Here is a 57,671-nt window from a genome sequence, read left to right as displayed (position 1 = left end):
ATGTGTTGGGCTCAGTGTCGATGAATGCCCCTGAGCCTGAAAAGAAATTCGAGAAATGGCTACGCTTGATGGTGCCAACCAGTTTGCTTTCGTAGACCTTGCGAGGGGCAGCATTCTTGGAGACGTATTTGCTCATCAGCTTCAATTCGGTGAGCTTCACCAGCAGATTGATAGCCAGAACAGTTTTTCCGGTGCCCGGTCCACCTTCGATGATCATCACCTTGGGTGCTTGGTCCGAGGCCTCGATTGCCGCCGCCAGCGCCGACTCAAAAATTGCTTTCTGATCGTCAATCAATACGAACTCGGGCTTGCCTTTCATCAACCCCCCAAGGGCTTCGGCTAGCGCCTTGGAGGGGCGAATTTTTCCTTCGGACAGCTCGTAAAGAACCTCTTTGTTGTCGCCATGACTTATATGCTTTTTCAGAAAAGCTCTGAGTTTACTGAGCTCTGCCGGGCCTTTCAGAAACAGCGGAGCCTTGCTGATGTGGGGCTCATAGTGGGCTGAATCTATGACCCCGTCGCTGACGTAGTTATGGAGGTAGGCGCACGGACGGATTTCGATGCTTTTGTCGTACACCGCCTCGTTGAAGCCTTCCAACAGCGCTGCATAGGACCATACCTGATAGGACGGGTGAATGGTCTCAATGAGGCCGCCACCCAACGCTGTTTTGACGATGGCGTCTTTGGTCGTGGCGTTGGCCTTGCTCCATTGCTTCAGCTCGATAAGTACGGCCTTTTTTGCCTGTTTTTCGTCGCGACCGGTGAGTAGAAAGTCGATTCGCTTCGACGACTGCGGAATGTGCAATTCGATGGCCAGGCCCGCATCGCTCGGCAGGCCCTCATCTCTAAGGACCTTGGCCATGTACGTTAGGGACCCTTGCCACGACCTGATTTCCGAGGAGGCAACGTTCTTGCCTGTAGCTTCCTTGTAATGCCTGAGGATCACCTCCTCAATGTCATCGTTATCGTTGTCTTTAAGAAATTGCTGTTTGGTCGCAGCGTAAACGATCACGGGTTGTCCTTAGGTGCGTGTTGGTCAGAGTCGGTCGTACTTTTTGCTGGTGCTTCTGGCTTTATCTACGGGGTACTTCTGGCCATTCGAGGCGAGTTTCCGTGTCACCGCCTCGTTGAGGTCGATGCCGAGCACGCTGCTCAGGCGAACCAGGTACATCAGTACGTCCGCCAATTCGTCTTTTACGGCGAGGCCGATTTCGGGATCTTTAGCTACGGAGAGCGAATCGGCATCGCTCATCCATTGGAAAATCTCGCACAGTTCTCCTACCTCACCAGTGAGCGCCAGGATGAGATTCTTTGGGGAGTGGAACTGGTGCCAGTCGCGATCATCTGCGAAACGCTTAAGGGATGCGGCAAGCTTCACTACGTCAACCAGTGGTGCGGATGAGGTGTCTGAGTCACTCACGGAGCTGTCTCTTGAGTATCGGGGCGGGCAAAAAAATGCGTAGGAAATCTGGCCTAAGATTGTAAGGGTTTTCGCTGCTTGCGCAGCTTTTTTTGTCTTTCTCACACGCTCTCTGCTGGCCGCATTGCTCGTCAGTGTTCGCGAGGTACTTTGATCGTGGCTAAATAGGCCGCGACGACCTCACGCCCGCCGACTAGCGGACTTGTCTCGCTCTGTTTGTTGGTTTTCAGGCTGGACCGATTCTGGTTGCAGGTGATGGCAATTGGCACCAGACGAACGGATTATTGCCGGGGGCTGGACACTTCCTCCCCGAACTAGTCGGCGGCAACAGTCCCGAGCGCGCGTCCGGCGCCAGACGAACGGTTTCTTGCTGTGAGGGCATGGGATTCGCGGGGCTGGAATTTGGTGGGTTTTCGAGCGTACCCCATAGAGTAGCTATATATTATTTGGTTATTTGTGGAGTTCGCTGGAATCGAACTGGGGTGCGTCGGGACGCTCAGAGCTGGAAGGTTAATTTTGCACTGCATTCTATTCATGCCCTTGCACCTCTTGATTGCCTCAGCTGATTTATGAGAAGAGGGAATTTGAGGTGCTGCGGTCAGGTTTTAATGTCAATCTATAAAAAGTTTATTTGATGTCTATGTACTTCCTTATTTCAAATTGTGTAAGGTCATCTTGAGAGATTAGATAATTGTAAAAGTCGGCGTTATATTTTATTTCGCCCAGCTCAGTTATTGAGATGTTGTCTGTCTGCTTGTCACGTTCCAGCTTATTGACTAAGGCTCCGCTTATTCCCATTTTGACAAATTTAGTGTTTGTTTTTTTGGTGGTTCCGTAGATGTGTAGGTTGTACTCATTTTCAGTTAGAAGACGCAAGTCATAGAGAGCCTTTACATATTCATTCAGTTGATAGGAAACAAAGTCGCTTTCTATCTTTATTTTTACAAGTGCTAAGTTTACCAGTTCTTTATCTGTTTTTTTTGAAAGATCAACATATACGTTGTTTCCGTAAGTTCCATCGTCCCTAGTCTTGGCTATTTCACCGTAAGACGTACCAATAAAAAACTCTTTTCCGCTTTCGTTAGATTTTATGCTGTGGAAAAATTTGACTGTTTCTGCTAGGTGATCTTTAAGATTTAAGCGATGTAGATTTCTTATGAATAGCTTGTAGAAATCGCGAGCTTTTGGGTGCTGAAGACGAAGGAATGCTGCATCTGAAACCTGACTTTCAAGAGACTTGATGAAGTACAAGTAAACTTTATCAATTACGTCGGCGATAGCCCACTCTTCGCTAGAAGGGATCGTGTAGAGTCGCTGTTCAAGTAATTGGAAAACTGATTCTGAATTATGGTAAACAGTAGAAATCCCTGATTCCATAAGTGTATGCTTTACTTTGCTATCCTCAATTCCGTCGTGATTTATCAGAAAGTCTTCTTTATTTTTCAAGTATTCAAATTGACTGATCTTGCGCTCTAGGTGATTTATATCCTCTTGGTCTGAGTTTTCTCGTGCCGCATCTAATGTCTTATGGATTTTGTCTAGATCAAAGCTTAGTAGTAGAGGGTTTTCCACTTTATCCTTGAATGCGCCGTTTTTCAGAAGTCTTATTTTGTTCTCCATTTTTCCACCCTTCCTGTTAAACTGGTCTGAGTTAACAAAGTGTATGGGCGGTAAGAGTCTCTCAAGCGATCGTCTGCTGTCGTCGAATACATCGTTAAGTCTGTTGACTCTGCCGATTAAATTGGTTAGTGACTTCGCATCAAGATCGTAAGTGTTCAAGATGTAAAGGTTGTCAATAGGTAAGTTGACACCCTCAAGAATTACCGAATTTGCAACCATGTATTCTAAATCTTTGATTTTGGAAAATTTGTGCTCCAAGTACTCCTTTATAAGGTCTGGCAGTTTCCCATGTAAATAAATCAATCCCTTTTTTATGTGGTCTACGCAATAAAAATCACTGTGAACGTTGTTTGAAATGATTTCAGATAATTCATTCAGTGTGGCCGAGTTTTTATACTTAAGGCCCTTGTTTAGCAAAATAGAAAGTTCTTCAACCCTCTTGGGGGCCCTAAGATACAAGAAATTCTTGTCCTTTCCCTTACCTATGATGTACTTAACAATGTCCTCCTCAAAGCCAGATTTATAGAATTCATCTAAGAATCTGTTGTATGTATATTGATCCCCATTTGTCCTGAGCTCATATATTTCTGGCTCTTTAATATTGCTTGATATGCGGCGCTCAAAAAAACTTTGGTCTTCATGTATTTTGAGATTGTCTGTGTCAGAGATTAATGGGGATAGATAATAGTTCTTTGAGTTTGGATTCCTTAGGCGATTTCTACGTATCAGCCTAGTCAAAAGTATACTGCGTCCATCCATTTCGAATAGGTTGTGGGCTTCATCAATTACTAGCAGTTCGAAAGAGATGTCGCTATTTTTTAAAAGCCGAAGCGCTCTCTCTTGGGTAAAGATCGCGATAAACTCCCCTTCACCGCCGTACATTTCATCATGAAATATAACGTGACGTTGCGGAAAGTTTTCTTTGATTAATTTGTATGTTTGAATGAGTAGCGACTTGGTCGGTACGATGACTGCAACAGTCTTGGGGTTCCTTGATTTTATGATTTCTGTGATTAATGTGCTTTTTCCAAACGAGGTGGGCGCTATATAGCAGTTTTCTTTGCTGTCACTACTAATTATTTGTTCTCGATATTTTTTTTGCTCATAGGTTTCAGTGATGTCATTTCTAATGAATTTGTCTAACTGGTATTCTAAAGTGAAATTTGTACTCGTTGAATTGTCGGTTAACTTGTTTTTTGATATGTACTTTGCTACTGGGTAGATGCCAAAGTTTGAGCTTGCGTCTAATAGTGGTTGGTAATAATCATTGTTTATGGCACATTTCAAAGTTATGTAATACGCTATTTCGAAATAGGTAGATCTTCGTTTGTCACCGTTGTATTCGTCGAAAAATACAATTGCACAGCTTAAGATGAACTCCAGCTCTCTATCGTCTAGCTCGATGTTGAGTGAGGTTTTTCTCATGACCTCCGAGAAGAGTTCATTGGCCTTTAGCCAAGTTAGGCTGATGGGCATATTACTTCTCCAGATACTGTATAAAGCTACTAAGGCTCGACTTTGTTAAGCACATGGCTTTTGTGGTCTTTCCGTCGAATTTCAACACAAAGCTATTGTCGCTTAGGATTTCATGGCTTATCTTTGCTTCCCATGAGTTATTTAGGAATATCGTTGAGCATGTTATTATGTTGAACTCATTTATTTTGTTAAATGTGCCCTTGTCAAACATGTCTTGAAGGGCTTTTATTTTCTTTCTTATGGATTTTTCTGTCCCTACGTCTGCATGGGATGCGTGATTGTAGGCGTTTTTCCATGGGTTGTTTTTGCCTTTATCACTTTTCCCAGAAACATATTTTGCCAAGTCAGAATATGCATGCTTCAACTTATCCTTATGGCTTATTTGTTTGGTGTTGATAGAGCCGGATTTACTTTCAAGCAGGTAGGTTTCGGAGTCCTTAGAGAAAAATCCATCAAAACCTTTTTTTATTGAACCCTCTTCTAGATTGAAAAATAGGAACTCTTGCTTGTATCCAACGGTTCTCAAATATAGGTGCGCGAAAAGTTCGGCAGTGGCTCCCATGCGAGTATTTTCGTCTTTATCCGCAAGGAACTGCTTTAACCTTATTTTTACTAGTTCTAGTTCGCTGTCAGAGCTTCCCTCACATATTGATACCAGGAATTCATCTAGGTATTTTGTGATTTTGGCATCTAGCAACTTTATGTCAATGACATGAAGTTCGTGCTGTGGCGATATTGGCTTTATTTCGACTGGAAGCATTTCAATAGCCCAGAATTTTTAGCTAAGTTAGATAGTGGGCACGACAAGTCTTAGGTCATTTCGCAGAACCTCGCCTGTGTAGTACTTCCAGATATATCTTAAGCGAGATAAAGCGGGGGGCTGTAGCTCCGTTAGCCGATCTTTCAGATTACCGGGTTTAGCGAGAGTCGATCCTGAGACGATAGGTTTAGCGTCTTTAGCCGGACGAGAAAATGCACAAACGGAAAAATCAAGTATAGGTAGCCCTATAAGTGGGTCACGATCGAGGGGGAGATCCATTTCTTCACCTTCTCAAAAATTCTTAACCACCTGCATAGTACCAAAAAACAGGCAGGTGGCACTATGGCATTGCGATGCGTTAGGTGCATTATCTTGCAATGACCGAAGAAAATTTTTGAAATTAGGTGGTTAAGGATTGATGGTTTATAGAGGGTGTTTCATATGTAGTTAAAAGTTGTAGCTTTTATTTTTAATGGTAGTGCAGTGTTGGCAGATATAATTTTATCGGGCTAAATATGCTTGGGGGTCAGACTCAGATGAATCTCTTGTGGCATTAAATTTGGTAAAAAACCTCAAAGCACATTGTTGCAGAAAAAAAAGCCCGACACTAAGGTCGGGCTTTTTTTTGGGGGGGCGATTTAGGATCATTTCGATGTGAATGCTGAGTGATCAATCGACTTTTTTCTTAGCTTGCCTCGCTCTTTGCCTATCATGTACTAGGCGCGCCGCGTAGCCTGCGTACTTACGTGTAACTAAGTTTTTACGTGCCTGGAATAATCCGCGGAAATGTTTTTCGAAGTCACGCTCAAATGTCTTAGGGCTTACGACCAAATCATGCGTCGCATCAGCGAGATATCCAATAAGCGAATATTTGATACGAAGTGATAAGGCATTTTCGTTGTTTATCAGCTTATATTTCTCCTGCTCGACAGCCGTGTTGTCGCTGTTGAGCGGGTAGAACCACTGACCGTGTGCTAACTTGTTTCGTATCTCAATGATGATACGTAGCTCTTTCTCAAGGACATCGTGCAGCGCATGTCGTCTAGCCGCGTGGGCAACACCAATATTGTCAGCGTTAAGTTCAGCTTTAGGCTTATTATGGTGTTTGCGAAATGCTAGATCGATTGTATTTGTCCATCGATCAAGCTGAGTCGAGAAAGACTCAATGCGTTGTCGCTCAGAATCTGTGAAGCCAAACTCTTCATTTAAGAGTTTGTTTAGCCTAGTTTCAGCCCACGACCCAATTAAAAATGCATGGAGACGATTGAGCGTCCTTAGACTTCGCTGAGGATCACTGGAGGCGATAGCTGCTGTTGTTAAGCGAGCTACCTGTGAAATCGCTATTTCAAGTTCTTTGAGGTTAGCGACATGGTATTTGTAGATTTTTGAAGGGTTTCTAGTCATAAATTAGATATCCACCGCCAAAGATCACTCTCAGAATGATCTTTGGCGGTGAGGAATCGAACCTCACAATACTCTTCCGAGGAAGCGTGTTACCTTTACACCATCGCCCGCCCAGAATGATAATGATCTTTCAAGGCTTGTCAAACATTTTCAAATGTCATGGTGTAGTCCGTGAACAGAGTGTATTCATTTGGTTGGCTAGCTTAGAGGTTATCACTCAAATGAGTGCAGTTTTCGTGCATGCTGGGGCCTTGAAAATCGCGTGACCAATCAATCCATCATGCGGCGTGCATCGACTCTCGAGCGGACGCCGCCCTCAGCAACTGAAAACCCATGACTTCTTTAACCTACGAACGAGTAGCCTCGCAGTCAGCACGTAGTAATATCGAGTTTCCAGACTGTAATTGCTCAGGTTATGCTCAAGAAACCAAGCCAAGTGTTTTCTCCTCCAAGTCCAAGGCGTCTCTCGCTTCCATCGCTCGGCGATGGTGGATCGGATAATACTCGCTTGCCGCAGATGGCGTTGCCGCGTCGCAAGTGACCCGGTCAGCACGCCAGCCAAGAACAGCTCCATATCGAATGGCTTACTCATGACTGCCTTCCGATGTACGCGGCGATCACATCGATTCGACCATGCCCCAGTTCATAGCTGATTTGCCTTCGGGCTTGACGATCAAGTTGCCGATCTATTTGGTAACATTGGCCCCCGTTGATAGGCGCAGGGTGTTGGGTGATTTGCTCATAGCGTTCACATGCGTACGCCGCTCGTAACTCATGGAAGCCCTTGAGGTTGTGTGCATGCAGGATGTCCCGCGCCGGGCGGATGCTTTCTTGCAGAAGAATCAGGTAGCTTTCGTGTGAGGCAATCAGGTTGCGGCTACTTACAGGCGACACTTGCCGTGCAAACCCAAGTGCGTCTTGAACATGGTGGTCCACGGCAATCCATCGTGGCGCTGAGGCGCCAGCTCGGCCGCCTTTGGTACCATCCTGGATGTTAATCCTGCCCAGGTCGTTAGCCTCACGGCTTAGGCGTTGCAGGTCAGCCAAGATGGCCTCACGCAAGCGCATGCCGGTGGCTCTTGCCAACAGGACTATTGCGGCGGCCCGTAGCTGATGCTGGCTGCAAAGCACATCGACAATCTGCTTAACCTGTTTGCGGTCTTGACCCTGCGGCGCTGAGTCTCGAACTCCGCTGCGCTGCATACCCAACGCCTTGCTCGGGCTGGGCAATTTCACGTACTGATCACCGCGAAGCGCCGCCATGGTCCTGTTAACGCTGGATAGCCGGTTCTGTGCGGTGCTGATAGCCAGTTCACCACGCCCAATAACGTCGCGCAGATAAGCTGCATAGTCGGCCAACACCCTTCGATCAATCTGCCGCGCATCATTGATACCGGGCCCCTGTTCGGAGCGGCACCACCTCACGAATGCCAGCCACCGATCACTGTGCGCCTTGACCGTGCCGTAGTGGCCACCGCCGAACATGTCTTTCAGCGCTTGCGGCCCTGCATAGCTCAATTGCCTGCCGTAGCCAAAATTACGGCCATCGCGTCTACCCACCAATGCCATGTCGATCACCTCATCGTCCGCTCTCCGATCCTCGCCCCACGTCATCCCGCCAAGAATGTTGAGTGTTATCAGGGATCAAGGCCCCTGCGACCTGTGGGGAATGTCCTCTACGCGGGACTGGCGGCTCCTTACGACCGGGAGCAAGGGCATCTCATGATCTGGCCTCCTGAGCACCGTTACCGGTGGGCGGGTAGAGGCTGCATTGGCTGACGAGACCAGTGCCGCGAGATCCTGAGTCGGGTGAACACAGCGATGCGATGACCGGGGCATGCCTGACTGTCAGTCAGGTGCAGTCCATTCCTAGGTCTGCGGCACCATCATCTACAGCGCTGTTGCTGCTGACTTCGGCGTTTGTCACGCCGATTGTCACGAGTGGAGTTGCCGCAAAGCCAAGTGCGATGAGGGCTGCAGCAGTGTTAGAAGCGCCCGTCTCTTTCCAGGAGAAAGAGACGGGCGCAGGTTGGCGCAAGATTCGGCCAAGCGGATAGGTTGCTGCAGGGCAGCGAAGTAGGAGGTGTTGTCTGGCGCACGAGGGCCATGATCTGAAGTTGGCATCCATCACCGGGGAGGTGACCGGGCGAGCTGCCGGATGCGAATCGCCATTTGGGGGGGGAGAACCACCGCGAGAACGGCGTGACCTTCAAGGTTCGGATCACCTGGGTTGCTGTCATCGACAGCGCTTGCACGGCCAGTTCTACGCCTGTAGATAAACCCGGTCAAGGACCGAAATTCAGTGCTCTTGAGGATGTGAAAAGCGGTTATCCATCGGTGGAAATCCGTGGTAAATCCTGGACAACGTCGTGGCTTTTAGCTCTTCAAAGTGAGGTCCATCCAAACAGGGCGGCTTTGCAGCCCTGTTTGGATGGACCCGCGCTGACAAGCGGATAAAGGAGGCTGCTTGCCCTGAATCTTGAGCACTCTGTTGCTGTCGTCGCCGTTATTGCGCCTGTACAGCGCTAGCGAATCGGCACTACGTTCTTGTCTCTGACTTGGCCGTATGCTGAGGCGAGCAGGCTGCCGGTGGCGGCTTTCTGGATGTACTCACTCCACCAGGCCATCATCGGACGACGGCGCTCTATGTAGTCGGCTCGGTTGTAGGCGCTACGCACCTCATCCTTATCGACGTGCGCCAGTGCGACCTCAATGAGTTCCGGGTCCCACCCATGCTCATTCAAAATGGTGCTGGCCATCGAGCGCATGCCGTGGCTGACTAACCGATCCTGGAACCCCATGCGTTTCAACGCCATGTTGGCAGTTTGGCTATTGGCGTGGGTGCGCGGATTTCTGTCTGCCGGGAAGACGTATTCGCGATGGCCGCTGTGAGTCTTCAGTGACTCCAGCAACGCGACAGCGTGATCACTCAAAGGAATGCTGTGTGGGCGGCGCTTCTTCATCCGCTCCGCAGGGATAGTCCAAACGCGCCTTTCAAAGTCGATGTCTGCCCAGCGAGTAGTCGCCGCCTCGGCGGGGCGAGTCATCGTGTGCAATTGCCATTCGATCAGGCAGCGGGTCGTGCGTTTGATGCTGGCGTTCGCGATCTCCATCATGAGCTCGGGAAGCTCTTCGGGCGGAAGCGCAGCCATGTTCTCTTTTTTGGGTTTCTTGAATACTGCTCTGATGCCGGTGAGCGGGTTGGCGAAGATCAGGCCGGAATTTACGCCGTAGGTCATGATCTCGTTTAGTCGCTGGCTAAGGCGCTTCACCGTCTCCAAGCTGCCTTTCGCTTCGATTGGACGAAGCAATCCGATCACCATCGGCGCGGTGATTTTCGTCAGTGGTGTCGTCTTCAAATTGGGGAACACGTGCAGTGTGAGCGACCGCCAGATGTCCTCGGCGTAGGCCGGGGTGACCGAGTCTTTCTTGAGCTCGAACCAGGCGGTGGCCACGTTCTCGAAGGTGTGTTCCGTTTCTGCGCGTTTGGCTTCATTCAACGTATTGCGCTGTACCTTCGGATCGATCCCTTGGGCGAGCAGCTCGCGTGCATCGACTGCCATCTTTCGTGCGTTGGCCAGTGACAGTTCAGGATAGGTCCCGAAGCCGATGTTGATGCGCTTCTTGGTCACCGGTTCGCGGTAGTTGAAATTCCACAGCAACGAGCCGTTGCTGCGTACGCGGAGCTGTAAACCGTCACCGTCTGTAAGGACGTAATCCTTGGACGCGGGTTTGACTCCCTTGAGCTGTCGATCGGAGAGGCGGAGGTTTTGAGCAGGCATGAGATTGTCCTCAAGCACTGATTCGGTATTCCAAAGATTAGCACCGGGTGAGCTGGAATACCGCCTGGAATACCCGAATGGCTGGAACTCCAAAACTCTCAAAGGACCGCAAAGGCGCTGGAAGCCGCGTATTTACTGGATCGCAGGCACAAAAAAAGACGTCCGTGGACGTCTTTGATTGATCATTTGGTGGAGCCGGGGGGATTTGAACCCCCGTCCGCCAGTACTCCGCTGTCGGTACTACATGCTTAGCCGTGTCTACTGATTTAATCCGCAGCCGCCCGACGGGCAGGGTGCTTTGGATGAGTTGTGTAAGTTTTAGTCACTTCGCCCACAACGTGCTACGCGACGATCCTGTTCTGTATGACAATCATTTCGGGTTTACAGGCATCCCCTAGTGATTGCTGGAGCCGAAGCTACCAGAAGCAAAGGTCACTTACGCTGCGAGAGCGTAGGATTCCTCGCCGTAGGTTTCGTCATTGGCAACTATAGAAGTTGCAACAGTGGATTTACGAGTTCTGTTACCAACTCGGCATGCACCTAGAGTTTCGCTACCGGCGTCGAATCCTAATCGGCCCCGCACTAGCTCTTGGCTAACGCACCTTACGGCGCGTAGGACGGAGTATACGCCATTGCGCGGGCGACGTCGACAGCCGGTCCAGTCGCCCGCTTTTGGGCTCACGCGCCGCCGCTGCTACTGCCGCTGCCTTTCTCGGTTTTTTCCAGGCGCTCCAGGACTTTGCTGGTAATGGCAATGCATTCCTTGGTATCGCCCGAGGCCTGAGCGGCCTTGGCTTTGTCGACGTGCTCGGTGATGGCTTTGTCCAGGCCTTCGGCGGTGGCGCCGGCGGTGGCCATGCTGTCGTCGATCTTTTGCAGGTTGGCGGCGCAGAGGTCATCGGCGGCGAACACCGGCGAAGCCAGCAGGGTGGCGGCCGCGAACAGGGCCGAAAGTGCGGTACCTTTCATGGGTGTCTCCTCTGGGGCCTCTGGAAGGTGGGCCTGTAAGGTGGACTGCGGGGGATTGGCGGGGGTTCCATCGGGATGGTGGCGGGGCGATATTGAGGTGGGGGATGGCACCGGCGTTGCCGGTGTTCGCGGGTGAACCCGCGGATACGGCGGGCTGTGTATAACCACCGATGTGTGGGCACCACCAATCGGTGTAGGGGCGGGTTTACCCGCGAATGCGGTGGTGGCTGCGACGGTGGACGGCGGGTGGAGATTGGCCAGCAGGGCCGGCCTCTTCGCGGGTAAACCCGCTCCTACGGGGGGGCTGTGTACAACCACCGATGTGTGTCCACCTCCAATCTGCGTAGGAGCGGGTTTACCCGCGAATGCGGTGGTGGCTGCGACGGTGGACAGCGGGTGGGGATTGGCCAGCAGGGCCGGCCTCTTCGCGGGTAAACCCGCTCCTACACAGCGCTCCCCACCTATATCAACGCGTTAGAGACTGCGTGGCCGGGTGACGCGGTCTACCAGGTACACCAGGCCGTGGTAGTCGATGCCGCTGTGGCTCGACAGGCCTATCTCGCAGGTGCGGCTGGTGGAAATACCTTCGCTGCAATACTGCACGGCGTCCTTCAGGCTGCGCAGCGAGTGGGCGTTCAGCTCGGGGGTGGTAAAGCCTTTGTCACCGGCAAACCCGCAGCAGTGAATGCCTTCCGGTATCACCACCTGTTTGCTGCAACGCCGCGCCAGGTCGATCAAGGCCTGGCTTTCGCCCAGGTGCTGGGTGCTGCAGGTTACGTGCACGGCTACCGGTTCGTCCTGGGGGGTGAACTCCAGTCGGTCAAGCAGGTGGGTGCGGATGAAGCGCACGGGGTCGTACAGGTCCAGCCGGGTGTCGCCCAGGTCCTGCACCAGGCGCAGGGTGCAGGGGCTTGTGTCGCAATAGATCGGGTCGAGGCCGCCGCGGCTGGCGTGCAGCAGGGCGGTGATCAGCTCCTGGCGTTTGTGTTCGGCCTGCTCGGGGTAGCCCTTGGAGGCGAACGGTTGGCCGCAGCACAGGCTGTCGGCGTTGTCGGGGAACACCACCTGGTAACCGGCCTTTTCCAGCAGGGCGCGGGTTTTGTCCAGCAGCGAGCTTTGTTCGCGGTCGGCATAGGCCGGGCCCATTACCCGGGAGACGCAGGCGGCCAGGTACACCACGCGGGGGCGGGCGTCGTTGCTGGTCGCGCCGAAGGCCAGCGGGCGCAGCGGTTGCGGCATGGCCGGGGTCCATTGGGGCAGGCGGCCTTTGCTGGCTTTGCTCAGCGAGGCGCTCAGGCGGCCCAGGCGCGGGGCGCCTAGCAGCTTGCGTGCGGTGTTGGCGGCGGTCAGGGTCAGGCGCGCACCGCTTAGGGCAGTGTGGAAATGCTCGGCTAGCCAATCGGCGGTTTTAGCGTGGTCGGCGGCCTGGCTGCGCAGTTTCTTCACCAGCTCGCCGGTGTTGATGCCGACCGGGCAGCGCTGGGCACAAAGGCCGGTAGCGGCGCAGGTGTCGATGCCCTGGTACTGGTAGCTTTGCATCAGTTCACGGGTATCGATGCCGGCGCGCTGCTTGGCCTGGATGTCGCGCCACATGACGATGCGCTGGCGCGGGCTGAGGGTCAGGCCCTTGGACGGGCACACCGGTTCGCAGAAGCCGCACTCGATGCACTTGTCGACGATTTCGTCGGCAGCAGGCAGCGGCTTGAGGTTTTTCAGGTGGATATCCGGGTCTTCGCTCAACACCACGTCGGGGTTGAGGATGCCGTTGGGGTCGAGCAGGCGCTTGAGCTTCCACATCAGCTGGTAGGCGTCGTGCCCCCATTCCAGCTCCACGAAGGGCGCCATGTTGCGCCCGGTACCGTGTTCGGCCTTGAGCGAGCCACCAAACTCCACCGCCACCAGCTGCGCCACGTCGTCCATGAACGCCTGGTAACGGGCGACTTCTTCGGCGCTGTTGAAACCTTGGGTAAAGACGAAGTGCAGGTTGCCTTCCAGCGCGTGGCCGAAAATGATCGCTTCGTCATAGTGATGCTTGTCGAACAGCTGGATCAGGCGGTTGACGCCTTCGGCCAGTTGCTCGACGGGGAAGGTCACGTCTTCGATGATGACCGTGGTGCCGGTCTGGCGCACGGCACCGACGGCGGGGAAGGTGTCCTTGCGGATTTTCCACAGCTGGTTGTACACGGCCGGGTCTTCGCTGAAGTCCACCTGTTGTTCCAGCGGGAAGTCGGCGATCGAGGCCATGATCTGCTGCAGTTGCTCGTGCAGCAGGCTCTGGCTGGCGGCGCGGGATTCGATCAGCAGGGCGCAGGCATTGTCCGACAGGCCTTTAACCCACAGCGGCATGCCGGGCATGTTCTGCACCGAGCGCAGGCTGCGGCGGTCGAGCAGTTCCACGGCAGAAACCGGCTGCTGCTTGAGCACGGGTACCGCGCGGCAGCAGCTTTCGACGCTGGGGAACACCAGCAGGGCGCTGGCCTTGTGCGGGTGGTCGGGCACGGTGTCGTACGTGACGGCGCTGATGAAGCCCAGCGTGCCTTCCGAGCCGACCAGCAGGTGCTGCAGGATGTCCAGCGGCTGGTCGTAGTCCACCAGTGCGTTCAGTGACAGGCCGGTGGTGTTCTTCAGCCGGTATTTGTGCCGGATGCGTTCGGCCAGCGCGGTGTTGGCGCGGGTTTCGCGGCCCAGGCGGGCCAGTGCTTCCAGCAGCTCGGCGTGGCTGCTTTCGAAGGCGGCGACGCTGGCCGGGTCTTCGCTGTCCAGGCGGGTGCCGTCGGCCAGCACCAGGCGCAGGCCCGCCAGGGTGTGGTAGGTGTTCTGCGCGGTGCCGCAGCACATGCCACTGGCGTTGTTGGCGACGATGCCGCCGATCTTGCAGGCGTTGATCGAGGCCGGGTCGGGGCCGATCTTGCGCCCGAAGGGGGCCAGCCAGGCGTTGGCCTGGGCGCCGATCACGCCGGGTTGCAGGCGAATCTGCTCACCCTGGCGACGGATTTCGCGGCCGTTCCAGTTATCGCCGAGCACGATCAGCACCGAGTCGCTGATGGCCTGGCCAGACAGGCTGGTGCCGGCAGCGCGGAAGGTGACCGGCACCCGCTCGCGCTGGGCCAGTTTGATCAGGCCGACCACTTCGTCCTCGGACTCGACGCGCACCACCAGCTTGGGGATCAAGCGGTAGAAGCTGGCGTCAGTGCCGAAGGCCAGGGTGGAGGTGGGGTCGTCGAAGCGGCGTTCGGCGGGGATCAGGCGCTCGGCATCACGCAGGAACGCGGCGGGCAGGCTCATGCAGTCTCCTCGCGGGGCTGTGGCGTCTGTGCGCTACATGCCCCGGGTCATTCAGGCGGTGGTTCTTGCAGGCGTTCAGGCGCCCAGTTCGCGTACCAGCGAGTCGCGGGTGATCTCGCTGATCGACTTGGCACCGGTCAGCACCATGGCCACGCGCATTTCCTTTTCGAACAGCTCAAGCAGGTTTTTCACGCCGGCCTGGCCATGCACGGCAAGGGCATAGAGGAAGGCGCGGCCGATCAGGACGGTGTCGGCACCCAGGGCGATCATGCGCACCACGTCCAGGCCACTGCGAATGCCCGAGTCGGCCAGAATCTTCAGGTCGCCTTTGACCGCGTCGGCAATGGCCGGCAGGGCACGGGCGCTGGACAGCACGCCATCGAGCTGGCGGCCGCCGTGGTTGGACACCACGATACCGTCGGCACCGAACTTGACCGCATCGCGGGCGTCATCGGCATCGAGAATGCCTTTGATGATCATCGGGCCGTCCCAGAACTCGCGGATCCACTCCAGGTCTTTCCAGGAAATGGACGGGTCGAAGTTGTTGCCCAGCCAGCCGATGTAGTCGGCAAGGCCGGTGGGGTTGCCACGGTATTTGGAGATGTTGCCCAGGTCATGCGGGCGGCCCATCACGCCCACGTCCCATGCCCACTCGGGGTGGGTCATGGCTTGCAGCACGCGGCGCAGCGGGCCGTTCTTGCCGCTCATGCCAGAGTGGGCGTCGCGGTAGCGGGCACCGGGTACGGGCATGTCCACGGTGAACACCAGGGTCTTCACGCCAGCGGCCTTGGCCCGCTCCAGGGCATTACGCATGAAGCCGCGGTCCTTGAGCACATACAGCTGGAACCACATTGGCCGGTTGATGGCGGGCGCCACTTCTTCGATCGGGCACACCGACACGGTCGACATCGTGAACGGAATGCCGTGGGCGGCTGCCGCGCGTGCGGCCTGCACTTCGCCACGGCGGGCGTACATGCCGGTGAGGCCGACCGGGGCCAGGGCCACCGGCATGCTCAGGGTTTCGTCGAACAGCTTGGTTTCCAGGCTGAGCTCGGACATGTTGTTCAGCACGCGCTGGCGCAGGGCGATACTGGCCAGGTCCGAGACGTTGTGGCGCAGGGTGTGCTCGGCGTAGGCGCCGCCGTCAGCGTAGTGGAACAGGAAGGGGGGCAGCTTGCGTTGGGCCGCGGCGCGATAGTCGGTAGAGGCAGAAATGATCATGGATTCTCGCAGCGTTGCTTGTGGGAGTGCCGGGCGCGCGACGGCGCCCGGCCCCTTTCACTTTAGTGATGAACCAGCATGCCGGTCAGCCAGTAAGCCTGGATCAGGGTGATCAGGCCAACGATGGTGGCGAAGAACAGGCTGTGCTTGACGGTGAAGCGGAACAGGTCGGATTCCTTGCCGACCAGGCCGGTAGCGGCGCAGGCCACGGCGATCGATTGCGGCGAGATCATCTTGCCGGTTACGCCGCCGCTGGTGTTGGCTGCCACCAGCAGGGTGTCGTTGACCCCGATCTGGTGCGCGGTGGTGGCCTGCAGCGAGCTGAACAGGGCGTTGGACGAGGTGTCCGAGCCGGTCAGGAACACGCCCAGCCAGCCGAGGAACGGCGAGAAGAACGGGAACGCGGCGCCGGTACCGGCCAGCACCAGGGCCATGGTCGAGGACATGCCCGAGTAGTTGGTGACGAAGGCAAAAGCCAACACCATGCCGATCGACAGAATTGGCCAGCGCAGTTCCCAGAAGGTTTCTTTGAAAGTGGTAAGACCAGTTTTGAAGTTGATCTTCAGCACCGCCATCGAGATCAGCGCCGAGAGGAAGATCGCGGTGCCGGTGGCGGAGATCGGGTCCAGCTTGAACACCGCTGGCATGGCGGTCGGCGCGGCAACGATCGGTGCGGTCTTGATCACCAGCTGGTCGAGGTGCGGGATGGCGAAGTTGAACACGAAGTCGTACATCGCGCCGCCCGGAGCGAAAGCCGCCTTGAACGGCTTCAGGGTCCAGATGGTGACCAGCACGGTGAGGATCAGGAACGGCGACCAGGCCTTGAAGATCTCGCCAAAGCTGTACGGGCTAGGCTGGCTGCCGCTTGGCTGCACAACGGCTGCGCCGACACTGCCTTTGGCCTCGCTGAACGCACGCTTGGGCTGCCAGACTTTCAGGAACAGGGTAAGGCAGATCAGGCTGGCCAGTGCCGAGGTGATGTCTGGCAGTTCCGGGCCGATGAAGTTCGAGGTGAAGTACTGGGTGACGGCAAAGCTCAGGCCAGCGACCAGGGCGGCAGGCCAGGTTTCCTTCACGCCACGCAGGCCGTCCATCATGAACACCAGCCAGAACGGCACGAACAGCGACAGCAGCGGCAGCTGGCGGCCGGTCATGGCGCCGATGTGGAAGGCGTCGATACCGGTGACCTGGCCGGCCACGATGATCGGGATGCCCAAGGCGCCGAAGGCCACTGGCGCGGTGTTGGCGATCAGGCACAGGCCGGCAGCGTACAGCGGGTTGAAGCCCAGGCCCACCAGCAGGGCGGCAGTGATGGCCACCGGTGCGCCAAAGCCTGCCGCACCTTCGAGGAAGGCGCCGAAGCAGAAGCCGATCAGCAGCACTTGCAGGCGCTGGTCGTCGGTAATCGACAGCACCGAGCTGCGGATCACTTCGAACTGGCCGCTCTTGACCGTGAGTTTGTACAGGAACACCGCGGCAACGATGATCCAGGCAATTGGCCAGAGGCCATAGAGGAAGCCGTAACCTGCGGCGGCGAGGGCCATGTCGACAGGCATCTGGAAGGCGAAGATCGCCACCAGGATCGACAGCGCGAGGGTGATGCTGCCCGCTACGTGGCCCTTGAGGCGGAACACGGCGAGGGCCAGGAAGAAGAACACGATAGGGATGACCGCCGCCAGTGCGGACAGGCCAAGACTACCAAGCGGGCTATAGAGTTGTTGCCAGGTTTGCATATGGGGTGGCCCCTAATTGTTGTTGGTCAGGCACTGGCATTGGATAATTGGTAAGACCAATTTACAATGGCTGGACGCTAGGTTAAAAGCGCTGCCGTGGGTGTGTCAATTTGTCCCGTGCAAAACTTTGGTCGCGTGCCGATGAGCGGGCGTCTGATGTGCTCGGAAAATCGCGGCTTGATGGGTGTTTGCGTGGCCTGGATCGGCGAGAATAGGCACCCCCTGAAATTTGCCGGGGGTTTGTGGAGAGCATGTGATGGTTTTTGATCAGGTACGCCAACGGCGCCTGTCCGACGACATTGTCGATCGGCTGGAAGGGATGATTCTGGAAGGCACGCTGACCTCGGGGCAGCGGCTGCCGGCCGAGCGCGTCCTGGCCGAGCAGTTTGGTGTGTCCCGCCCGTCACTGCGTGAGGCGATCCAGAAGCTGGTGGCCAAGGGGCTGCTGGTCAGCCGTCAGGGCGGGGGCAATTTTGTGGCGGAGTCGTTGGGGTCCACCTTCAGCGACCCGTTGCTGCAGTTGCTCGAGCACAGTGCCGAAGCGCAGCGTGACCTGCTCGAGTTCCGCCATACCCTGGAGGCGTCCTGCGCCTATTACGCTGCCCAGCGTGCCACCGAGCCGGACCGGGCACGGTTGAAGGCGGCCTTCGATACGCTGCAGGACTGCTATGCCAGGTTCGATGAGGTGACCCGTGCGGAAGAGGGCGCGGCTGATGCGCGCTTCCACCTGGCGATCGCCGAGGCCAGCCATAACGCGGTGTTGCTGCACACCATCCGGGGGCTGTTCGACCTGCTCAAGCGTAACGTGGTGACCAACATCGGCGGCATGTACCAGCAGCGCACCGAAACCCGGGACATGCTGATCAGCCAGCACCGGGAACTGTACCTGGCGATTGTCGAGGGCAGGGCGGAAGATGCGCGAGAGGTGTCCAGCCGGCACATTTTGTATGTGCAGGAGGTGCTGCATGAGGCGCACGAAGAAGCGCAGCGGGTGGCACGGGCGGAGCGGCGCAGCGGGCGCTGAGACTTTTAAAGGCAGTACCGGCCTCTTCGCGGGCAAGCCCGCTCCCACAGGATAGGCGCCGGGCTTGAATCTGGTGCCATTCCTGTGGGGCGTGCGTGCCCGCGAAGAGGCCGGAACAGGTTGAAGAGTAGTTACTCTTCCTTGCCCTTGTTCCGCACAGCCCGCTGCAGCTCGCGGTTGGAATCGCGTTCGCGCATGGTGTCGCGCTTGTCGAATTCCTTCTTGCCCTTGCCCAGTGCGATTTCGCACTTGATCAGGTGCTTGCTCCAGTACAGCGCCAAAGCCACACAGGTGTAGCCTTTTTGCGCCACAGCCGCTTCCACGCGCTCGAGCTCGCGCTTGTTCAGCAGCAGCTTGCGGGTGCGTGTAGGGTCGGCGATGACGTGGGTGCTGGCCGTGGTCAGCGGGGTGATGTGGCTGCCGAACAGCCAGGCCTCACCGTCCTTGAGCAGCACGTAGCTGTCAGTCAGGTGCGCCTTGCCGGCTCGCAGGCTTTTTACTTCCCAGCCGGACAGGACCAGCCCGGCCTCGAACTTGTGTTCGATGAAGTAATCGTGTCGCGCTTTCTTGTTTTGCGCGATGGTCCCGGTCGGATGTTTTTTTTGCTTAGCCATAGGGGCGGCATTATAGGCAAGTCCGCGCGTCGTCCGCTATGGGATTTCGGTGTGCTTGAGCCACTGGAATGAATACCGGACAATACAAACCCTGTCATACGCACAGAACCTGTTTTCGGCACGCTGCGAAGCGCCGCCACCCAGCCTTGGAAGTGACGCCTGGATGACTACCCATATTCAACGCTCCGCCCTGCTGCCATACCCCGCCCAGGCGCTTTACGATCTGGTCAACGATGTGGCCAGCTACCCTGAGTTTTTGCCGTGGTGCTCGGCCTCGACGGTGATCGAAACCAGCGACACACACATGCGTGCCAAGCTCGAAGTGGCCAAGGGGGGCATGAGCCAGCACTTCGTGACGCGTAACGTGCTGGTGCCGGGGCAGTCCATCGAGATGAACCTCGAAGAAGGGCCATTCACCCAGTTGCATGGTGTTTGGGTGTTCAAGCCGCTGGGTGAAAAAGCCTGCAAGATCAGCCTGGACCTGTCCTTCGATTACGCCGGGCCGATTGTGCGCGCCACGTTGGGCCCGCTATTCAATCAGGCGGCGAATACGCTGGTCGATGCGTTCTGCCAGCGTGCCAAGCAATTGAATGCCTGACGTATAAGGCGCAAACAAAAAGCCCGGACCAAGTCCGGGCTTTTTGCATCTGCTGTTCCCGCTTAGCGAGTTTCCAGCGGTGCCGGGGTCGGGACCGGGGTGGTCTCGATGGTGTCGATCTCGCGCTGGATGGACTCTTCGGTCGAACCAGGCTTGGCCGGTTTTTCTACAGGTTGCGCTGCCGGCTGTTCGGCCTGGCCTGGCTCGGTGGCCGGGCTGACGGTGGTGTCGCTGCTGCCACCGAGGATTTCCTGATCGCGGCTGACGCCTGGCATGAAGTCGCCAGACAGGCTGACCAGTTGATCGCTTTCGTTGAAAAATACACTCATGCGTTCTTGCTGGCGCTTACCGCCACCAGGCTGCAGGCTGTACAGGTAATCCCAACGATTGGTGTTGAAAGTGTCCTGAATCAGCGGGTTGCCCATGATAAACCTTACTTGCCGGCGGGTCATTCCCGGGCGTAATTGGTCTATCATGTCTTGCGTGACGACATTGCCCTGCTGGATGTCGATTTTGTAAACCCCGGGAAACGAGCAACCGGCGAGTGCGAGCAGTCCCACTAGGGTGAGGCTGGTTAGCAAGAGCTTGGTGTTTTGCATCGGTGGGCGACTTCCACTATCTTGGCTGGACAACGTAAACCCCGATCATACCCGTATTAAGAGAAGCTGCGAAGCAGCATCGGCGAGAAAGCTGACCATGGTTGAAAATAGCGAATTGCGCAAAGCCGGCCTCAAGGTGACCCTGCCTCGAGTCAAGATCCTTCAGATGCTCGACTCTACCGAGCAGCGTCACATGAGTGCAGAGGATGTCTACAAGGCGCTGATGGAGGCTGGCGAGGATGTAGGCCTGGCCACCGTCTATCGCGTGCTGACCCAGTTCGAGGCGGCGGGTCTGGTGGTTCGCCACAACTTCGACGGCGGTCATGCAGTGTTCGAGCTGGCTGATGGCGGTCACCACGACCACATGGTGAACGTGGATACCAGTGAAGTCATCGAATTCATGGACGCCGAAATCGAGAAGCGCCAGCGCGAAATCGTGGCCGAGCATGGCTTCGAGCTGGTGGACCACAATCTGGTCCTGTACGTGCGTAAGAAGAAGTAACGATTTTTCGTTATGGATAGCAAAGGCGACCTTCGGGTCGCCTTTGTGCTTTCTGGGGCTGAAAGATGTGTTGTCCGTGCCGGCCTCTTCGCGGGCGCGCCCGCTCCCACAGGTACACCTCAGGTTTCAGATCCTGTGATCACCCTGTGGGAGCGGGCGTGCCCGCGAATCGTCCTGGAAAAGCAAGGCTCAGGCCTTGCCGCTCACTACCATCTTGCGTGCATGGGCCAGGGACTCCTTGGTCAGGTCGATCCCGCCGAGCATCCGCGCCACTTCTTCCACGCGCTCACGCTTGCCAAGGCTGGCCACGGCGGTGTGGGTGGTGTCGCTGTTGCGCACCTTGTGCACGAACAAATGGTGATGCCCCTGCGCCGCCACCTGCGGCAGGTGGGTCACAGTCAGTACCTGGCCGCGCTCGCCCAGGCGCCGCAGCAGTTGGCCGACGATTTCTGCCGTTGGCCCGCCAATACCCACGTCGACTTCGTCGAACACCAGGGTAGGAATGCGCGAGGTCTGCGCGGTAATGACCTGGATCGCCAGGCTGATACGTGACAGTTCACCGCCCGACGCCACCTTCGCCAGGCCCTTGAGCGGCTGGCCAGGGTTGGCGCTGACCAGCAGTTCGATCTGCTCCAGGCCATGGGGTGACAGTTCGGCGCTTTCGTTCGCTGTCAGTTCGATGCAGAAGCGCCCGCCAGGCATGCCCAGGCGCTGGATTTCCTGCTCCACCGCGCCCGCCAGCTGCTGCGCCGCTTGCTGGCGCAGGCCGCTGAGTTCACGCGCCTTCTCTTTATAGTGCTGGGCGTAGGCGGCAAGCTCTTCGCCCAGCCGCTCGATCGACTCGTCACTGGCGTTAAGGCCTTCCAGCTCCTCCATCAGTTGCTGTTGCAGGTGGGGCAGCTCGGTGGGGTGCACCCGGTGTTTGCGCGCCAGGGTGTAGATGGTGTCCAGGCGCTCTTCCAGGGCTTGCAGGCGCATCGGGTCGGCGTCGAAATTGTCGAGGAAGCGGTTGAGTTCGCCCACGGCTTCCTCGACCTGAATCTGCGCGCTGGCGATCAGGTTGGCTGCTTCGTTCAGTGCCTTGGGCGAGTTGGTGGCGGCACCCAGGCGGTTGAGGCTGGAGGTGAGGGCGCTGAGCACATTGCCCGAATCACTCTCGCTGCACTGGTCGATGACCTGGCGGCAGATGCCGAACAGGGCTTCGGCGCTGGTCAGGTTCTTGTGTTCCTGCTCCAGCTGCTCCAGTTCGTGCTCGCCCAGGCCGAGGTTGTCCAGTTCTTCCAACTGGTAACTGAGCAACTGGTGGCGGGCGCGCTGCTCGTCGCCCGAGTTGGACAGGCGCTCCAGCTCCAGGCGGGTCTGGTTCCAGCGCTTGGCTGCAAGCTGTACCTGGCGGGCCAGGTCGACGGCGCCGGCATACTCGTCAAGCAGGCGGCGGTGGGTGTCGGTCTTGAGCAGGGACTGGTGCTCGTGCTGGCTGTGGATATCGATCAGCAGTTCGCCCAGCGCCTTGAGGTCGCCGAGCGGGCAGGGCGTGCCGTTGATGTAGCCGCGGCTGCGGCCTTCGGCGGTAATCACCCGGCGCAGGATGCACAGGCCTTCGTTGTCCAGGTCGCGCTCGGCCAGCCAGGTGTGGGCTTCGGGAATGTCCACCAGGTCGAAGGTGGCCAGGATGTCCGCCTTGTCGGTGCCGGGGCGCACCACGCCGCTGTCGGCACGGTCGCCCAGGGCAAGGCCGAGGGCGTCGAGCATGATCGATTTGCCGGCACCGGTCTCGCCGGTGATGACGGACATGCCACGGGCGATTTCGAGGTCGAGGTGCTCGACGATGGCGTAGTTGTGAATGGACAGGTGCACCAGCATGGGGGCGGCTCCCGGAAATCAGGTCTGGTTATTTATACAGTACTTTTTTCAGGCCTGCCAATGCCCCTTCGCAGATTCTGTTGCAGCCTTGAAAACCACCTTGCCCCTTGAACCTGGTTTTTCCGGCCCCATATAGCCGACATCCAAGGCGAGCCTGGCTCGCAGTCCACAAAATTGCGCAGGAGAGACCCCATGGCTGATGAACAGCTGAACGAGAAAGACCTTAACGTGGAAGAAACCGGTGCAGGCAATGCAGCTGATACCCGTGTTCTGGAGCTCGAGGAACAGCTGGCCGCAGCCAAGGACCAGGCGCTGCGCGCCGTTGCCGACCTGCAGAACGTACGCCGTCGTGCCGAGCAGGATGTGGAGAAAGCCCACAAGTTCGCCCTGGAGAAGTTCTCCGGCGACTTGCTGCCGGTGATCGACAGCCTGGAACTGGCCCTGGCTCACTCCAGTGCCGACGATGAGCACGTAAAGCAGATCCGCGAAGGTGTCGAACTGACCCTGAAGATGTTCCAGGACACCCTCAAGCGCTACAACCTTGAAGCTGTCGACCCGCACGGCCAGCCGTTCAACCCTGAGCATCACCAGGCCATGGCCATGCAGGAAAACGCCGAGGTCGAGCCAAACAGCGTGCTGAACGTGTTCCAGAAGGGTTACCTGCTGAATGGCCGCCTGCTGCGCCCCGCCATGGTGGTGGTCAGCAAGGCGCCGAGCGCGGCGCAACCCTCGATCAATGAAAAGGCTTGAAATCCTTCGGGGCATCCCCATCTAGGTGTCAAGCCTTCAAGTATTACCGCAGTTGGCCAAAGTAGTCGCTGCTACCAAATTCAAGTTTCGGGAGAGTTAACATGGGTAAAATCATCGGTATCGACCTGGGGACCACCAACTCGTGCGTCTCCATTCTAGAAAACGGTAACGTCAAAGTCATCGAAAACGCCGAAGGTGCGCGTACTACCCCTTCGATCGTGGCCTACGCCAACGATGGCGAAATCCTGGTTGGCCAGTCGGCCAAGCGCCAGGCTGTCACCAACCCGCACAACACCCTGTTCGCAGTGAAGCGCCTGATTGGCCGCCGCTTCGAAGAAGATGTCGTGCAGAAAGACATCAAGCTGGTGCCATACAAGATCGTCAAGGCGAACAACGGTGACGCCTGGGTCGAGGCTGCTGGCAAGGAAATGGCTCCGCCGCAGATCAGCGCCGAAGTCCTGAAGAAAATGAAGAAGACCGCCGAAGACTACCTCGGCGAGCCAGTCACCGAAGCGGTCATCACCGTTCCGGCCTACTTCAACGACAGCCAGCGTCAGGCGACCAAAGACGCCGGCCGCATCGCTGGCCTGGACGTAAAACGCATCATCAACGAGCCGACTGCCGCTGCACTGGCGTATGGCATGGACAAGGCCAAGGGCGACCACACCGTCATCGTTTATGACCTGGGTGGTGGTACCTTCGACGTTTCGGTCATCGAAATCGCCGAAGTCGACGGTGAGCACCAGTTCGAAGTACTGGCTACCAACGGCGACACCTTCCTGGGTGGCGAAGACTTCGACATGCGCCTGATCGACTACCTTGTCGACGAGTTCAAGAAAGAGTCGGGCATGGACCTGAAGAACGATCCTCTGGCCCTGCAGCGCCTGAAAGAAGCCGCAGAAAAAGCCAAGATCGAGCTGTCGTCCGCTCAGTCGACCGACGTCAACCTGCCGTACATCACTGCAGATGCCACCGGTCCTAAGCACCTGAACGTGAAGATCTCCCGCGCCAAGCTGGAGTCGCTGGTCGAAGACCTGGTCAAGCGTACCATCGAGCCTTGCCGCATCGCCCTGAAAGACGCCGGCATCGACGCCAGCAAGATCGACGACGTGATCCTGGTCGGCGGTCAGACCCGCATGCCGCTGGTGCAGAAAGAAGTGGCCGACTTCTTCGGTAAAGAAGCGCGCAAGGACGTGAACCCGGACGAAGCCGTCGCCATGGGTGCTGCCATCCAGGGTGCGGTACTGGCCGGTGACGTAAAAGACGTACTGCTGCTGGACGTCAGCCCGCTGACCCTGGGTATCGAAACCATGGGCGGCGTGATGACCGCGCTGATCGAGAAGAACACCACCATCCCGACCAAGAAGTCGCAGGTGTTCTCGACTGCCGACGACAACCAGGGCGCCGTGACCATTCACGTGCTGCAAGGTGAGCGTAAGCAGGCTGCGCAGAACAAGTCGCTGGGCAAGTTCGACCTGGCTGACATTCCGCCAGCACCGCGTGGCGTGCCGCAAATCGAAGTGACCTTCGACATCGACGCCAACGGCATCCTGCACGTAGGTGCGAAAGACAAGGCCACCGGCAAGACTCAGTCGATCGTGATCAAGGCCAACTCCGGCCTGTCGGACGAAGAGATCGAGCGCATGGTGCGTGACGCCGAGGCCAACGCCGAGGAAGACCGCAAGTTCGAAGAGCTGGCGGCTGCCCGTAACCAGGGTGACGCGCTGGTGCACTCGACCCGCAAGATGGTCGCTGACGCTGGTGACAAGGTTACCGCTGAAGAGAAAACCGCCATCGAGGCCGCCGTTGTTGCCCTGGAAGCCGCTGTCAAAGGCGACGACAAGGCTGCCATCGACGCCAAGGTTGAAGAGCTGTCCAAGGTCTCTGCCCCGGTTGCCCAGAAGATGTACGCCGAGCAGTCGGCTGAACAGCCTCAGGGTGGCGCGCAACAGGCCGAGCCGGAAGCCAAGCACGATGACGTGGTTGACGCCGAGTTCGAAGAAGTGAAAGACAACAACAAGCAGTAATCCCTGCATGTTGTCGGCCGGTTCACCGTCGTTTGCCGGTGAGCTGGTAGGATGTCGCCGCGCGGGGGCTTGCTCCCGCGTTGGCGTATCTGGAATTCGAGAATTTTTACAGCATCTGTCAGCGGCTCTTGAGGGTCGCACGCGGGTGCTGATGGCGTGGCGCAGATGCCACACGCCCAACAAGGTGCAAATGACCTATGTCCAAGCGTGATTATTATGAGGTCCTGGGTGTCGAGCGCGGCGCCACTGAAGCGGACCTCAAGAAGGCTTACCGCCGTTTGGCGATGAAGTACCACCCGGACCGCAACCCGGGCGATAAAGAATCGGAAGACAAGTTCAAGGAGGCCAACGAGGCCTACGAAGTGCTGTCAGACGCGAGCAAGCGTGCGGCCTTCGACCAGTATGGCCATGCGGGTGTCGACCCAAGCATGGGTGGCGGTGGTGCCGGCTTTGGTGGTGCCAATTTCTCCGACATCTTCGGCGATGTGTTCAGCGACTTCTTCGGCGGCGGCCGCGGTGGTGGTCGAGGCGGTGCCCAGCGCGGCAGCGACCTGCGCTACACCCTGGAGCTGAACCTGGAAGAAGCGGTGCGTGGCACCACGGTCAGCATCCGCGTGCCTACCCTGGTCAACTGCCAGCCTTGCGACGGTTCCGGTGCCAAGAAGGGCTCGACCCCGTCGACCTGCCCGACCTGTGGTGGTATCGGCCAGGTGCGCATGCAGCAAGGCTTCTTCTCGGTGCAGCAAACCTGCCCGCGCTGCCATGGCCAAGGCAAGATCATTACCGACCCGTGCACTTCGTGCCATGGTGAAGGGCGTGTCGAGGAATACAAGACGCTGTCGGTCAAGGTGCCGGCAGGTGTCGATACCGGCGACCGCATCCGTCTGTCGGGTGAGGGCGAGGCCGGTACTCATGGTGGCCCGACTGGCGACCTGTACGTGGTGATCAGCGTGCGTGAGCACGAGATTTTCCAGCGTGATGGCAAGCATTTGTACTGTGAAGTGCCGATCAGCTACACCGATGCTGCCCTGGGCGGCGAGCTGGAAGTGCCGACCCTGGATGGTCGCGTGAAGCTGAAGATTCCGGAAGGCACCCAGACCGGTAAGCAGTTCCGTCTGCGTGGCAAGGGTGTTGCCCCGGTGCGTGGTGGTGGTGCGGGTGACCTGCTGTGCCGTGTGGCCGTAGAAACCCCGGTCAATCTCAGTCGCCGTCAGCGTGAGCTGCTCGAAGAGCTGCGTGATTCGCTGGAAGGCGACAGTTCCCACTCGCCCAAGGCCAGCGGCTGGTTCGATGGTGTGAAGCGCTTCTTCGGCGATCTCTGACAAGGAACAGGTTATGCGACGTATTGCAGTGATGGGCGCGGCGGGGCGGATGGGCAAAACCCTCATCGAGGCCGTGCAACAAACCTCGGGCGCGGGGCTGACCGCAGCGATCGATCGCCCTGACAGCTCGTTGGTCGGGGCTGATGCCGGAGAGCTGGCGGCACTTGGCCGAATTGGCGTGCTGTTGTCCGACGACCTGGCCAAGGTTGCCGACGAGTTCGATGTGCTGATCGATTTCACTCACCCCTCGGTGACCCTGAAAAACCTCGCGTTCTGCCGCAAGCACGGCAAGGCGATGATCATCGGCACGACCGGTTTTACAGTCGAAGAGAAGCAGTTGTTGGCTGAGGCTGGCAAGGACATTCCAATCGTGTTCGCCGCCAACTTCAGCGTGGGGGTCAACCTTAGCCTCAAGCTGCTGGATATGGCTGCGCGGGTGCTGGGCGATGATGTCGATATCGAAATCATCGAGGCGCACCACCGGCACAAGGTCGATGCGCCGTCGGGTACTGCACTGCGCATGGGTGAAGTGGTTGCCAATGCGCTGGGCCGTGATCTGCAGGAAGTGGCCGTGTATGGTCGTGAAGGGCAGACCGGTGCGCGCGATCGCAAGACCATCGGTTTCGCTACCGTGCGTGCCGGCGATGTGGTGGGCGATCACACCGTGTTGTTCGCTGCTGAAGGCGAGCGCCTGGAAATCACCCACAAGGCCTCCAGCCGCATGACCTTCGCCAAGGGTGCCGTACGTGCGGCGCTGTGGCTGGATGGGCGCGAGCCTGGGCTGTACGACATGCAGGATGTGCTTGAACTGCGTTAAGTCGTGAGTGGGGTGTTGGCTGCTTCGCGGGCTTGCCCGCTCCCACAGGTACAGCGTTGCTCTTGGGCTGGTGCGATCCCTGTGGGAGCGGGCGAGCCCGCGAAGAGGCTGGCGTGGATGTCAGCCTGTCGCATCGATGTGTTTTAGAGACACATATCCGGTAGACCGAAAACACACTTTTCTGTAAGCTACAGCTTTAGTGTGTCCACTAAAAGCGCGCAGCGAATTGAATTCAGCACATGAAAGCGGGGTGACGTGTCCATACGTCACTCCGCTTTTTTGCAACCTGCGATCGCCCTTTCATGCTTGATTTACGGGAGGTCTTCTTGACAAAGCCAGCCATACTCGCCCTTGCCGACGGCAGTATTTTCCGCGGTGAAGCCATCGGTGCCGACGGTCAGACCGTTGGTGAGGTGGTATTCAACACCGCTATGACCGGCTACCAGGAAATCCTTACAGACCCTTCCTACGCGCAGCAAATCGTTACCCTGACCTACCCGCACATCGGCAACACCGGTACTACCCCGGAAGACGCCGAGTCGAACCGCGTCTGGTCCGCTGGCCTGGTCATCCGTGACCTGCCGCTGCTGGCCAGCAACTGGCGTAACACCCAGTCGCTGCCTGAGTACCTCAAGGCCAACAACGTCGTTGCCATCGCCGGCATCGACACCCGTCGCCTGACCCGTATCCTGCGTGAAAAGGGCGCCCAGAACGGCTGCATTCTGGCAGGTGACAACATCAGCGAAGAAGCGGCCATCGCCGCTGCCCGCGGCTTCCCGGGCCTGAAGGGCATGGACCTGGCCAAGGTCGTCTCCACCAAGGAACGTTACGAGTGGCGCTCCAGTGTGTGGGAGCTGAAAACCGACAGCCACCCGACCATCGACGCTGCCGACCTGCCGTACCACGTGGTTGCCTTCGACTATGGCGTCAAGCTGAACATCCTGCGCATGCTGGTGGCCCGCGGCTGCCGCGTGACCGTGGTGCCAGCCCAGACCCCGGCCAGCGAAGTGCTGGCACTCAACCCGGACGGCGTGTTCCTGTCCAACGGCCCGGGTGACCCTGAGCCGTGCGACTACGCGATCCAGGCGATCAAGGAAATCCTCGAAACCGAGATCCCGGTATTCGGCATCTGCCTCGGCCACCAGCTGCTGGCCCTGGCTTCCGGCGCCAAGACCGTGAAAATGGGCCACGGCCACCACGGTGCCAACCACCCGGTCCAGGACCTGGATACCGGTGTGGTCATGATCACCAGCCAGAACCACGGCTTCGCCGTTGACGAGGCGACCCTGCCGGGTAACGTTCGCGCCATTCACAAGTCGCTGTTCGACGGCACCCTGCAGGGTATCGAGCGTACCGACAAGAGCGCGTTCAGCTTCCAGGGCCACCCTGAAGCGAGCCCTGGCCCGACCGATGTCGCGCCTCTGTTCGATCGTTTCACCGATGCCATGGCCAAGCGCCGCTGAGCATCCTGCTTCAAGGTCCCGGGCCGGCACCTGCCGCGCCCGGCAGCGCCTGACCCAGATTGTTCAAAGCGGCTTGCCGACTGACCCCGGATTTGAGTGACCACCATGCCAAAACGTACAGACATCAAAAGCATCCTGATTCTCGGCGCTGGCCCGATCGTGATCGGCCAGGCCTGCGAATTCGACTACTCCGGCGCCCAGGCCTGTAAAGCCCTGCGCGAGGAAGGTTTCCGCGTCATCCTGGTGAACTCCAACCCAGCCACCATCATGACCGACCCGGCCATGGCCGACGCCACCTACATCGAGCCGATCAAGTGGCAATCGGTGGCCAAGATCATCGAGAAAGAGCGCCCGGACGCCGTCCTGCCGACCATGGGTGGCCAGACCGCCCTGAACTGCGCCCTGGACCTGGAGCGCCACGGCGTTCTGGAGAAGTTCGGCGTAGAGATGATCGGTGCCAACGCTGACACCATCGACAAGGCCGAAGACCGTTCGCGCTTCGACAAGGCCATGAAGGACATCGGCCTGGAGTGCCCGCGCTCCGGTATCGCCCACAGCATGGAAGAGGCCAATGCGGTCCTCGAGAAGCTCGGCTTCCCATGCATCATTCGCCCGTCGTTCACCATGGGCGGCACCGGCGGCGGTATCGCTTACAACCGTGAAGAGTTCGAAGAAATCTGCACCCGTGGTCTGGACCTGTCGCCGACCAAAGAGCTGCTGATCGACGAATCGCTGATCGGCTGGAAGGAATACGAGATGGAGGTGGTCCGCGACAAGAAGGACAACTGCATCATCGTCTGCTCGATCGAGAACTTCGACCCGATGGGTGTGCACACCGGTGACTCGATCACTGTTGCCCCGGCACAGACCCTGACCGACAAGGAATACCAGATCATGCGCAACGCCTCGCTGGCGGTGCTGCGTGAAATCGGTGTGGAAACCGGCGGCTCCAACGTCCAGTTCGGCATTTGCCCGAACACCGGCCGCATGGTCGTCATCGAGATGAACCCGCGCGTATCGCGTTCGTCCGCCCTGGCCTCCAAGGCCACCGGCTTCCCGATCGCCAAGATCGCCGCCAAGCTGGCCATTGGTTACACCCTCGACGAGCTGCAGAACGACATCACTGGCGGTCGCACCCCTGCGTCCTTCGAGCCGTCGATCGACTACGTCGTCACCAAGCTGCCACGCTTCGCCTTCGAGAAATTCCCGAAAGCCGACGCCCGCCTGACCACCCAGATGAAATCCGTGGGTGAAGTCATGGCCATCGGCCGTACTTTCCAGGAATCCCTGCAGAAAGCCCTGCGCGGCCTGGAAGTCGGCGCCTGCGGCCTCGACCCGAAAGTCGACCTGGCCAGCCCGGAAGCCGCCAGCATCCTCAAGCGCGAACTGACCGTGCCGGGTGCCGAGCGTATCTGGTACGTGGCTGACGCCATGCGTTCGGGCATGACCTGCGAAGAAATCTTCAATCTGACCGGCATCGACATGTGGTTCCTGGTGCAGATGGAAGACCTGATCAAGGAAGAAGAGAAGGTCAAGACCCTGGCCCTGTCGGCAATCGACAAGGACTACATGCTGCGCCTCAAGCGCAAGGGCTTCTCGGACCAGCGTCTGGCAGTCCTGCTGGGCATTACCGACAAGAACCTGCGTCGCCACCGCCACAAGCTGGAAGTGTTCCCGGTGTACAAGCGCGTCGACACCTGCGCCGCCGAGTTCGCCACCGACACCGCCTACCTGTACTCCACCTACGAGGAAGAGTGCGAGGCCAACCCGTCGACCCGCGACAAGATCATGATCCTGGGTGGCGGCCCGAACCGTATCGGCCAAGGTATCGAGTTCGACTACTGCTGCGTACACGCCGCCCTGGCGCTGCGTGACGACGGTTACGAGACCATCATGGTCAACTGCAACCCGGAAACCGTCTCCACCGACTACGACACTTCCGACCGCCTGTACTTCGAGCCGCTGACCCTGGAAGACGTGCTGGAAGTCTGCCGCGTCGAGAAGCCGAAGGGCGTGATCGTTCACTACGGCGGCCAGACCCCGCTGAAGCTGGCCCGCGCTCTGGAAGAAGCTGGCGTGCCGATCATCGGTACCAGCCCTGACGCCATCGACCGCGCCGAAGACCGTGAGCGCTTCCAGCAGATGGTTCAGCGCCTGAACCTGCTGCAGCCGCCAAACGCCACCGTGCGCAGCGAAGAAGAGGCTATCCGTGCTGCCGGCAGCATCGGCTACCCGCTGGTCGTGCGTCCGTCCTACGTACTGGGCGGCCGTGCCATGGAGATCGTCTACGAGCTGGACGAGCTCAAGCGCTACCTGCGTGAAGCGGTACAAGTGTCGAACGACAGCCCGGTACTGCTCGACCACTTCCTCAACTGCGCCATCGAGATGGACGTGGATGCGGTGTGCGACGGCACCGACGTGGTCATCGGCGCGATCATGCAGCACATCGAGCAGGCCGGCGTACACTCCGGCGACTCGGCGTGCTCGCTGCCACCTTACTCGCTGAGCAAGGAAGTGCAGGACGAAGTCCGCGTTCAGGTCAAGAAAATGGCGCTGGAGCTGGGCGTGGTCGGCCTGATGAACGTGCAGTTGGCCCTGCAGGGCGACAAGATCTACGTGATCGAAGTCAACCCGCGTGCCTCGCGTACCGTACCGTTCGTGTCCAAGTGCATTGGCACGTCCCTGGCGATGATCGCGGCCCGCGTCATGGCGGGTAAAACCCTGAAAGAGCTGGGCTTCACCCAGGAAATCATCCCGAACTTCTACAGCGTGAAGGAAGCCGTCTTCCCGTTCGCCAAGTTCCCAGGGGTTGACCCGATCCTCGGCCCTGAGATGAAATCGACCGGTGAAGTCATGGGTGTCGGTGACAGCTTCGGTGAAGCCTTCGCCAAAGCCCAGATGGGTGCCAGCGAAGTGCTGCCGACTGGCGGTACCGCGTTCATCAGCGTGCGCGACGACGACAAGCCGCAAGTGGCTGGCGTTGCCCGCGACCTGATCGCCCTGGGCTTCGAAGTGGTTGCCACTGCCGGCACCGCCAAGGTTATCGAGGCGGCTGGTCTGAAAGTGCGCCGTGTGAACAAAGTGACCGAAGGTCGCCCGCACGTGGTCGACATGATCAAGAACGACGAAGTGTCGCTGATCATCAATACCACCGAAGGTCGCCAGTCGATCGCCGACTCCTACTCGATTCGTCGCAATGCGCTGCAGCACAAGATTTACTGCACCACTACCATTGCGGCTGGTGAAGCCATCTGCGAAGCGCTGAAATTCGGTCCGGAAAAGACCGTTCGTCGCTTGCAGGATCTGCATGCAGGACTGAAAGCATGAGCATTACCAAATACCCGATGACCGTCCAGGGCGCTCGCGCCCTGGAAGAAGAGCACCTGTTCCTGAGCAAGACCGAGCGCCCGCGCCTGAGTCAGGCCATTGGTGAAGCGCGTGAGCTGGGTGACCTCAAGGAAAACGCCGAATACCATGCCGCCCGTGAGGAGCAGGGCATGGTCGAAGCGCGTATCCGTGATATCGAAGGCCGTCTGCAAAATTCGGTGGTCATCGATGTGACCACCATCCCTCACACCGGCAAGGTGATTTTCGGTACCACTGTGGTACTGGCCAACACCGAAACCGATGAAGAGGTGACCTACCAGATCGTTGGCGAGGATGAAGCTGACGTGAAGCAGGGCAAGCTGTCGAGCGGTGCACCCATTGCCCGTGCCATCATCGGCAAGGAAGAAGGTGATACTGTCGTCGTCAAGACGCCTAGTGGCACGGTCGAGTACGAGATTGTCGAAGTCAAGCACATCTGACCGACGCCTGCGGGCGCCGTCCCTTGAGGGGATCCTCTGGCAACTGGCCCAGGTTTTCTGGGTCGGTGGCCTGTGGGTGTTCCATGTAGGGCTGGTGCCTGCGCTCAAGGTCAGTGGCCTGGCCCCGCTGCTGGTGCAGGATATCGCCGGGCAGATCGACCGCTGGTTGATCGGCGTGGCGTTGCTTGGCTTGTTGACTCAGCTGGCAGTGCTGGCGAGGGTGGACGGCCTGGCGGCCTGGTGGCGGCAGTTCCGCGGCCAGATGCTGTTGCTCGGCTTTGGTGCCTGCGTGGGGTATTACACCTTGCGCTACGGTATTTCCGTGGGCGAGCGCTGGCAGATGTTCTGCTTCCTGGTGCTGGGCTTTTCCGGCATCGTGCTGGTGGCCCAGCCGGTACCGGTCAGGGCGCGTTCACCGCGCCACTGATCGGAGCCACCGTTACTTGTAACGGTGGATGTTGGACAGCTGTTTGTTCGGCTGTGGGTTCTTGCGGTAGATCAGGGCTTTCTTGCCGATGGTCTGCACCAGCTCGGCACGGCCGGCCTTGCACAGCTCGGCGATAGTCTCGGCGCGTTCCTCGCGGTCTTCCGAGCGAATTTCGACCTTGATCAGCTCATGGTCGACCAGTGCGCGCTCCAGTTCGGCGATCACGCCTTCATTCAAACCGTTGCCAGCAACGATCAGGACCGGCTTCAGGTCATGACCAATGGACTTGTATTGCTTCTTCTGCTCGTTATTGAGCGGCATAATCTGACCCTTTCCGTCTGATTCTGTAAAATTGACCGGCATTTTACCCGAGGGCCACCGGCTCCGCCCAGTCAATCACGACGCATATCATCGAGGTGCCCCGTGGTACAACGTTCCAAAAGCAGCGCAAACTGGCTGCGAGAGCATTTCAACGACCCTTTTGTGAAGCAGGCGCAGAAGGATGGGTATCGCTCGCGTGCGAGCTACAAACTGCTGGAGATCCAGGAGAAGGACCGCCTTATCCGCCCAGGCATGAGCGTGATCGATCTCGGCGCGGCCCCTGGTGGCTGGTCTCAGGTGACCAGTCGTCTGATTGGTGGCCAGGGTCGCCTGATCGCTTCCGACATTCTGGAAATGGACTCGATCGCCGACGTGACCTTCATTCAAGGTGACTTCACCCACGACGAAGTGCTGCAGCGCATTCTCGAAGCGGTGGGCGATTCGCATGTAGACCTTGTGATTTCCGACATGGCCCCCAATATGAGTGGTACGCCCGCGGTGGACATTCCGCGTGCCATGTTCCTCTGCGAGCTGGCCCTCGATCTGGCGACCCGCGTACTCAAGCCCGGGGGCGACTTCCTGATCAAGATTTTCCAGGGCGAAGGTTTTGACGTGTACCTGAAGGATGTGCGCAGCAAGTTCGACAAGGTGCAAATGCGCAAGCCATCGTCGTCACGGGACCGTTCCCGCGAGCAGTACCTGTTGGGCAGGGGCTTCAAAGGGTAATGAAAGGTGTGAAGCGGGGTGGTCGATAGTTAATTCCAATCGGCCACTGCGTCAGGATCGTCCGAACTTCGTGTAGTCTAGCTTTCACAAAGGGTTACAGACGGTGCCTGCGGCTGCGTAGGTAATGTAGTAAGTTAGGGCGATGAATATCATGCGAGGCACGGCTGCGTCGTGCGCCGGCCTCAGAGGGTAGCTAATTGAACGACATGGCAAAGAATCTGATCCTGTGGTTGATCATCGCAGCTGTCCTGGTGACAGTGATGAACAACTTCTCCAGCCCTAACGAGCCGCAGACCCTCAACTACTCCGACTTCATCCAGCAGGTCAAGGATGGCAAGGTCGAGCGTGTGACCGTCGATGGCTACATCATTACTGGCAAGCGCACCGATGGCGACAACTTCAAGACTGTGCGCCCGGCCATCACCGACAATGGCCTGATCGGCGATCTGGTCGACAACCACGTGGTCGTCGAAGGCAAGCAGCCTGAGCAACAGAGCATCTGGACGCAGTTGCTGGTGGCGAGCTTCCCGATCCTGGTGATCATTGCCGTGTTCATGTTCTTCATGCGCCAGATGCAAGGGGGGGCGGGCGGCAAGGGCGGGCCGATGAGCTTCGGCAAGAGCAAGGCACGCCTGCTGTCCGAAGACCAGGTCAAGACCACGCTGGCTGACGTTGCGGGCTGCGACGAGGCCAAGGAAGAGGTTGGCGAGCTGGTCGAGTTCCTGCGCGATCCGGGCAAGTTCCAGCGCCTGGGCGGCCGTATCCCGCGCGGTGTGCTGATGGTTGGCCCACCCGGTACCGGTAAGACCCTGCTGGCCAAGGCCATTGCGGGCGAGGCGAAAGTACCGTTCTTCACCATTTCCGGTTCGGACTTCGTGGAAATGTTCGTGGGTGTCGGTGCCAGCCGTGTGCGCGACATGTTCGAGCAGGCCAAGAAGCACGCCCCGTGCATCATCTTCATCGACGAAATCGACGCCGTTGGTCGCCATCGTGGCGCCGGCATGGGCGGCGGTCATGACGAGCGTGAACAAACCCTCAACCAGTTGCTGGTGGAGATGGATGGCTTCGAGATGAACGATGGCATCATCGTCATCGCTGCCACCAACCGTCCGGATGTGCTCGACCCTGCGCTGCTGCGCCCCGGCCGCTTCGACCGCCAGGTGGTGGTTGGCCTGCCGGACATTCGTGGTCGCGAGCAGATCCTCAAGGTGCACATGCGCAAGGTGCCGATTGGCGAGAACGTCAACCCGGCGGTCATCGCGCGGGGTACCCCAGGCTTCTCCGGCGCCGACCTGGCCAACCTGGTCAACGAGGCTTCGCTGTTTGCCGCGCGTTCCAACAAGCGCCTGGTCGAAATGAAAGAGTTCGAACTGGCCAAGGACAAGATCATGATGGGCGCCGAGCGCAAGACCATGGTCATGTCCGAAAAGGAAAAGAGAAACACGGCCTATCACGAGGCCGGCCACGCCATTGTCGGTCGCCTGGTGCCTGAGCACGACCCGGTCTACAAGGTTTCGATCATCCCGCGTGGTCGTGCCTTGGGTGTGACCATGTTCCTGCCGGAAGAAGACCGCTACAGCCTCTCCAAGCGTGCGCTGATCAGCCAGATCTGCTCGCTGTATGGCGGCCGTATCGCCGAGGAGATGACCTTGGGCTTCGATGGCGTGACCACCGGCGCGTCCAACGACATCATGCGGGCCAGCCAGATCGCTCGTAACATGGTGACCAAATGGGGCCTGTCCGAGAAGCTTGGCCCGCTGATGTATGCAGAGGAAGAGGGCGAGGTGTTCCTCGGCCGTAGTGCTGGTAGCCAGCATGCCAGCGTGTCCGGCGAGACTGCCAAATTGATCGACTCCGAGGTGCGCAGCATCATCGATCAGTGCTACGCCACTGCCAAGCAGTTGCTGATCGACAACCGCGACAAGCTTGAGGCGATGACCGAAGCGCTGATGAAGTACGAGACCATTGATGCCGATCAGATTGACGACATCATGGCTGGGCGCACACCACGTGAGCCGCGTGATTGGGACGATGACAAGCACTCGGGCACGCCTGCGGCCCAGGATGAGCGTCCGGAATCGCCAATCGGCGGCCCAGCGGCTGAACACTAAGGGCATCTATGAGCTCAGTGCAGTACCCCACCCGGTTGCCTTGCGGCAGCCGGGTTCTTGATTTGTCACATACCCATGTCATGGGTATTCTCAATATCACCCCCGATTCCTTCTCCGATGGCGGTCGCTTCAGTCAGCGCGACGAGGCCCTGCGCCATGCCGAAGCGATGGTGGCCGCTGGCGCAACGCTGATCGACATCGGTGGCGAGTCCACGCGCCCGGGTGCGCGTGCAGTCTCGGTGACCGAGGAGCTGGAGCGTGTGGCGCCAATGGTCGAGGCCATCAACAGTCGCCTCGACGTGGTCATTTCGGTCGATACCTCCACGCCTGCTGTCATGCGTGAAGCAGCCCGCCTGGGTGCCGGGCTGATCAACGACGTGCGGGCCCTGGAGCGCGATGGTGCCTTGGACGCTGCGGCGGACACCGGTCTGCCGGTGTGCCTCATGCACATGCGTGGCGAGCCAGGTAACATGCAGGACGATCCGCATTACCAGGACGTGACCGCCGACGTCACCCGTTATCTAGAACAGCGGATGGCCGCCTGCGCCGCAGCGGGCATCGACGCTGACAGAATCATCCTTGACCCGGGCTTCGGTTTCGCCAAGACACTGGCGCACAATCTGAGCCTGTTCAAGCACATGGAAGCGCTCTATCGCCTTGGGCGTCCACTGCTGGTGGGCGTTTCACGAAAGAGCATGATCGGCCTGACGCTGGAACGTCCGGTCGGCGAGCGCTTGTACGGCAGCCTTGCGCTGGCGGCGTTGGCCATGACCAAAGGGGCGAGCATCCTTCGGGTACATGACGTGGCCGAAACCGTTGATGTGGTACGCATGATCGCTGCGGTGCAAAACGCCGAATAAGAACATTGGAGTCCCTATGAGCAGAAAATACTTTGGTACCGACGGCATTCGTGGCCGCGTCGGCGAATACCCGATCACGCCTGACTTCATGCTGAAGCTTGGCTGGGCGGCCGGCATGGCCTTCCGCAAGCAAGGGCACTGCCGCGTGCTGGTGGGCAAGGACACGCGTATCTCCGGCTACATGTTCGAGTCCGCACTCGAAGCCGGCCTGTCCGCGGCAGGTGCCGATGTGATGCTGCTCGGGCCGATGCCGACACCGGCCATCGCTTACCTCACGCGTACCTTCCACGCCGAAGCCGGCATCGTCATCAGTGCCTCGCACAATCCGCACGATGACAACGGCATCAAGTTCTTCTCGGGCCAGGGCACCAAGCTGCCGGACGAGGTCGAGCTGATGATCGAAGAGCTGCTCGATCAACCGATGACCGTTGTCGAGTCGGGCAAGCTGGGCAAGGTTTCGCGTATCAACGATGCCGCCGGCCGCTACATCGAATTCTGCAAGAGCAGCGTGCCGAGCAGCACCAGCTTCGAAGGCCTCAAGCTGGTGGTCGACTGCGCCCATGGTGCGACCTACAAGGTTGCGCCCAGCGTATTCCGTGAGCTGGGTGCCGACGTGACCGTGCTGCATGCGCAACCGGACGGCCTGAACATCAACGAAGGTTGCGGCTCGACACACATCGAATCGCTGCAGGCCGCTGTACTGGTCGGGCATGCCGATCTCGGCATTGCCTTTGACGGTGATGGCGATCGCGTGCTGATGGTCGACCACACGGGCGCCATCGTCGACGGTGACGAGCTGCTGTTCATCATTGCTCGCGACCTGCAGGAGCATGGCAAGCTGCAAGGCGGGGTGGTCGGCACGCTGATGAGTAACCTGGGCCTGGAGCTGGCGCTCAAGGACCTGGACATCCCGTTTGTGCGAGCCAAGGTCGGCGACCGTTACGTCATGGCCGAGCTGTTGGAGCGTGAATGGCTGGTCGGCGGTGAAAACTCCGGTCACGTCGTGTGCTGCAACCACACCACAACCGGCGATGCGATCATTGCCGCGCTGCAGGTGCTGATGGCGCTCAAGCGCCGGGGTGAAACCCTGGCCCAGGCCCGTCAGGCCCTGCGCAAGTGCCCGCAGGTGCTGATCAATGTGCGCTTTGGCGCCAGCAAGGTCGACCCGCTGGAGCACCCCGCCGTCAAGGAAGCCAGTGCAAAGGTTACCGATGCGCTGGCGGGGCGTGGTCGCGTGCTGTTGCGCAAGTCCGGTACCGAGCCGCTGGTGCGGGTCATGGTTGAGGGCGAAGACGAAAGCCAGGTGCGGGCCCATGCTGAAGCACTGGCCAAACTGGTCAGCGAAGTTTGTGTCTGAAGGCGCTTGCCAGCGCAGATCTGGTTGGGTAAGATCTGCGCCCACTTTGACCGACGAGGTAAAGCATGCGTCGCCCTATGGTAGCTGGTAACTGGAAAATGCACGGTACCCGCGCTAGCGTCGCTGAGCTGACCAAAGGCTTGAGCAATCTCGCCTTGCCGAGCGGAGTGGAAGTCGCCGTATTTCCACCGGCCTTGTTCATCAATCAGGTGATTGATGGCCTGGCAGGTAAAGAAATTACTGTCGGCGCACAGAATTCTGCTGTACAACCCGAACAGGGTGCGCTGACCGGGGAAGTTGCTCCGGAGCAGCTGGTTGAAGCAGGTTGCAAGTTGGTGTTGATTGGTCACTCGGAGCGTCGCCAGATTATTGGTGAAACCGACGAAGTGCTCAATCGCAAGTTTGCAGCGGCCCAGGCCAAAGGCTTGAAGCCAGTGCTTTGCATAGGGGAAACCCTTGAGGAGCGCGAGGCTGGCAAAACGCTCGAAGTTGTCGGGCGTCAACTAAGCAGTATCATCGAAGCATTCGGTGTTAAGGCTTTTGCCGATGCAGTAATTGCCTATGAGCCTGTATGGGCCATCGGTACAGGCCTTACGGCCACGCCACAGCAGGCCCAGGATGTGCACGCCGCCATCCGCGGCCAGTTGGCGGCAGAAGATGCTGAAGTGGCTGCGAAGGTGCAGTTGCTATACGGCGGCAGCGTGAAGGCGGCCAATGCGGCCGAACTGTTCGGCATGCCGGATATCGATGGGGGGCTCATTGGTGGGGCTTCCCTGAACGCAGACGAATTCGGTGCAATTTGTCGCGCCGCAGGAAACTGAACAAATGCTGGAAACAGTCATCGTTGTTTTTCATCTGTTGGCAGCGCTGTCGCTTGTAGTGCTGGTTCTGTTGCAACAGGGTAAAGGTGCTGAAGCAGGTGCATCTTTCGGCGCGGGGGCTTCAAATACCGTGTTCGGGAGCCAAGGCTCTGCAACGTTCCTAAGTAAATTAACTGCTATACTCGCTGCCACTTTCTTTTTGACAGCACTTGGGTTAGGATACTTCGCGAAGCAACAAGCTCACCAGCTTAGCCAAGCAGGTCTTCCAGATCCAGCAGTGCTAGAAGTGAAAGAGCCGCAAAAACCGGCAGTTAATGATGATGTACCGGTGCTCCAGCAGCAGAAGAGCGAAACCACCAGTAATACGGGTGATGTACCTCCTCCGGCTCAAGAGCAGAAGTAACGGGTTTCAAGTAGTAGTATTGCCGAGGTGGTGGAATTGGTAGACACGCAACCTTGAGGTGGTTGTGCCCATAGGGTGTAGGGGTTCGAGTCCCCTTCTCGGTACCAATTAAAGCTTGAGAGCCCGCTTTAGCGGGCTTTCTTGTAGGTGAATGTTTGGATTTGACCCTCAACAGGGTTCGGTCTTATACTTTTGCCCCAGCTTTGTCGCGGGGTGGAGCAGCTTGGTAGCTCGTCGGGCTCATAACCCGAAGGTCGTTGGTTCAAATCCAGCCCCCGCAACCAGCTTCAGCGGAGCCCCTTTTCAGGGGCTTTTTGCTAACCGAACAGTTTCGGCGTCGTTGTCCTACGGCGCTTTCAGGGATGGGCGCTTCGCCCATTTTTTATTTGCACAGCATGCACGAGGGGGTTCAGGTGTCGAGCAAGCTAGAACAGTTGCAGGCCTTGTTGGCCCCGGTTGTCGAGGGTCTGGGCTATCAGTGCTGGGGGATCGAATACGTTTCCCAGGGTAAGCATTCGGTACTGCGCATCTACATCGACAAGGAAGGCGGTATTCTGGTGGACGACTGCGAAGCAGTCAGCCGTCAGGCCAGCGCAATCCTCGATGTGGAAGATCCAATCAGCAGTGAGTACACCCTCGAGGTGTCTTCTCCAGGCATGGATCGCCCACTGTTCACGCTGGAACAGTTTGCCTCGCATGCCGGCGAACAAGTGAAGATCAAGCTGCGCTCACCCTTCGAGGGTCGTCGTAACTTCCAGGGCCTTCTCCGCGGTGTGGAGGAGCAGGATGTGGTGGTCCAGGTGGACAACCAGGAGTTCCTGTTACCGATCGACTCGATCGACAAGGCCAATATTATTCCCAGTTTTGACTGAGACGTGCCGGGCCCGGCGGACTATCCGGGCCCAATGGCTTGCGCAAGGCGAGGCGTACGATGAGCAAAGAAGTACTGCTGGTTGTTGAATCGGTATCCAACGAAAAAGGTGTACCGCCCGGCGTCATTTTCGAAGCGCTGGAAGTGGCCCTGGCCACTGCAACCAAAAAACGTTTTGAAGACGAAGTCGACCTACGTGTGGAAATCAACCGCCACACCGGTAGCTACGAGACTTTCCGTCGCTGGACCGTGGTCGACGAAGCCGATCTTGATGATCCGGCGATCGAGACCTGGCTGGACAAGATCAAGGACACCCACCCTGAAGCCAAGGTCGGTGACGTGATCGAAGAGAAGATCGAGTCCATCGAGTTCGGTCGTATCGCCGCCCAGACCGCCAAGCAGGTCATCGTGCAGAAGGTCCGTGAGGCCGAGCGTGCCCAGGTGGTCGATGCCTACCGTGAGCGCGTTGGCGAGATCATCTCCGGTACCGTAAAAAAGGTTACCCGCGACAACGTCATCGTTGACCTGGGCAACAACGCCGAGGCCTTGCTGGCTCGCGAAGACATCATTCCGCGCGAAACCTTCCGTGTTGGTGTGCGCCTGCGTGCGCTGCTCAAGGAAATTCGCACCGAAAACCGTGGCCCACAGCTGATCCTGTCGCGCACCGCGCCGCAGATGCTGATCGAGCTTTTCCGCATTGAAGTGCCGGAAATTGCCGAGGGCCTCATCGAAGTCATGGCTGCTTCCCGTGATCCGGGTTCGCGAGCCAAGATTGCCGTCCGCTCCAAGGACAAGCGTATCGATCCGCAAGGTGCCTGTATCGGCATGCGTGGTTCGCGCGTCCAGGCCGTATCCGGGGAGTTGGGTGGTGAGCGTGTGGATATCGTCCTGTGGGACGATAACCCGGCGCAGTTCGTCATCAACGCCATGTCGCCGGCTGAAGTCGCGGCGATCATCGTTGATGAAGATGCCCATGCCATGGACATCGCCGTCGCCGAGGACAACCTGGCCCAGGCCATTGGCCGTGGCGGTCAGAACGTTCGCCTGGCCAGTCAGTTGACCGGCTGGACCCTGAACGTGATGACCGAGAAGGACATCCAGGCCAAGCAACAGGCCGAAACCGGTGACATCCTGCGCAATTTCATCGAGGAACTGGAAGTCGACGAGGAGCTGGCCCAAGTGCTGGTCGACGAAGGCTTCACCAGCCTTGAAGAAATTGCCTACGTACCGTTGGAAGAAATGCTCAACATCGATGGCTTTGACGAAGATATCGTCAATGAGCTCCGCGCTCGAGCCAAGGACCGTTTGTTGACCAAGGCCATCGCTACCGAAGAAAAACTGGCAGACGCCCACCCGGCCGAAGACCTGCTCTCCCTTGAGGGCATGGACAAAGACCTGGCGGCTGAACTGGCGGTGCGCGGCGTGGTTAACCGCGAAGACCTGGCCGAGCAGTCGATCGACGATCTGCTCGACATCGACGGCATCGACGAAGAGCGTGCCGGCAAGTTGATCATGGCCGCCCGAGCCCACTGGTTCGAGTAATTAGGCGCGGCCTGAGGAGAGAAGTGCATGACGCAAGTCACGGTGAAAGAACTGGCCCAAGAGGTCGAGGCACCGGTAGAGCGCCTGCTGCAGCAGATGCGTGAGGCAGGTCTGCCGCACACCGACGCCGGTCAGGTAGTGACCGACAATGAGAAGCAGACCCTGCTGACTCATTTGAAAAGCAGCCACAAGAGCAAGGCGGAAGAGCCGCGCAAGATTACCTTGCAGCGCAAAACCACCAGCACCCTGCGTGTCGCCGGTAGCAAGAGCATCAGCGTAGAAGTACGCAAGAAGAAAGTTTTCGTGCAGCGCAGCCCTGAAGAAATCCAGGCTGAGCAGAAGCGTGAGCTGGAAGAGCGCCGCGCGGCTGAAAATGCCGCTCGCGACAAGGTCGAGGCCGAAGTTCGCCAGCGCAACGAAGAGCAGGCTCGCCGTCAGGCGGCCGGCTCCACCGCCGCCGCCCCTGCGCCTGCTGCCAAGCCAGAGCCGGCTCCTGCCGCTGCTCCGGTCGCTGCTCCGGCCCCGGTAGTCGCAGACGCCCCGGCCTCTGAAGACGCCGCAGCCCGTGCTGCCGAGCGCAAGAAAGACGAGACCCGTCGCAACGAAAGCCGTACCCGTGATGACGACCGTCGTCGTGGCGAAGCGCCTCGTGTGTCGATCAAGGTCAAGGTCAAGGAGAAGGAAAAGGCGCCGACTCCGCGTGCTGCTCCGCGCACTACCGACGAAGAGAGCGATGGCGCTCGTCGTGGCCGTGGTGGCAAGAGCAAGCTGAAAAAGCGTAATCAGCACGGCTTCCAGAACCCGACCGGCCCCGTCATCCGTGACGTGACCATCGGCGAGACCATCACCGTCTCCGAGCTGGCCAACCAGATGTCCGTCAAGGGCGCTGAAGTGGTCAAGTTCATGTTCAAGATGGGGACCCCGGTCACCATCAACCAGGTGCTCGACCAGGAAACCGCTCAGCTGATCGCAGAAGAGCTGGGCCACAAGGTCACGCTGGTCAGCGACACCGCCCTGGAAGACTCCCTGGCCGAATCGCTGAAGTTCGAAGGCCAGACCGAGTCGCGTGCGCCGGTGGTTACCGTCATGGGTCACGTTGACCATGGTAAGACCTCGCTGCTCGACTACATCCGTCGTGCCAAGGTTGCCGCTGGCGAAGCCGGTGGCATCACCCAGCACATCGGTGCCTACCACGTGGAAACCGACCGCGGCATGGTCACCTTCCTCGATACCCCAGGTCACGCTGCGTTTACCCAGATGCGTGCCCGTGGTGCCAAGGCGACCGACATTGTCATCCTGGTGGTGGCGGCGGACGACGGCGTGATGCCGCAAACCCGCGAAGCCGTTCAGCATGCCAAGGCAGCCGGTGTTCCGCTGGTCGTTGCAGTGAACAAGATCGACAAGCCAGGTGCTGACCTCGATCGCATCCGTAACGAGCTGTCCGTCGAAGGCGTTACCTCCGAGGACTGGGGTGGTGACACGCCGTTCGTCAAGGTTTCGGCGAAGATGGGTACCGGTGTCGACGAGCTGCTCGAAGCCGTTCTGCTGCAGGCCGAGATCCTCGAACTGACCGCTACCCCAACCGCGCCAGGTCGTGGTGTGGTTGTCGAATCGCGCCTGGACAAGGGTCGTGGCCCGGTGGCGACCATCCTGGTTCAGGACGGTACCCTGCGTCAGGGCGACATGGTCCTGTGCGGTTCCAACTATGGCCGCGTACGCGCCATGCTCGACGAGAACGGCAAGCCTGTGAAGGAAGCTGGCCCGTCGATCCCGGTCGAAATCCTCGGCCTGGACGGTACTCCGGAAGCCGGTGACGAGCTGTCCGTGGTTGCCGACGAGAAGAAAGCCCGTGAAGTTGCCCTGTTCCGTCAAGGCAAGTATCGCGAGGTCAAGCTGGCCCGTGCTCACGCTGGCAAGCTGGAAAACATCTTCGAGACCATGGGTCAGGAAGAGAAGAAAACCCTCAACATCGTTCTCAAGACCGATGTGCGTGGTTCTCTGGAAGCGCTGCAGGGTTCGCTCGGCGGCCTGGGCAACGACGAAGTGCAAGTGCGCGTGATTGGTGGTGGCGTCGGTGGTATCACCGAGAGCGACGCCAACCTGGCGCTGGCTTCGAATGCAGTACTGTTCGGCTTCAACGTGCGTGCCGACGCCGGTGCGCGCAAGATCGTCGAGCAGGAAGGTCTGGATATGCGTTATTACAACGTGATCTACGACATCATCGAAGACGTCAAGAAGGCCCTGACCGGCATGCTCGGCAGCGATGTTCGCGAGAACATCCTGGGTGTCGCCGAAGTACGTGACGTGTTCCGTTCGCCGAAGTTCGGCGCCATCGCTGGCTGTATGGTCATCGAGGGTACCGTGTACCGCAACCGTCCGATTCGCGTACTGCGTGATGACGTTGTGATCTTCGAAGGCGAGCTGGAATCGCTGCGTCGCTTCAAGGACGATGCTTCCGAAGTCCGTTCGGGCATGGAGTGCGGTATTGGCGTCAAGAGCTACAACGACGTCAAGGTCGGCGACAAGATCGAAGTCTTCGAGAAAGTCCAGGTGGCTCGTACCCTTTAAGGGCGAGCGAGCCGCAAGCGCCTGCTACAGGGCGGCTTGCGGTACCTCTTCAGGTAGCGCCCGGTCAGGCATTCGTCTGTCCGGGCGTTTGCCGCTTTAAGTTACAGGTAGCAAGAATGGCCAAAGAATATAGCCGTACCCAACGTATTGGCGATCAGATGCAGCGCGAGCTGGCCGAGCTGATCCGTCGCGAAGTCAAGGACCCGCGTGTCGGTCTGGTGACTATCACCGCCGTGGACGTGAGCCGTGACCTGGGCCATGCCAAGGTGTTCATCACCGTCATGGGCGAGGAAACCCCGGATGCCGTGCAGCAATCGCTCAAGGCATTGAATAGCGCCGCCAGCTTCCTGCGTCTGCACCTGGGGCGTTCGATGCAACTGCGCAGCGTGCCGCAGCTGCACTTCCATTTCGATGAAAGTGTCAGCCGTGGTGTGCACCTGTCGGCGCTGATCGAGCGTGCAGTGGCCGAAGACCGCCTGCACAAGGATGCCGACGAGTCGGACACCAAGGAGTAAGCGGTGGCCCAGGTCAAACGTATCCGCCGCAATGTCAGCGGCATCATCCTGCTCGACAAGCCGCTGGGCTTCACGTCCAATGCCGCCTTGCAGAAAGTGCGTTGGCTGCTGAACGCGGAAAAGGCCGGCCATACCGGTAGCCTCGACCCGCTGGCGACCGGCGTGTTGCCGCTGTGCTTCGGTGAAGCGACCAAGTTTTCGCAGTACTTGCTGGATTCCGACAAGGGCTACGAAACCGTCATGCAGATGGGGCAGACTACCAACACCGGCGATGCCGAGGGTGAGGTGCTGCAGACCCGCGACGTGACCGTTGGTCGCGCCGACATCGAAGCGCTGCTGCCCCGTTTTCGCGGCCCGATCAGCCAGATACCGCCTATGTACTCGGCGCTCAAGCGTGACGGCCAGCCGTTGTACAAGCTGGCACGTGCAGGAGAGGTAGTGGAGCGCGAGGCGCGTTCTGTTACTATTAACCGCTTGGAGTTGCTCGAGTGCGAAGGCACCCGTGCACGGCTGAGCGTAGGATGCAGCAAAGGCACCTATATCCGCACGCTGGTGGAGGATATCGGTGAAGCCCTTGGTTGCGGCGCCTATGTCGCCGAGCTGCGCAGGACCCAAGCAGGGCCCTTTGCGCTGGCACAGACGGTCACCCTCGAGGAACTCGAACAGGCCCATGCCGAAGGTGGCAACGAAGCGCTCGACCGCTTCCTGATGCCATCGGACAGCGGGCTGCAGGACTGGCCGTTGGTCAGCCTGTCGGAACACAGTGCGTTCTACTGGCTGCATGGCCAGGCGGTACGCGCGCCGGACGCGCCACAATTTGGCATGGTGCGGGTACAGGATCACAATGCACGCTTCATCGGTATCGGTGAGGTGAGCGAAGACGGGCGCATTGCGCCGCGTCGGCTGATTCGGTCGGAATGACCGAAACCGCGGGGTCAGGCAGTTGCCGAGCCCCACGGCATCAAGGGTGGCTGTCAGTAGGCACGGTCACACCTTTTTTATTAATACAGGGATTTGTCCCTGGCCTATTGGACCCCGCTTGCGGGATCCGTTATCAGGAGAAGCCAAATGGCCCTCAGCGTTGAAGAAAAAGCTCAGATCGTTGCCGAATACCAGCAAGCCGCCGGCGATACCGGTAGCCCGGAAGTGCAGGTTGCTCTGCTGACCGCCAACATCAACAAGCTGCAAGGCCACTTCAAGGCCAACGATAAAGACCACCACTCCCGTCGTGGTCTGATCCGTATGGTCAACCAGCGTCGTAAGCTGCTGGATTACCTGAAGGGCAAAGACACCACTCGTTACAGCGCCCTGATCGGTCGCCTGGGCCTGCGTCGCTAATAGCGGCCTGGTCAGTGGTGTGCGTGGGGTGTCGCAGGCTTCGGCAGGGCTGTTTTGCAGCGCTGCCGTTGGGCACTCCACGCGTATCTCCGAGGTTGGCAGCCTGGCAATGCTGAGCGGTTTTTCCGCTTGGTGCCAGGCTCCCAGCCTCGTGTTGTATCTGGACGGTCAATGGGGCCGATTCCCCGTTCTGCCCAAGAATTCGCAAGAAACCAGTTCCCCCAAGAGCCACTGAAAAAGGTAGGAAACCGTGAACCCGGTAATCAAGACTTTCCAGTTCGGTCAATCGACCGTCACTCTCGAAACGGGCCGTATTGCCCGTCAGGCAACCGGCGCCGTGCTGGTTACCGTCGACAACGACGTCACCGTGCTGGTGACTGTGGTAGGCGCCAAACAGGCTGATCCAGGCAAGGGTTTCTTCCCGCTGTCGGTTCACTACCAGGAAAAGACCTACGCCGCTGGCAAGATCCCAGGTGGCTTCTTCAAGCGTGAAGGCCGTCCTTCCGAGAAAGAGACGCTGACCTCGCGCCTGATCGACCGTCCGATCCGTCCGCTGTTCCCGGAAGGCTTCATGAACGAAGTGCAGGTCGTCTGCACCGTGGTTTCCACCAGCAAGAAGACCGACCCGGACATCGCCGCGATGATCGGTACCTCGGCTGCCCTGGCCATTTCCGGCATTCCGTTCGAAGGCCCGATCGGCGCTGCCCGCGTTGCCTTCCACGAAAGCACTGGTTACCTGCTGAACCCGACCTACGAGCAACTGGCTGCCTCGAGCCTGGACATGGTCGTTGCCGGTACCTCCGACGCCGTACTGATGGTTGAATCGGAAGCTCAAGAGCTGACCGAAGACCAGATGCTGGGTGCCGTACTGTTCGCCCACGACGAATTCCAGGCTGTTATCCAGGCTGTCAAAGAGCTGGCTGCCGAAGCTGGCAAGCCGACTTGGGACTGGAAACCTGCCGTTGCCAACACCGAGCTGTTCAATGCTATCCGCGCCGAGTTCGGCGAAGCGGTTTCGCAGGGTTACACCATCACCGTCAAAGCCGACCGCTACGCGCGTCTGGGTGAGCTGCGTGACCAGGCGGTTGCCAAGTTCTCCGGTGAAGAAGGCCAGCCTTCGGCTTCCGAAGTAAAAGAGATCTTCGGCGAAATCGAATACCGCACCGTTCGCGAAAACATCGTCAACGGCAAGCCACGTATCGACGGCCGCGACACCAAGACTGTACGCCCGCTAAACATCGAAGTCGGTGTGCTGCCGAAAACTCACGGTTCGGCACTGTTCACCCGTGGCGAAACCCAGGCCCTGGTCGTTGCGACCCTGGGTACTGCCCGTGATGCCCAGCTGCTGGACACCCTCGAAGGCGAGAAGAAAGACCCCTTCATGCTGCACTACAACTTCCCACCGTTCTCGGTAGGTGAGTGTGGCCGCATGGGCGGTGCTGGCCGTCGCGAAATCGGCCACGGCCGTCTGGCCCGCCGTTCGGTTCAGGCCATGCTGCCTGCTGCTGACGTGTTCCCGTACACCATCCGTGTGGTTTCGGAAATCACCGAATCCAACGGTTCCAGCTCCATGGCTTCGGTCTGCGGTGCTTCCCTGGCCCTGATGGACGCCGGTGTGCCGATGAAGGCGCCAGTTGCCGGTATCGCCATGGGCCTGGTCAAGGAAGGCGACAAGTTCGCAGTCCTGACTGACATCCTGGGTGACGAAGACCACCTGGGCGACATGGACTTCAAGGTAGCCGGTACCGCCAAAGGCGTCACCGCGCTGCAGATGGACATCAAGATCAACGGCATCACCGAAGAGATCATGGAAATCGCCCTGGGCCAAGCCCTGGAAGCGCGCCTGAACATCCTCGGCCAGATGAACCAGGTCATTGGCCAGTCGCGTACCGAACTGTCGGCCAACGCCCCGACCATGATCGCGATGAAGATCGACACCGACAAGATCCGTGACGTCATCGGTAAAGGCGGCGCCACCATTCGCGCCATCTGCGAAGAGACCAAGGCTTCGATCGACATCGAAGACGACGGCTCGATCAAGATCTTCGGCGAAACCAAGGAAGCGGCAGATGCTGCCAAGCAGCGCATCCTGGGCATCACCGCCGAGGCCGAGATCGGCAAGATCTACGTCGGCAAGGTCGAGCGCATTGTCGATTTCGGCGCGTTCGTCAACATCCTGCCTGGCAAGGACGGCCTGGTGCACATCTCCATGCTGAGCGATGCTCGCGTCGAGAAAGTCACCGACATCCTGAAAGAAGGCCAGGAAGTCGAAGTGCTGGTACTGGACGTGGACAACCGCGGCCGTATCAAGCTGTCGATCAAAGACGTCGCTGCGGCCAAGGCCTCGGGCGTCTAAGCGACCGTCACGCAATAGAGAAAGGGCCCTTCGGGGCCCTTTTTTCATGGGGGCGGGAACCTTTTGCGGACTTGCATCTTGCATGCAGGTTTACCGCGCAGATTGCAAAATGCACGACCGCAGCAGCGATGGTGTTTTGCTAACTGATTGATTTAAAAGGAAATAAACGAAGAGGCCAAGCTGGCACAGCCCATGCAACTACCTTCATACCTGACGCCAGGACATACGGCGCAGACCCTTCGAAAAACAGGAGTGACCCACATGAAGAAGTTCGCCATTGCTGCCGCTACTGCTACCGCTCTGACCCTGACCATGGCTAACGGTGCATTCGCCGCTGAGCCAACCCAGGCTCCAGTCATGTTGGCGGCCAACACCGTCGACAACGCCAAGCAAGAAGGCTCCGACACTTGGATCACTACCAAGGTCAAAGCTGATCTGCTGACTGAAAAAGGCATCCCAGGCAGCGACATCAAAGTCGAGACCAGCCAAGGTGTTGTTTCGCTGTCTTCTGATGTGAAGGTTACCGAATCGCAGAAAGCAGAAGCGGTGCGCATCACCAAGAACATCAAAGGCGTCAAGAGCGTAATGTCTGACGGCCTGAAAGCCGAGTAAAGGAATGTCCCGTCGGCCAAATGGATTTGGCCACTTTCATCAAAGCCCTGGCCCTTGCCAGGGCTTTTTCTTGAGTTCAATACACTGGGTTGCGCGCGATCACATCGCTTTCGAAGCATTCCTGCTCAAGGATCAGAGGCTCCACCAATGGGCGGCTGTCGCGAAAATGCGCGGTCTGGGTATGCGCTTCATACGCAGCATCATCGCGGTAGATTTCGTACAGGTAGATCACCTCCGGATCAACCCGGTCCTGCGACACATCGAACACCAGACAGCCAGGCTCACTCGCCACGGAAGCTGCAGCATTGACCTTGATTGCACTCAGGAAAGCGTCGGCGCATCCAGGCTTCACTCGGGTCTTGATGAACAGGCTATACACAAATCTCTCCTTTTGTTTTAAATTCAATAATGAATTGTATACAAAAATGGAGCTTCGCCAATGTCCGAATTGCCTGCACGCCCTGGCCGCCTGAATGGCTTGCGCCACATCGCCCTGCTGGTGCCTAACCTGGAAGAGTGTGAACGTTTCTACGTCGATGTGCTGGGCATGGAAGTGCTGAATCGCGCCAATGAGGACCTGGTGTATCTCACTTGCGGTAACGACAACCTGTCATTGGGGCGTGGGGCAGGGGCGGCCAACGGGTTGCAGACCCTGGATCACTACGGGTTCGTTGTCGACAGTGTGGAGGAGCTGGAAGCCTGGTATGCGTACTTCAAGGCCCGTGGCGTGACCTTGCTCGACCGGCCGTTCAACCATGGTGACGGCGCACGCAGCTTCCACCTGCTGGACCCGGCCGGGAACAAGGTTCAACCGTTGTATCACCCGGCGGTGTCGGGGCAGCGCTTGGTTTGAAGCCCGTGCTGGCCTCTTCGCGGGCACGCCCGCTCCCACAGGTAGTGCGCAGGCCTGTGTGGGCAGGCGTGCCTGCGAACAGGCCAGGCCTGCCAGAGGGGATTACTCGGCATCCAGGTGCATCGGTGTCACCACCCGGCCATCGCTTTGAGGCTGCCCCAGGCTGGTATCGATGAAGTACACCCGGTCGTCTTCCAGCTTGCCCTTGTCGACCAGGTAGTCCTTGATGCTGCTGGCCCGCTCCTGCCCCAAGGTACGCAGCAAGGCGGTACTCTCGGCCCACGACTTGATCACGGCCTCGCGCAGCTTGGCGGCGCGCTCGTCACGGCCCAACTGCTCCCATTCGGCAGGCGGCTGCTGCTTCAGGCGGGTGCGGTAGATGCCTTCGAGCATCGCCGGTTTGTCACTGTCGTCAACCACCAGCATCGAGGCATTAGCCGGCACCTTGTCACCCCGTCGCTGCAGGATCTTGTACCAGGTGGCCTGGTACTCACGCTCAAGGCGTTGTTGCGCGATGAGCGGGCCATCACTGGCCTGGGCGCTGGTGCCTTCGATTTCCAGGCGCAGTTCCGGGCGCTCTTTCAGCGCGGATGCCAGCTTGTCCAAGGACGACTGGGCCTCGCCGCTGAGTTCGCTGGAACCGGGGGCGAACGCCACGTTGCCAAGGTCTTCCGAGCTACCGCCGCTGATCAGCCCGCCAATGAATTTGAATGGCGCCTGCGCCGCGCGCAGCACCAGGTTGCGCAGGGTTTGCCAAACAATCGGCATCACGCTGAATTGCGGGTTGTTGAGGTCGCCAGACACCGGCAGCTCGATCGAGATCTTGCCCTCGGTATCCTTCAGCAATGCCACCGCCAGGCGGATTGGAAGGTCGACCGCATCCGGGCTGTCGACTTTCTCGCCCAACTGCAGTTGCTCCACTACTACCTTGTTCTCGGCCTTGAGCTGGCCGTTGGTGATCAAGTAGTGCAGGTCCAGGTTCAGCCGCCCCTTGCGGATGCGGAAACCGGCGAATTTGCCGGAGTAGGGCGTCAGCGTGGTCAGTTCGACGCGCTTGAAGCTGGTGGCAATGTCCAGGCTGGCCAGTGGATTGAACGGGTTGAGTGCGCCCTTGATGGTAACCGGTGCGTAGCGGTCTACCTTGCCCTTGACGTCGACCTTGGCCGGCTGTGGCTTGCGGTTGTCGATGGTGCCGATCTGCCCGTTGAGTTGCTGGATGGCTGTGGCGAAGTTGGGGGTTAGCGACAGGTCGGCAAAGTTGGCCGAGCCGTCGTTGATGTCGATCTGCCCGATATGGATGCCAAGCGGCTTGTTGCTGCTGGCTGTGGTCGGCTTGGGCTGGCTGCTCGCCGGGGCGTCGGCCGGTTGCGGGATCAGCAGATCATTCACGTTAGTGGTGCGGTCTTCGTTGATGATGAAGCGTGCATAGGGCTGCAGCAGGGTCACCTTGTCGATCGACAGAGCATCGCCGTGCACGTAGGACAAGCCGTCGACGTTCACCTGCTGCCATTTGACGAAGTCGCGGCTCTTGATGGTGTCGAGGGTATGCAACTGGCTGACCTGCGCCTTGCCGGTCACATTGAAGGCCAGCGGCGCGGTGTTCTTCAGGTCGACCTTGAGGTCGCTCGAGAGCATGCCGCTGCGCAGCTCCAGCAGGATGAACGGGCTGATGTAGGCCTGGGCTACACGCAGGTCGATGTCGCGGGTGCTCACATCCAGCTTTGCCCATATCGGTGCCAGGTTGACCTGGCCTGCAGCCTGCAGTTTGCCTTGCTTACCCACACCTGTATCGAGTTTGAGGGTGAAGGGCGACTGGTTGAGGCTGTCGAAACCTTGCAGGTCGGCATTGAGAGGGCCAATGTCCAAGGCTACCGGTGCCTTTTGGCTGCGATCTTCCAGGTGTACCAGGTAGTTGCGCAACTGCACGTCCTTGAGCAGCACTTGCCAGGGTTTGCTTGGCTCGTTGACCGCTTTCTCTTCAGGCGTAGGTGCTGCGGCCGCCGGCTCGGCCTTTTCCTTCGGCGTGGCCTTGGCGGGTTGGCTGGCGAACAGCTTCTGCCAGTCGAGCTGGCCATCTTTTTCCAGCGCCGCCCAGGTTTCGAGCTTTTCGCTGCGAACCTTGCCCACCGTGACCTGCTGCTTGACCAGGTCAATGGAGGTTTCGCTAACCTCCAGGCTGGCCAGGCGTGCCAACGGTCGGCCATCCGGCGCCTTGATGGCGAATGGCGCGATACGCACGGAGACGTTATCCAGCAGCAGCTCGGTCTGTTTGGCGAGGTTGAGCTTGTAGTGCGTATCGAGGCTTACCACGCCGTCTTCCAGCACCAGTGGCACGGCATCGCGCACGTAGGGCCAGAACAGCTTCATCTTGCCGTCAGTGACCTTCAGTGTGCCTTCGGAGGCGATCGGCGACAGGCTCAGCGTGCCCTTCCAGTCGATGCGTCCGCCATTGGGGCCGCTGGCCACCAAGGTCATGTCGGCGTTGTCGTTGGGCAGGGTGCTGAGGTTTTTCAGCTCCAGATTCATGTTGTCGTAGAGGAACTCGATCGGCTCGCTGGGCCGCAGGTCCTCGAAGTGCAGGTAACCGTCGATGAGCTTGATGCTGCCAATACGCAGCGGGAACGGGTCGCTGGGCGGCTCTTCGGGTTTGGCTTCGCTGGCCGGTAGTTTGAACAACCCGGTCAGGTTGAGGGTACCGTCCTTGGCGAACAGCACTTCGTTGCGCGGTTTGTCGAGTTCCACCGCTTCCAGATGCAGGGCTTTTGTCCACAGGCTGTCGAGCGAGGCGTTAGCGTAAAGACGCTCGAAACCGACCTGTTCCTTGCCCGGCTCGCCGATCTGCAGGCCCCACAGCGTCAGCTCGAGGCTGAAGGGGTTGAGTTCGATCCGTTCGAGGTGGGCCGGCACGGTGGCGTATTGGGCCAACTGCTGGTTGGCGATGCGCAGTGCGACACCGGGAAGAACGAGAAAGCCGAGCAGGCTATACAGGGCTACCAAGGCCACGATTGCGCCAGCGGCGCGAGTCAATCCTTTGTACATGTGTCGCTTCGTCTGTCTAAGCAGGAGTGCTTGGAGTATGGCACGTTAAATCAGTTCCGCAGGGGCCAACCTTTTCGCTCAATCAATGCCCATGCGCCGTTTGGCCCGGTGTGCCGAGCCGTCGCGCATTGCCCAGCGCAATACCGGCGCGGTGCGGCGCAGGCCCAGGCGGATCAGGCGCTGCTGCAGGGGCCCGTGCTGCAGGCCGAGCAGTGCCTGGGCCCAGCCGGGCAGCAAGTCGATACCCGCGTGCAGCATCAGTTTGCCAACAGGCTGTGCCAGGCGGCTGGGTGCAGGGGCGTCGAGCAGGATTCGCATGACCTCATGGCTGCGCGTATCACAGTGCAGCTGTGGGCGTATGTGTTGCAGATAGTCTTCAACTTGCTGGCACGAGCGCGGCACGTCACGGGCACCGAGGCGCTCGGCGATCAGGGCGATTTCGTTGTAATAGGCATCCTGCTCGGCGCGTGGCAGGTGTGGGTTGCGGTAACGCAGGTGGGCGGCGAGGAAACGGCTGACCTCCGCTACATGCACCCAGGTCAACAGATCCGGGTCGCTGGCCGCATAAGGGCGGCCATCCGGTGCAGTGCCGGTGACCTGCAGGTGAATGGTGCGCACTTTGTCGATCAGCCACTCGGCATCGCCAGTGGCGCCGAAGGTGGTGCCGGAAATGAACTGGCTGGTGCGGCGCAAGCGGCCGAGCAGGTCTTCACGAAAATTGGAGTGGTCCCACACACCGGCCAAGGCCAGGGGATGCAACAACTGCAGCATCAGCGCGCTGATGCCACCGACCAGCATGCTCGGGAAGTCGCCATGTACCCGCCAGCTAATACTGTGCGGGCCGAACAGGCCGGGGTCGCCCTTGGGCGATTCCAGGTCGAGCTGGCCGAGGGCCAGCCCAGTGAGGCTCATGACCTGGGTTTCGATACGGCGACGAAGGGCTTCCATGGCGACCTGCTGTACAGGGCGGCCAGATTTGCGGCCGCCGGTTACTGGTTGAGGCGTTTGTCGATCAGGCCCTGTACCACGCTTGGGTCGGCCAGGGTCGAGGTATCGCCCAGGTTTTCCAGCTCATTGCAGGCGATTTTGCGCAGTATACGCCGCATGATCTTGCCTGAGCGCGTCTTGGGTAGCGCTGGCGCCCACTGAATCAGCTCAGGCTTGGCGAAGCTGCCGATTTCCTTGCTGACCAGGGCCAGCAGCTCGGCCTTCAGCGTGTCATCTGGTGTCACGCCATTCATGGTCGTGACGAAGGCGTAGACGCCTTGGCCCTTGAGGTCGTGGGGGTACCCGACCACCGCGGCTTCGGCCACGCTGTCATGCAGCACCAGTGCGCTTTCCACTTCAGCGGTGCCGATGCGGTGCCCGGACACGTTGATCACATCGTCGATGCGCCCGGTGATCCAGTAGTCGCCATCGGCATCGCGGCGGGCACCGTCGCCAGTGAAGTAGTAGCCGGGCAAGGGCTTGAAGTAGGTGTCGACCATCCGCTGGTGGTCGCCGTAGACACTGCGGATCTGCCCCGGCCAGCTGGCTTTGATCGCCAGCACGCCGGCGCCGGGGCCTTCGATCAGTTTGCCTTTTTCGTCCAGTAGCACCGGTTGCACGCCGAACATTGGCTGGGTAGCGCAGCCGGGTTTGAGTGACTGTGTGCCGGGCAGTGGGGTGAGCATGATGCCGCCGGTTTCGGTCTGCCACCAGGTATCCACAATCGGGCAGCGCTTTTGCCCGACCTCCTCGAAATACCATTCCCAGGCTTCCGGGTTGATCGGCTCGCCGACGCTGCCCAGCAGACGCAGGCTTTTGCGTGAGGTGCTCTGCAGTGGCGCAGAGCCCTCGCGCATCAGTGCGCGCAGGGCGGTCGGAGCGGTGTAGAAGATGTTCACCTGGTGTTTGTCCACCACTTGCCAGAAGCGCGAGGTGTCTGGGTAGTTGGGCACGCCTTCGAACATCAGCGAGATTGCGCCATTGGCCAGCGGGCCGTAGACGATGTAGCTGTGGCCGGTCACCCAGCCGACATCGGCGGTGCACCAGAACACCTCGCCGTCACGATAATCGAACACCACCTTGAAGGTCATCGTTGCCTGCAGCAGGTAGCCGCCGGTGGTATGCAGCACCCCTTTGGGTTTGCCGGTGCTGCCGGAGGTGTAGAGGATGAACAGCGGGTCTTCGGCCTCCATCGGTTCAGGGGGGCAGTCGTCGCCGGCCTCTTTCGTCGCTTCGTGATACCAGAGGTCGCGGCCCTCGGCCCAGGCAACATCGCCGCCAGTGCGGCGCACCACCAATACGCTACTGACCGCTGGGCAGCTGGCCAGGGCTTTGTCGACGTTCTGTTTCAGTGGGATGCGTTTACCGCCACGCACGCCTTCATCGGCGGTGATCACGGTGCGGCAGTCGGCATCGAGAATACGGTCTCGCAAGGCATCGGGGGAGAAACCGCCAAACACCACCGAGTGGATGGCGCCGATGCGGGTGCAGGCGAGCATGGCGAACGCGGCCTCGGGAATCATTGGCATGTAGATGCACACCCGGTCGCCTTTCTTCACACCGCGCGCTTTCATTGCATTGGCCAGGCGGCAGACCTGACGGTGCAGTTCGCGGTAGGTGATGGCCTTGGAGTCCTTGGGGTCGTCGCCTTCCCACAGCAAGGCCGTTTGCTCGCCGCGCTGGGCCAGGTGGCGGTCGATGCAGTTGTAGCTGACGTTGAGTTGCGCACCGTCGAACCAGCGGGCCTTGCCGGTATGCAGGTCGCATTGCTGCACGCTTGACCAAGGCTTGATCCAGTCCAGGCGTTTGGCCTGTTCGGCCCAGAAGGTGTCTGGGTCTTCGACCGACTGGCGATAGAGGCGGCGGTAGTCTTCGGGGGTGAGGGCGGCGGACTGGCTGACGGCCAGGGCCTGGGGGTATTTGCGGATATCGAACATGGCGGGTGGTCCTGCTCTTGTAAGGGGCGATGGACTGCAACGGCTATTCGATAGGACAGTGTAGCTGGGAGCGGTGTTCAACCTGGGCCGGCCTCTTCGCGGGTAAACCCGCTCCTACGAGGTAACGCGTTGCCTGGTAGGAGCGGGTTTACCCGCGAAGAGGCCGGCACAGGTTTCGGATCAACCGCGGTGACGGCCGCGGAAGTAGTTGATCAGGCCTTGGGTGGAACCGTCTTCGGCGCTGTCTTCCAGGCTGCCGACCAAGCGCTGGTAAACGCCCTTGCCCAGTTCCTTGCCCAGCTCGACGCCCCACTGGTCGAAGGCGTTGATACCCCAGATAACGCTCTGTACGAACACCTTGTGCTCGTACATCGCCACCAACGCGCCCAGGCGGCGCGGGCTGATGCGCTCGACCACCAACGTGTTGCTCGGGCGGTTACCCGGGATTACCTTGTGCGGTGCCAGCTTTTCGATGTCCGCTTCGTTGAGGCCTTTAGCGCGCAATTCGGCTTCGGCTTCCTCGCGGGTTTTGCCCAGCATCAGCGCCTGGCTCTGCGACAGGCAGTTGGCGTACAGCCACTGGTGGTGGTCGGCCACCGGGTTGAAGCTCACCACCGGCACGATGAAATCGGCCGGAATCAACTGGGTGCCCTGGTGCAGCAACTGGTGGTAGGCATGCTGGCCGTTGCAGCCCACGCCACCCCAGATCACCGGCCCGGTGTCGGTCTTCACCGGTGTACCGTCTTGCAATACGCTCTTGCCGTTGGATTCCATGTCCAGCTGCTGCAGGTGCTTGGTGATGTTGCGCAGGTAGTGGTCGTACGGCAGGATCGCGTGGCTGTTCGCGTCCCAGAAGTTGCCATACCACACGCCCAGCAGGGCCAGTAGCACCGGCATGTTCTTGTCGAACGGTGCGGTCTGGAAGTGCTGGTCCATGGTGTAGGCGCCGGACAGCAGTTCCTTGAAGTTGGC

The 57,671-nt window shown here is 59.0% G+C and carries 46 protein-coding genes, 3 tRNA genes, 1 other RNA gene and 1 pseudogene (1 of these 51 running past the window's edge); 28 read left to right on the top strand and 23 right to left on the bottom strand.

The window, feature by feature from the left end; all coding sequences use genetic code 11:
• From ACK59Z_RS13215 to ACK59Z_RS13150, 14 genes are all read right to left on the bottom strand, one after another.
• Window positions 1–1,012, bottom strand: the 5' portion of a protein-coding gene (locus tag ACK59Z_RS13215) for a DNA/RNA helicase domain-containing protein (RefSeq protein WP_409293168.1). It extends 857 nt beyond the left edge of the window; the window shows 1,012 of its 1,869 coding nt (coding positions 1–1,012); it begins with the start codon at window positions 1,010–1,012; the stop codon falls past the left edge of the window.
• Window positions 1,013–1,036: 24 nt separating this feature from the next.
• Window positions 1,037–1,420, bottom strand: coding sequence for a nucleotide pyrophosphohydrolase (locus ACK59Z_RS13210; RefSeq protein WP_409293166.1), 384 nt, complete (start codon window positions 1,418–1,420; stop codon window positions 1,037–1,039).
• 627 nt (window positions 1,421–2,047) lie between these two features.
• Window positions 2,048–4,516, bottom strand: a complete 2,469-nt coding sequence (locus tag ACK59Z_RS13205) for a DEAD/DEAH box helicase (RefSeq protein WP_409293164.1) — start codon at window positions 4,514–4,516, stop codon at window positions 2,048–2,050.
• 1 nt (window position 4,517) lies between these two features.
• Window positions 4,518–5,276, bottom strand: coding sequence for a hypothetical protein (locus ACK59Z_RS13200; RefSeq protein ID WP_409293162.1), 759 nt, complete (start codon window positions 5,274–5,276; stop codon window positions 4,518–4,520).
• 669 nt (window positions 5,277–5,945) lie between these two features.
• Window positions 5,946–6,680: a hypothetical protein gene (locus ACK59Z_RS13195; protein ID WP_409293160.1), complete on the bottom strand. Its 735-nt coding sequence runs from the start codon at window positions 6,678–6,680 to the stop codon at window positions 5,946–5,948.
• A 42-nt stretch (window positions 6,681–6,722) separates the two neighbouring features.
• A tRNA-OTHER gene (locus ACK59Z_RS13190) sits at window positions 6,723–6,790 on the bottom strand.
• A 206-nt stretch (window positions 6,791–6,996) separates the two neighbouring features.
• Window positions 6,997–7,272 (bottom strand): hypothetical protein, encoded by a 276-nt coding sequence (locus ACK59Z_RS13185; RefSeq protein ID WP_409293158.1) that lies wholly within the window; start codon window positions 7,270–7,272, stop codon window positions 6,997–6,999.
• Window positions 7,269–8,249: an integrase domain-containing protein gene (locus ACK59Z_RS13180; protein WP_409293183.1), complete on the bottom strand. Its 981-nt coding sequence runs from the start codon at window positions 8,247–8,249 to the stop codon at window positions 7,269–7,271. Before ACK59Z_RS13180 ends, ACK59Z_RS13185 begins: the two co-directional genes overlap by 4 nt.
• Window positions 8,250–9,205: 956 nt before the next feature.
• Window positions 9,206–10,462 (bottom strand): integrase domain-containing protein, encoded by a 1,257-nt coding sequence (locus ACK59Z_RS13175; protein WP_409293156.1) that lies wholly within the window; start codon window positions 10,460–10,462, stop codon window positions 9,206–9,208.
• A gap of 187 nt (window positions 10,463–10,649) precedes the next feature.
• Window positions 10,650–11,041, bottom strand: a transfer-messenger RNA (tmRNA) gene (ssrA, locus tag ACK59Z_RS13170).
• 99 nt (window positions 11,042–11,140) lie between these two features.
• Window positions 11,141–11,431: a hypothetical protein gene (locus tag ACK59Z_RS13165; RefSeq protein WP_409293154.1), complete on the bottom strand. Its 291-nt coding sequence runs from the start codon at window positions 11,429–11,431 to the stop codon at window positions 11,141–11,143.
• A gap of 474 nt (window positions 11,432–11,905) precedes the next feature.
• Window positions 11,906–14,716, bottom strand: a complete 2,811-nt coding sequence (locus ACK59Z_RS13160; RefSeq protein ID WP_409293152.1) for an FAD-binding and (Fe-S)-binding domain-containing protein — start codon at window positions 14,714–14,716, stop codon at window positions 11,906–11,908.
• Between the two features lie 75 nt (window positions 14,717–14,791).
• Complete coding sequence (gene lldD / locus ACK59Z_RS13155; protein WP_014754483.1) at window positions 14,792–15,937, bottom strand: FMN-dependent L-lactate dehydrogenase LldD; 1,146 nt, start codon at window positions 15,935–15,937, stop codon at window positions 14,792–14,794.
• Between the two features lie 62 nt (window positions 15,938–15,999).
• Window positions 16,000–17,670 (bottom strand): lactate permease LctP family transporter, encoded by a 1,671-nt coding sequence (locus ACK59Z_RS13150; RefSeq protein WP_409293150.1) that lies wholly within the window; start codon window positions 17,668–17,670, stop codon window positions 16,000–16,002.
• A 256-nt stretch (window positions 17,671–17,926) separates the two neighbouring features.
• Between ACK59Z_RS13150 and ACK59Z_RS13145 the strand changes: the two genes are divergently transcribed.
• Window positions 17,927–18,694 carry an FCD domain-containing protein gene (locus ACK59Z_RS13145; protein ID WP_256819584.1) on the top strand — a complete coding sequence of 256 codons (768 nt, stop codon included), beginning with the start codon at window positions 17,927–17,929 and terminating at the stop codon, window positions 18,692–18,694.
• 131 nt (window positions 18,695–18,825) lie between these two features.
• On the opposite strand, the gene smpB is transcribed toward ACK59Z_RS13145, so the two are convergent.
• A complete protein-coding gene (gene smpB, locus ACK59Z_RS13140; protein ID WP_003249914.1) occupies window positions 18,826–19,308 on the bottom strand; it encodes an SsrA-binding protein SmpB in 483 nt (160 codons plus the stop codon).
• A 163-nt stretch (window positions 19,309–19,471) separates the two neighbouring features.
• On the opposite strand from smpB, the gene ACK59Z_RS13135 reads away from it, so the two are divergent.
• Complete coding sequence (locus ACK59Z_RS13135) at window positions 19,472–19,906, top strand: type II toxin-antitoxin system RatA family toxin (protein WP_003249916.1); 435 nt, start codon at window positions 19,472–19,474, stop codon at window positions 19,904–19,906.
• A gap of 62 nt (window positions 19,907–19,968) precedes the next feature.
• On the opposite strand, the gene ACK59Z_RS13130 is transcribed toward ACK59Z_RS13135, so the two are convergent.
• A complete protein-coding gene (locus ACK59Z_RS13130; RefSeq protein WP_003249918.1) occupies window positions 19,969–20,505 on the bottom strand; it encodes an outer membrane protein assembly factor BamE in 537 nt (178 codons plus the stop codon).
• A gap of 97 nt (window positions 20,506–20,602) precedes the next feature.
• Between ACK59Z_RS13130 and fur the strand changes: the two genes are divergently transcribed.
• Window positions 20,603–21,007 carry a ferric iron uptake transcriptional regulator gene (gene fur, locus ACK59Z_RS13125; RefSeq protein WP_003249922.1) on the top strand — a complete coding sequence of 135 codons (405 nt, stop codon included), beginning with the start codon at window positions 20,603–20,605 and terminating at the stop codon, window positions 21,005–21,007.
• A 189-nt stretch (window positions 21,008–21,196) separates the two neighbouring features.
• Here the strand turns inward: fur and recN are convergent, their stop codons facing one another.
• Window positions 21,197–22,870 carry a DNA repair protein RecN gene (recN, locus tag ACK59Z_RS13120; RefSeq protein WP_341783410.1) on the bottom strand — a complete coding sequence of 558 codons (1,674 nt, stop codon included), beginning with the start codon at window positions 22,868–22,870 and terminating at the stop codon, window positions 21,197–21,199.
• A 192-nt stretch (window positions 22,871–23,062) separates the two neighbouring features.
• Between recN and grpE the strand changes: the two genes are divergently transcribed.
• From grpE to ACK59Z_RS13080, 8 genes are all read left to right on the top strand, one after another.
• Window positions 23,063–23,620 (top strand): nucleotide exchange factor GrpE, encoded by a 558-nt coding sequence (gene grpE, locus ACK59Z_RS13115; protein ID WP_003249927.1) that lies wholly within the window; start codon window positions 23,063–23,065, stop codon window positions 23,618–23,620.
• A 101-nt stretch (window positions 23,621–23,721) separates the two neighbouring features.
• Window positions 23,722–25,647 (top strand): molecular chaperone DnaK, encoded by a 1,926-nt coding sequence (dnaK, locus tag ACK59Z_RS13110; RefSeq protein ID WP_003249929.1) that lies wholly within the window; start codon window positions 23,722–23,724, stop codon window positions 25,645–25,647.
• Between the two features lie 197 nt (window positions 25,648–25,844).
• Entirely contained in the window at window positions 25,845–26,969 is a 1,125-nt protein-coding gene (gene dnaJ / locus ACK59Z_RS13105; RefSeq protein WP_003249931.1) for a molecular chaperone DnaJ, read from the top strand.
• A 13-nt stretch (window positions 26,970–26,982) separates the two neighbouring features.
• Window positions 26,983–27,786 (top strand): 4-hydroxy-tetrahydrodipicolinate reductase, encoded by an 804-nt coding sequence (gene dapB / locus ACK59Z_RS13100; protein WP_012053753.1) that lies wholly within the window; start codon window positions 26,983–26,985, stop codon window positions 27,784–27,786.
• Between the two features lie 326 nt (window positions 27,787–28,112).
• The gene (gene carA, locus ACK59Z_RS13095; protein WP_003249935.1) at window positions 28,113–29,249 is read left to right on the top strand and encodes a glutamine-hydrolyzing carbamoyl-phosphate synthase small subunit; all 1,137 of its coding nucleotides are present in this window, start codon (window positions 28,113–28,115) and stop codon (window positions 29,247–29,249) included.
• Between the two features lie 105 nt (window positions 29,250–29,354).
• Window positions 29,355–32,576: a carbamoyl-phosphate synthase large subunit gene (carB, locus tag ACK59Z_RS13090; RefSeq protein WP_003249937.1), complete on the top strand. Its 3,222-nt coding sequence runs from the start codon at window positions 29,355–29,357 to the stop codon at window positions 32,574–32,576.
• 2 nt (window positions 32,577–32,578) lie between these two features.
• Window positions 32,579–33,055 carry a transcription elongation factor GreA gene (gene greA / locus ACK59Z_RS13085; RefSeq protein WP_024717413.1) on the top strand — a complete coding sequence of 159 codons (477 nt, stop codon included), beginning with the start codon at window positions 32,579–32,581 and terminating at the stop codon, window positions 33,053–33,055.
• Window positions 33,033–33,482: a hypothetical protein gene (locus tag ACK59Z_RS13080; protein WP_012053750.1), complete on the top strand. Its 450-nt coding sequence runs from the start codon at window positions 33,033–33,035 to the stop codon at window positions 33,480–33,482. The genes greA and ACK59Z_RS13080 overlap by 23 nt, the downstream gene beginning before the upstream one ends.
• 12 nt (window positions 33,483–33,494) lie before the next feature.
• On the opposite strand, the gene yhbY is transcribed toward ACK59Z_RS13080, so the two are convergent.
• Window positions 33,495–33,803 (bottom strand): ribosome assembly RNA-binding protein YhbY, encoded by a 309-nt coding sequence (yhbY, locus tag ACK59Z_RS13075; RefSeq protein WP_003249945.1) that lies wholly within the window; start codon window positions 33,801–33,803, stop codon window positions 33,495–33,497.
• Between the two features lie 102 nt (window positions 33,804–33,905).
• On the opposite strand from yhbY, the gene rlmE reads away from it, so the two are divergent.
• The 16 genes from rlmE (at window position 33,906) to ACK59Z_RS12995 (ending at window position 49,883) form a co-directional block, all read left to right on the top strand.
• Window positions 33,906–34,529: a 23S rRNA (uridine(2552)-2'-O)-methyltransferase RlmE gene (rlmE, locus tag ACK59Z_RS13070; protein WP_003249947.1), complete on the top strand. Its 624-nt coding sequence runs from the start codon at window positions 33,906–33,908 to the stop codon at window positions 34,527–34,529.
• Between the two features lie 206 nt (window positions 34,530–34,735).
• Window positions 34,736–36,640, top strand: a complete 1,905-nt coding sequence (gene ftsH / locus ACK59Z_RS13065) for an ATP-dependent zinc metalloprotease FtsH (protein WP_003249950.1) — start codon at window positions 34,736–34,738, stop codon at window positions 36,638–36,640.
• Between the two features lie 8 nt (window positions 36,641–36,648).
• Complete coding sequence (folP, locus tag ACK59Z_RS13060) at window positions 36,649–37,500, top strand: dihydropteroate synthase (protein ID WP_003249952.1); 852 nt, start codon at window positions 36,649–36,651, stop codon at window positions 37,498–37,500.
• 16 nt (window positions 37,501–37,516) lie between these two features.
• Window positions 37,517–38,857 (top strand): phosphoglucosamine mutase, encoded by a 1,341-nt coding sequence (gene glmM / locus ACK59Z_RS13055; RefSeq protein WP_003249955.1) that lies wholly within the window; start codon window positions 37,517–37,519, stop codon window positions 38,855–38,857.
• Between the two features lie 65 nt (window positions 38,858–38,922).
• Window positions 38,923–39,678, top strand: a complete 756-nt coding sequence (tpiA, locus tag ACK59Z_RS13050; RefSeq protein ID WP_003249956.1) for a triose-phosphate isomerase — start codon at window positions 38,923–38,925, stop codon at window positions 39,676–39,678.
• Between the two features lie 4 nt (window positions 39,679–39,682).
• On the top strand, window positions 39,683–40,081 hold the full coding sequence (gene secG, locus ACK59Z_RS13045) for a preprotein translocase subunit SecG (protein ID WP_003249958.1): 399 nt from the start codon (window positions 39,683–39,685) through the stop codon (window positions 40,079–40,081).
• A gap of 21 nt (window positions 40,082–40,102) precedes the next feature.
• Window positions 40,103–40,188 (top strand) — tRNA-Leu (locus ACK59Z_RS13040).
• A 100-nt stretch (window positions 40,189–40,288) separates the two neighbouring features.
• Window positions 40,289–40,365 (top strand) — tRNA-Met (locus ACK59Z_RS13035).
• Window positions 40,366–40,494: 129 nt separating this feature from the next.
• Entirely contained in the window at window positions 40,495–40,953 is a 459-nt protein-coding gene (gene rimP, locus ACK59Z_RS13030; RefSeq protein ID WP_003249960.1) for a ribosome maturation factor RimP, read from the top strand.
• Window positions 40,954–41,012: 59 nt separating this feature from the next.
• On the top strand, window positions 41,013–42,494 hold the full coding sequence (nusA, locus tag ACK59Z_RS13025; RefSeq protein ID WP_003249963.1) for a transcription termination factor NusA: 1,482 nt from the start codon (window positions 41,013–41,015) through the stop codon (window positions 42,492–42,494).
• 27 nt (window positions 42,495–42,521) lie between these two features.
• Window positions 42,522–45,062: a translation initiation factor IF-2 gene (infB, locus tag ACK59Z_RS13020; protein ID WP_004575779.1), complete on the top strand. Its 2,541-nt coding sequence runs from the start codon at window positions 42,522–42,524 to the stop codon at window positions 45,060–45,062.
• 116 nt (window positions 45,063–45,178) lie between these two features.
• Window positions 45,179–45,577 (top strand): 30S ribosome-binding factor RbfA, encoded by a 399-nt coding sequence (rbfA, locus tag ACK59Z_RS13015; protein WP_003249967.1) that lies wholly within the window; start codon window positions 45,179–45,181, stop codon window positions 45,575–45,577.
• Window positions 45,578–45,580: 3 nt separating this feature from the next.
• Window positions 45,581–46,498, top strand: coding sequence for a tRNA pseudouridine(55) synthase TruB (truB, locus tag ACK59Z_RS13010; RefSeq protein ID WP_003249968.1), 918 nt, complete (start codon window positions 45,581–45,583; stop codon window positions 46,496–46,498).
• 147 nt (window positions 46,499–46,645) lie between these two features.
• Window positions 46,646–46,915, top strand: coding sequence for a 30S ribosomal protein S15 (gene rpsO / locus ACK59Z_RS13005; RefSeq protein ID WP_003249971.1), 270 nt, complete (start codon window positions 46,646–46,648; stop codon window positions 46,913–46,915).
• 250 nt (window positions 46,916–47,165) lie between these two features.
• On the top strand, window positions 47,166–49,271 hold the full coding sequence (pnp, locus tag ACK59Z_RS13000) for a polyribonucleotide nucleotidyltransferase (protein WP_064493341.1): 2,106 nt from the start codon (window positions 47,166–47,168) through the stop codon (window positions 49,269–49,271).
• A gap of 261 nt (window positions 49,272–49,532) precedes the next feature.
• A complete protein-coding gene (locus tag ACK59Z_RS12995; protein ID WP_003249976.1) occupies window positions 49,533–49,883 on the top strand; it encodes a BON domain-containing protein in 351 nt (116 codons plus the stop codon).
• A gap of 76 nt (window positions 49,884–49,959) precedes the next feature.
• On the opposite strand, the gene ACK59Z_RS12990 is transcribed toward ACK59Z_RS12995, so the two are convergent.
• Window positions 49,960–50,262 carry a putative quinol monooxygenase gene (locus tag ACK59Z_RS12990; RefSeq protein ID WP_003249978.1) on the bottom strand — a complete coding sequence of 101 codons (303 nt, stop codon included), beginning with the start codon at window positions 50,260–50,262 and terminating at the stop codon, window positions 49,960–49,962.
• 60 nt (window positions 50,263–50,322) lie between these two features.
• Here ACK59Z_RS12990 and ACK59Z_RS12985 point away from each other — a divergent pair, with 60 nt between their 5' ends.
• Window positions 50,323–50,736, top strand: a complete 414-nt coding sequence (locus ACK59Z_RS12985; protein ID WP_003249980.1) for a VOC family protein — start codon at window positions 50,323–50,325, stop codon at window positions 50,734–50,736.
• Window positions 50,737–50,838: 102 nt separating this feature from the next.
• On the opposite strand, the gene ACK59Z_RS12980 is transcribed toward ACK59Z_RS12985, so the two are convergent.
• From ACK59Z_RS12980 to ACK59Z_RS12965, 4 genes and pseudogenes are all read right to left on the bottom strand, one after another.
• Window positions 50,839–53,775 carry a DUF748 domain-containing protein gene (locus ACK59Z_RS12980; protein WP_108191962.1) on the bottom strand — a complete coding sequence of 979 codons (2,937 nt, stop codon included), beginning with the start codon at window positions 53,773–53,775 and terminating at the stop codon, window positions 50,839–50,841.
• Between the two features lie 78 nt (window positions 53,776–53,853).
• Complete coding sequence (locus ACK59Z_RS12975; protein WP_003249984.1) at window positions 53,854–54,723, bottom strand: oxygenase MpaB family protein; 870 nt, start codon at window positions 54,721–54,723, stop codon at window positions 53,854–53,856.
• Between the two features lie 41 nt (window positions 54,724–54,764).
• Complete coding sequence (gene acs, locus ACK59Z_RS12970) at window positions 54,765–56,699, bottom strand: acetate--CoA ligase (protein WP_004575782.1); 1,935 nt, start codon at window positions 56,697–56,699, stop codon at window positions 54,765–54,767.
• Window positions 56,700–56,879: 180 nt separating this feature from the next.
• Window positions 56,880–57,671 (bottom strand): annotated as a pseudogene (locus ACK59Z_RS12965) (glucose-6-phosphate isomerase); the annotation flags it as partial.

Origin of the sequence: Pseudomonas sp. KCJK9058 (genome assembly GCF_046230975.1) — a bacterium.
Lineage (GTDB): Bacteria > Pseudomonadota > Gammaproteobacteria > Pseudomonadales > Pseudomonadaceae > Aquipseudomonas > Aquipseudomonas alloputida.
Note: the sequence above shows the minus strand (reverse complement) of the source record. Positions and strands in the feature narration are given on the sequence as shown.

Coding starts and splice junctions, on each gene's coding strand:
- ACK59Z_RS13205 (WP_409293164.1), bottom strand. CDS start 4,516: ATGCCCATCAGCCTAACTTGGCTAAAGGCCAATGAACTCTTCTCGGAG.
- ACK59Z_RS13200 (WP_409293162.1), bottom strand. CDS start 5,276: ATGCTTCCAGTCGAAATAAAGCCAATATCGCCACAGCACGAACTTCAT.
- ACK59Z_RS13195 (WP_409293160.1), bottom strand. CDS start 6,680: ATGACTAGAAACCCTTCAAAAATCTACAAATACCATGTCGCTAACCTC.
- ACK59Z_RS13185 (WP_409293158.1), bottom strand. CDS start 7,272: ATGAGTAAGCCATTCGATATGGAGCTGTTCTTGGCTGGCGTGCTGACC.
- ACK59Z_RS13180 (WP_409293183.1), bottom strand. CDS start 8,249: ATGGCATTGGTGGGTAGACGCGATGGCCGTAATTTTGGCTACGGCAGG.
- ACK59Z_RS13175 (WP_409293156.1), bottom strand. CDS start 10,462: ATGCCTGCTCAAAACCTCCGCCTCTCCGATCGACAGCTCAAGGGAGTC.
- ACK59Z_RS13165 (WP_409293154.1), bottom strand. CDS start 11,431: ATGAAAGGTACCGCACTTTCGGCCCTGTTCGCGGCCGCCACCCTGCTG.
- ACK59Z_RS13160 (WP_409293152.1), bottom strand. CDS start 14,716: ATGAGCCTGCCCGCCGCGTTCCTGCGTGATGCCGAGCGCCTGATCCCC.
- lldD (WP_014754483.1), bottom strand. CDS start 15,937: ATGATCATTTCTGCCTCTACCGACTATCGCGCCGCGGCCCAACGCAAG.
- ACK59Z_RS13150 (WP_409293150.1), bottom strand. CDS start 17,670: ATGCAAACCTGGCAACAACTCTATAGCCCGCTTGGTAGTCTTGGCCTG.
- ACK59Z_RS13145 (WP_256819584.1), top strand. CDS start 17,927: ATGGTTTTTGATCAGGTACGCCAACGGCGCCTGTCCGACGACATTGTC.
- smpB (WP_003249914.1), bottom strand. CDS start 19,308: ATGGCTAAGCAAAAAAAACATCCGACCGGGACCATCGCGCAAAACAAG.
- ACK59Z_RS13135 (WP_003249916.1), top strand. CDS start 19,472: ATGACTACCCATATTCAACGCTCCGCCCTGCTGCCATACCCCGCCCAG.
- ACK59Z_RS13130 (WP_003249918.1), bottom strand. CDS start 20,505: ATGCAAAACACCAAGCTCTTGCTAACCAGCCTCACCCTAGTGGGACTG.
- fur (WP_003249922.1), top strand. CDS start 20,603: ATGGTTGAAAATAGCGAATTGCGCAAAGCCGGCCTCAAGGTGACCCTG.
- recN (WP_341783410.1), bottom strand. CDS start 22,870: ATGCTGGTGCACCTGTCCATTCACAACTACGCCATCGTCGAGCACCTC.
- grpE (WP_003249927.1), top strand. CDS start 23,063: ATGGCTGATGAACAGCTGAACGAGAAAGACCTTAACGTGGAAGAAACC.
- dnaK (WP_003249929.1), top strand. CDS start 23,722: ATGGGTAAAATCATCGGTATCGACCTGGGGACCACCAACTCGTGCGTC.
- dnaJ (WP_003249931.1), top strand. CDS start 25,845: ATGTCCAAGCGTGATTATTATGAGGTCCTGGGTGTCGAGCGCGGCGCC.
- dapB (WP_012053753.1), top strand. CDS start 26,983: ATGCGACGTATTGCAGTGATGGGCGCGGCGGGGCGGATGGGCAAAACC.
- carB (WP_003249937.1), top strand. CDS start 29,355: ATGCCAAAACGTACAGACATCAAAAGCATCCTGATTCTCGGCGCTGGC.
- yhbY (WP_003249945.1), bottom strand. CDS start 33,803: ATGCCGCTCAATAACGAGCAGAAGAAGCAATACAAGTCCATTGGTCAT.
- ftsH (WP_003249950.1), top strand. CDS start 34,736: ATGGCAAAGAATCTGATCCTGTGGTTGATCATCGCAGCTGTCCTGGTG.
- folP (WP_003249952.1), top strand. CDS start 36,649: ATGAGCTCAGTGCAGTACCCCACCCGGTTGCCTTGCGGCAGCCGGGTT.
- glmM (WP_003249955.1), top strand. CDS start 37,517: ATGAGCAGAAAATACTTTGGTACCGACGGCATTCGTGGCCGCGTCGGC.
- tpiA (WP_003249956.1), top strand. CDS start 38,923: ATGCGTCGCCCTATGGTAGCTGGTAACTGGAAAATGCACGGTACCCGC.
- secG (WP_003249958.1), top strand. CDS start 39,683: ATGCTGGAAACAGTCATCGTTGTTTTTCATCTGTTGGCAGCGCTGTCG.
- nusA (WP_003249963.1), top strand. CDS start 41,013: ATGAGCAAAGAAGTACTGCTGGTTGTTGAATCGGTATCCAACGAAAAA.
- infB (WP_004575779.1), top strand. CDS start 42,522: ATGACGCAAGTCACGGTGAAAGAACTGGCCCAAGAGGTCGAGGCACCG.
- rbfA (WP_003249967.1), top strand. CDS start 45,179: ATGGCCAAAGAATATAGCCGTACCCAACGTATTGGCGATCAGATGCAG.
- rpsO (WP_003249971.1), top strand. CDS start 46,646: ATGGCCCTCAGCGTTGAAGAAAAAGCTCAGATCGTTGCCGAATACCAG.
- ACK59Z_RS12995 (WP_003249976.1), top strand. CDS start 49,533: ATGAAGAAGTTCGCCATTGCTGCCGCTACTGCTACCGCTCTGACCCTG.
- ACK59Z_RS12985 (WP_003249980.1), top strand. CDS start 50,323: ATGTCCGAATTGCCTGCACGCCCTGGCCGCCTGAATGGCTTGCGCCAC.
- ACK59Z_RS12980 (WP_108191962.1), bottom strand. CDS start 53,775: ATGTACAAAGGATTGACTCGCGCCGCTGGCGCAATCGTGGCCTTGGTA.
- ACK59Z_RS12975 (WP_003249984.1), bottom strand. CDS start 54,723: ATGGAAGCCCTTCGTCGCCGTATCGAAACCCAGGTCATGAGCCTCACT.
- acs (WP_004575782.1), bottom strand. CDS start 56,699: ATGTTCGATATCCGCAAATACCCCCAGGCCCTGGCCGTCAGCCAGTCC.